We start from the raw sequence: 45,051 nt of genomic DNA on the forward strand, positions 1-45,051 counted from the left end.
GCAGATACGCCTATAATTTTTGAAAATTCATGTATAGAATAATATTTACTCAAAGTATCAACTCCTTTCAATAATATCCCACTCTAATATCTTATAAAACTCAACATATACTTATATGATTTTATAATTTATATTTAACTGTTAATTCCATCCCATATTTCTTAGCTACTCCAGAGCGTGTCTGAAAAAGGCTTTCTGCAAGATGTGCGTCACAATTTGTGGGAGATTTTGTTCGAATAAGGGCGTCATAGCGGACTACGACAACCGAATTCGGACAAAATATACCACAAAATGGGGCGTGCATCTTGTGAGAATGATTTTTCAAACACGTTCTAATACCTGTTCTTAATTTTACAGCATCATCGTCCGGAGAACAAGCTTATTCCATATTATTTATTTTTTCAATTTCTCTTTTTTTCGTTTCGTCATCAACCCTCCGATCCTTCCGGTCTCTTTTGCAGACAGACTTTTCCATCCATCACTCAATACTCTGTCCAGCAGTCCCATTTCCTCTGCAATTTCATACTTCATTCTGACCTCCGGCAATAATTCTCCATCAAGATAAGCTTTTATTTCCTTCTCTTTATCCAAAACAGCCCACACTCCTTTTCTTTGGAGTATGGGCTGTTTTCTTAATTTTTATACTGTATTTCATTCAAACGGATATTCGCAATCCGCTTCGCTGCCTGCCTGATTCGGTTAAACTTCTGTCTATTGCAGATTGGATTCTGTTATCTTTTGGGAATAATAATTGCCGCAATGATATATGCCCAGATTCCCGCACCGCCAAAGCAGGTAAGGATCACCCATGCCAGACGCACCAACGTAGGGTCAATATCAAAATATTCTGCGATTCCTCCACATACACCGCAAAGCATACTGTTTTCTGATGATTTGTATAAACGTTTGTCACCCATGTCCATTTCCTCCTTAAATCCAGATTAGTCGAGCAGATAAAATCATCCGCTTCGCTACTTACTCTACACCGAATAACTTCCTGATTCGGTTAAATACCACTTTTATTTCTGCACGTCAGAGTACATGCTCTTCAGGATATCTGCAAATCTCTGTGCTCTTTCCCGGAGAAATCTACTGATATATTTCCCATACCGCACTCCAGATCCAGTTTCCTGTCTGCACCTTTATTGGAAATGGTTTTCTCCCGTCCAAGTCCACTGTAGGAATCAGAACCTACATCCAGATTTCCCACTCCACATTCCAGATCATAATTATAATCCTCCTGCATACCGGTCAGTGTCAGATCCAGTTCACCCAGACCACATTCTCCATCTGTCTTCCTGGCGCTCAGATCTGCAAATGTCATACTTCCGGTTCCGATTTCCAGATCTGCCTCCCTTGCAGTCACCGGATTCTTACTTTCAAATTCCCCGGCTCCCATCTCCACACTCAGCTTCTCTGTCTCAACATCTCTGTTCAGATAAACAGTACCTGCACCCATCTCAATCTCCAGCTCCTGAAGCTTAACATCTTCCGGATAGGAGATACACACCTTTCTGTTTTTAGACAGTTTTTTCGTGCTTCTGACCTTAAGAGTATCCGAACTCTCCTTCACTGTCACATTCTTCCCACTGTCATCATAAACTCTGACACAGAAACTGTCGCCCTCTTCCAGAATCAGCTCATCGTACTTCAGCTCTATATCCAGCTTTGTGGGCTGATACTTCAACTGATATACAGTGCCATCTTCCTCATTCTCATCAACAGCGCGGGCATAATCCTCACTGTCGTCACAGTCGTCGCTGTCGTCATAATCATCGCTGTCATCATAATCATAATCGTCATAATCATCATCGTCATCATAATCATCGCTGTCATCATAATCATAATCCCCATCTGCCACCAGAAGCACCCTTTTCAGACTTTTCACCCCTGTCAGTTCCGACATACTGGCTCCCATAACACCACCGGCAGCTGTCAGCCCGATTCCCACAGCACCAAAAATCCCCGCTGCGATCAACATTCCTTTTGTAAACTTCTTCATTTAACCTCCTCCTTTCTCTTTCTGTAAAGCACCCTGTTAAAAAAGTCAGTAATCTTCCGAAACCATTTCGGCACAATGCGTACTGCAATGCTGATCAGTCCTAATATCATAAGGATTGCCAGAGCAATCATCAGACATCCAATTCCTATGGTCATGATCCCGGTTCCGGTCATTACAGCCAAAAGCCCTGCTCCAGCCACAACAGCTGCAATTCCGCCAACCAGTAAAGCCATAGCACCTATGCCCAATCCAACGATCAGCCAGAACGGAAGCAGTAAGATTCCAACTGCAAATGTCAGAATCCCACCAACAGCCCCCTTAACAAAAGGAGAAATAAAAACCAGCAGGATCACCGCAAGGATCAGCACCGCCTGATTCCCCTTTCTGAAAAAACGCTTCCCTGTTCCCGACTCTTCTTCATATCTCTCAGGCATCTGGCCTCTCTCTTTAGTCCGGGCATCCTCATAGCCATGCTCCGTATATTCTCCATACTCATAGCCTCCTGCCGAACCTTTCAGATCCGCCTTGATGATCGCTGCAACCTTCTCTGGACTTCCAAGTTCCCTGAGCACCGAAGCTTCATTCTCAGCTCCTGCATCATCGAAATAACTATTATAAAAATCAAGGGCATCCTGCCTCTCTGTCTCGGAAATATCAGCAAGCAGCTTCTCCAGCTCCTGCATAAACTGCGCCCTGTCCATCATCCTATTCCTCCCTCAAACATCCCGCTTATCTTGGATGCATAAATTTTCCATTCAGCTTTATAAAACTCCAGCTGCGCAGCACCTCTGTCCGTCAGCTTATAATAACGCCGGTTACGTCCTGCATACGCCATATCGTAAACCTCCAGACAATCATCCTTCTGCAGCCTCCTGAGCACCGGATACAAAGTAGACTCCGAAACATCCAGAACTCCACGCACATCCTGCGTGATCTTATACCCGTAAGTCCCTTCCTTCTCCTTAGAAACAACCGCCAGAACAACCGCATCCAGAAGCGCAGCACCCGTATTAAAAACCATATGCTCACTCCCTTGTTTCAATTATGCCCTGCATAAATATCATTATCTCTGCAATCCTGCCGGAGGCTATATACTATACAGAACATTAATATTGTTTTGTTAACGATATTATATGATGTATAATATCATTTTGTCAATACTATTTAGCAAAAATCATTTATACTTTATAATCATATTGATACCTTTACTGAAAATACCTCCTTAACGTCTTCCGGTTCACTATAGCGATCCTCATAAATAATGCATTTAAAAGCATTGCTATATATCAATTTCTTATTTCATAAATTACTGCAAACAATCCAGTCCATCATAGCGTGAAGTCCTGCTGAACTGTCTTGATTGCATTATTTTATGGCATTGCTATAGTATTTCATAAACTTAATATTCCATAAACCTCACGTTATACTACAGTTATTTTCAGTAAACAGCGCAGGAAAATATATCTGTCTGAGTGCATTTGCAGGCATCTTAGATCTTCTTAGCCGGTAGAAATCTGCGTTATGGAGAAAAATCGCAACCTGTCTGAGCGAAGCCTGCAGCGGAGCGAGTTTTGCATTTTTCTCCATGCTTTTAGCAGATTTTTACCGACTTAGAAGATCTTAGATGCCGAAACCGCACTCAGACAGATATATTTTCCTGCGCGTCCCCCCACCAACCCAAAACTACAGCAAAGGAAACCAACCCATTATGAACGAAAATACAACACCCCTCCACCCCGCATTCCTCACCCGAATGGAGAAAATGCTCGGCAACGAATACCCCTCCTTCCTCTCCAGCTTCAATGCCCCCCGAACCTACGGCCTGCGCATAAACACCTCCAAGATCACCTGCGAAGACTTCGAAAACCTGTCTCCATTTCCAACCCGTCAGATCCCATGGATCAAAAACGGCTACTTCTACGATGAAGACATTCGTCCTTCCAGATGCCCATACTACCAGGCCGGCCTCTACTACCTTCAGGAACCCAGCGCCATGACCCCCGCCTCCCGCATCCCCATCGAGCCGGGTGACAGAGTCCTGGACCTCTGCGCAGCCCCGGGCGGCAAGGCAACTGCAGCAGGCGCAGCACTTCAGGGACAGGGACTTCTGGTAGCAAATGATATCAGCACTTCCCGCGCCAGAGCCCTCCTTCGCAACCTGGAACTCTTCGGCATCCCAAATGTCTTCGTAGCAAACGAAACACCTGCAAAGTTAACCAAAGCATTCCCCGAATTCTTCGACAAGATCATCCTGGATGCTCCATGCTCCGGAGAAGGAATGTTCCGTAAGGAAGAAGCACTTGCCAAAGACTGGACTCCCGAAAAATCCATGGAGCTTTCCGAAATCCAGAAAGAGCTTATCCTCCAGGCAGCCGATATGCTCCGTCCCGGCGGACTGATGCTTTACTCTACCTGCACATTCGCGCCTGCAGAAGACGAACAAACTGTTTCCCATCTTCTGGAAAACCGTCCTGACATGGAACTGGCAGAAATGGAAGATTATGAAGGCTTCTCCCATGGAGTTCCTGAATGGGGAAACGGAAATCCTGAGCTTATCAAATGCATCCGGATTTTTCCACACAAAATGAATGGAGAGGGACACTTCCTTGCGCTCTTCCGTAAAAAAGGACAGGCCATCAAGGAAAGCTCCCGTCCTCACACAAAACCGGACAAAAACGCATTTCCACTGATTGAGGAATTTCTGAACGAAATCGGTCTGAAAACCCTCTGCGGCCAGCCATTTGACTGGGAACGTGTGGAAATCCGCGGTGATAAAGCCTACTATCTTCCCCCGGTTGCCCACAACTTCCGCGGCATCACCTTCTTAAGAAACGGTCTCTATCTCGGTGACCTGAAGAAAAACCGCTTCGAGCCGTCTCAGCCACTTGCACTGGCGATCCGCAAAAATGAAGCAGAAGCAGTCATCTCTCTCTCCGCTTCTGACGAAAGGATCACCAGATATTTAAAGGGCGAAACCTTAAATATCGAACCCGAAGAAGCAGCTCACAAAAAAGGCTGGCATCTCCTCTGTGCAGATGGATATCCCATTGGCTTCGGTAAACTGGTCAACCAGATCCTGAAAAACAAATATCCGGCAGGGTGGCGCGTATAACACGCGCTTATCCCTGCCGGATATTTGAATTCACAATAATAATATTTATTCCGCTTACAGCAATATCTCTTTCTGCAATGTAAACGAATAAATGATCTTTTCCTTCACTCTTTTCCCTGTCATCCGCTCCAATGCCCGGGCATAATCCTCAAGCTGCACATGATACAGATCGATCAGCTTCTGTTCCTGTCCTCTCTTCACTCTATCCGTTTTATAGTCCACAAGAACAATCTCTTCCTCTTCCATAAAATAGGCATCGATAATTCCCTGCACCAGCACTGTTTCGTTCTTCCAACCATCATCGAGCATAGAAGCACTTCTCTGGATCACAAAAGGCTGTTCTCTGTAAAGATGTTTTTTCATGGCAGCCTTCTTCATTCTCTGCCCCAGTCCGGACTCCACAAACCTCCTGATATCCCGGATCCGGATACATTCCGCTTCCTGCTCTGTCATTTTCTGGCTCTCCAGAAGTCTCTTTAACTGAGCCCGAAGCTGTTCCTCTGTATCTGCTTCTGCATAATCCAGACATTCCATTACTCTGTGGTAAGCAGTACCTCTGGCAGCCCCCTTATACTCTTCCTGCTTCTCTGCCATAAATGTGGGAACCGGCGCTTCCTGTTCTTCCTCCTGCTCTTCGGCAGACACACTGATATTCTCTTCCAGTTCACTTTCATCATGCCAGCTTCTCTTTTTCAGATCCGAAACACTGACTTTAACCGGAATATCTTCCAGATATTTATACGGATATACAAAGGAAAATCTCTTCTCTATCTCTTCCTTCACAGCCTCATCATACACTTTATTTTCATCCCAGTTCTTCAGATATTCCTCCTGCATCTGGTTTCCTGCCTGGATGAGAACTGCTTTTTCTGTCATCTGACGGACAGTGATCTTTTTTATCACAAACTCAGAGATATCATCGTAAATCCCCGGCTGTTTCTTCATGAGGATTCCATATTCCCACAGAAGTTCACTCATGGCCCGATGCCGCACCAGTGCAGGCAGTACAAAAGCCCAGTAATTCTTTGCTTTCATTCTGGTTCCCAGTGGGAGCAGTTCTTCTTCCTCATCCAGAAAACGCGACAGCGACAGCATCTGCTTTTCCAGCTTTCCGACTGTTCCTGTAAGGATCAGTTTCTCTTTTGCTCTTGTCATGGCAACATAAAGTACCCTCAATTCCTCTCCCAGACTCTCCTTCAGAAGCTGTCTTCTGATCACCTGCTTATTCAGCGAAGATGCGATCACCCGTTTCTCCGGTATGATAGCATCAGCCCCTATTCCCAGTCCCGGATGAAGCAAAAGACCTGCATTCATATCCTGAAAATTAAACTGTTTTCCCATACCGGCCACAAATACTACCGGAAATTCAAGTCCCTTACTCTTGTGGATCGTCATGATCTCCACTGCGGTATTGCCCGCTCCTGTCAGATTGACTTCTCCATAGTCCACCTGATATGCCTGTAGCTGTTCGATATAACGAACAAAGTTAAACAGCCCCCTGTAGCTTGTCTTCTCATAGTCCATAGCTTTCTCCACAAGCATGGTAAGATTTGCAAAACGCTGCTCCCCTCCCGGAAGTGCCCTTGCATAATCTCCATACCCGGTTTCTTTCAGCACATAAAGGATCAATTCGTGGACCGGCGTATATGCAGCCATATTTCTTACCTTTTCCAGGAGACTCAGAAATCCTTTTAATTTAATATTCAGAGAGTTCTTTTCATCTGTTCGCAGATTACTGTTTAACAATTCAGATTTCAGCTTATCCGGATCCAGTTCTTTTTCGGGGATTTCATTTTCTCCTGCATATGCCGAAACACTCTCATAGAGCAGACCATCAGGATACTGTATTCTAAGCTCTGCCAGTTCCTGTGAAGTGCATCCGACGATCGGTGAACGAAGCACTCCCATAAGCGGAATATCCTGCAGCGGATTGTCACACACCTTCAGATAATTCAATACAGTCACAATCTCGGTTGCAGAGAAATATCCGGTTCTTGATGTACAATATACGGGAATCCCCTGAGATGCCAGCACTTCCCTGAATGTTTCTGCCCATCCATAGGCAGTGCGCAGCAGGATTACAATATCCCCGTATTCCACAGACCGGTATTCCTTCTTCTCTTTATCTACGATCTGTTCTTTTCCCACAATTTCTTTAATTCTCTGTGCAATGGCCAGCGCCTCCAGTTCCTGCCCGGTCTGATTTTCCATTTCCCTGCGGTTTCCCGATGCACCTGCGTCTTCATAGTCCTGTACATCAGACAGTTCTTCTCCGTCTCTCTCGACCAGAAGAACCTCTGTCTTTACAAATTCCTCTGACTCTCCTTCCGGAAAAGAAGCTCCGGGATAAAGGGCTGCATCTTTGTCATAGGTAATCCCTCCCAGGTCTTCCCCCATGATCTGTCGGAAAATAAAGTTTACACTCTCCAGAACCTGTTCCCTGCTCCGGAAATTTTTGTGCAGGTCAATTCTCTGCTCCTGTGCTTCTTCTGTGGAATAACTTTTATATTTTTCCATGAAAAGCTCCGGCCTTGCCAGACGGAAACGATAGATACTCTGCTTTACATCTCCTACCATGAAGATATTTTTTTTCTGGTTGATCCACCCGGATACTGCTGTTGTCAGAAGTTCCTGCACTAAGTTACTGTCCTGATATTCATCCACCAGGACTTCATCATACTTTGCGGAGAGCTCTCTCGCAGCCTGAGACATATGGATTTCTTCCCCTTCTTTCGTCATCAGTATCTGCAGGGCATAATGTTCCATATCCGTAAAATCCAGAATATTCTTTTCTCTCTTCGCCTCTCCGAACTGTTTTTTAAATCGTGCCGTCAACTCAACTAACATCTCTATTGGGCCTCTGATATATCTGATCACTTCCAGAAGTTCTTTCTCTGCACTCTGGAAATATCGCTGCCCCAGTTCCTTCAGAATCCCCTTTTCCTCATCCCGAAGATCTTTCACTCTCTGCTTCTTCTGTTCATCTACATCCGCAGCCTTCTTTGTGCTCAGCCGGGCAAATGAGGGTTTCATAAGTATTTCTGCAGTTCCATTATAATCTCTTTTCTCTGCCAGCTCCTGCAGACTTCTTATAAGAAGCAGATCACTGCTCAGTGCCTCATCATACAGATACGGACCATCCGGCTCTGAGCAGATTCTTCGAGCCTCCTGCACCAGAAGCTTCGCTTCCTGCAGTTCATCCTTCACTGCATCCCAGAGCATCCTCATCCACTCAGTCTCTCTTAACTCTTCCAGGGAATCAATCCTGTAATCATCCATACACCCGGACAGCCATTCCTGCGGAAAAGGATTGCTCATAGCCATTTCATATAATTTCTGTATCAGGTTTCCCAGATTTTCATCTGACTTTCCTGTTGCAAAGCATTCCACGAATTTCTGAAACTTTTCATCTTTTTTGGCATAATATTCTTCAAGCAGTGCTTTCACAACATCTCCTCGCAGAAGCTTCAGTTCCCCCTCATCTGCCGTCCGATATCCCGGATCCAGTCCGATCAGATGAAAGTAATTCCGGATAATATAGGCACAGAAACCATCAATAGTTGTAATCTGTGCAGTATGAAGCAGAGTTGTCTGTCTCTGCAGATGCTCATTATCGGGATCCTCACAGAGTGCTTTTTCAATAGCTGCCGAGATCCTCTCTTTCATTTCACCTGCTGCAGCTCTTGTAAATGTCATGATCAGCAGTCTATCAATATCCACAGGGTGTTCTTTATCTGTTATCTTACTCAGGATACGTTCTACCAGTACTGCCGTTTTTCCGGACCCGGCTGCCGCACTGACCAGAATATTTCTGTCCCGCAGCCGTATAACCTCCTGCTGCTCCTTTGTCCACTGTACGCCCATCTTATTCTGCCTCCCTGTCAAATGCTTTCCATAATTCCTCATCAGAGAAGTTTTTCAGTCTGCGGAATTCATATCCTGACAGCCTGCGGTCAAATCCGCATACCGTCATATACGGACAATAAGTACACGCATTCTTTTTTCCGAGCTCATAGGGAGAAACCTCTGCATCTCCCTCCAGAATAGAACTTCTTATCTTCTCAATCTTCGTCCTTACATACCGTCCAAGCACTGCGAACTGTGTTCTGTCTGCCACAGAAGAATTTTTGCGAAAGCTTCCGTCCTTATTAAATGCGACAGGAATGGAGCCAAGACTGCTGTCCATCCTGTACACAAGCTCCGGATCTGCCTGAACCAGCCCATTCATCTTCAGTTCTTTCATAAGACCTGCACTGACTGCTTCCACATCCGCATCTATCTTCTCCTGGATCATAGGATCCTTGATATTGTAATAGAAAACTCCCGCAGGAATAATCTCCTTATCCGGATATTTCTTCTGCTCTACACGCAGAGCACCATCCAGATAGATCATCAGCTGTAACTGCAGGCCATGATACAGATAAACCAGGTCAAAGGATGTATTTCCGGTTTTATAATCAATCACCTTCACATACACCTTATTCTGATCTTCCATAATATCTACTCTGTCAATCCGTCCTCCCCCGAAGGTTACCTCAAAGCCTTCCGGCTGAAATTCTCCCTGTTCCAACTGTTTCTGAAGTGCCCATACCGTCCTTCTGAGGATTCTCCTTGTTCTCTCGATCATATATTCATTTCTGGCACTGCTTTTGAGCACCGTGTTTCCATAATCTGCCACAATATTATCCAGACACCGGTCCGCAATCTCATTCCGTTCCTGTTCTGTCAGCTCTGTCCATTTCATGCCTCTTTTTCGCACTTCTTCTGCAAAGCTTTCCAGTGCTTCATGCATAACATTTCCCATATCCATAGGTTTAAACTCATATTCCACACGCTCGGTCAGCTTCATTCCATACTGAAGGAAATGTGCAAATGCACAGGCTGCAAAACGTTCCAGTCTGGTAGCACTGTAAGGTGAAACCTCTCCGTATAATGCCTTCGCCACACTCTGGCTGATAATGTCCTCTGGTTTTCCGGCAAAAGCCGACTGTACCAGCTTCTGTACTCTGCTTCTGTATTCCGTATTCCGCAGATACCAGCTATAAAGCTCTCCAAACATTGCATCCGTCTCATCTGCCTGCTCCAGAATATCCTCATGTTCTTTCTCTGTCTCCTGTACCAACTTCTCCAGAAACAGATCAATCCCAGCTTCCGGATTTTCCGGATAACAATAATTGTTTATAGAATTTTTATGGGGTCTGACCCCGGCTCCACCCTCAATTTCCAGCTTCGGATACAGACTGCGTATACTCCCGATCAGATATGCCGGACTTATGCCTTCTCCTTTTGCATTGGTATCACTATAGGAGAGGATCAGCTTTTCTCCCGGTTTCGTCATATTCAGATACAGATAAAACCTCTGCATATTCATCAGTTCTTTAGGCCCCGGTGCCAGTTCCACTCCCTGCTCCTGGAAGAAATCCCTGTCAAGCTCTGATAAGATTCCGCCTGTCTGTGTGCTCTTTGGGATATTTCCCTCATTCACGCCAACAAAGAACAACGCCTTAATCTCCTTTAAGCGGGATCGTTCCATATCACCCACCATTACCTGATCTATGCTCGGCGGAATCAGCGCTACTTTTGCCTGAGAAAGTCCTGATTCCAGAAGCTGTCGGAACTCCTGTCTGTTTACCGTTTCTTCGCCAAGAATCTCAACCATCTTATCCAGCAGGTCCATCACAATTCCATAAATCTGGTTATATTCTTTTTCCATTGCTTTATCGCCTGACTCTTTAAACTTTCGCTCCTGTCGTTTCAGTTTCTGCCAGACATTGCTTTTTTGGATAAACTCACAGAGAATCCGGCAGTACTCTTCCACTGTCTTCTTCCCGGAACCAAATCCCTGTGCAAGTTCCCTTACTTCTTCCGCAAAGATTTCTCTGATCTCATTCAGTTCCTGTATCTTCTCCGCTTCCATTCCTCTGTATACACGAACCCATTTTTCAGACCATTTCTTATATCCCCGGATTCCCAGCGCCAGCACGTAATTCTCCAGCTTATCAGCCTGTTCTCTGGTAACTTCTGACATCCCGCATCTGAGATAACGGAAAACACTCTCATAAGGAAATCCCTGTACCGCCATCTCCATGGCAGCGCGCAGATACTCCACAAAAGGATTCATCATTACCGAGTGCTTCTCGTCAATAAAATATGGAATATCTGCCTCCTCAAATACCTGTGCTGCAAGTCTTGCATATTCTTCCAGATTTCCTGTGATCACTGCAATCTCACCATAGCGGTATCCGCAGGTACGCACAAGTTCTGACATCCTTCTGGCAGCCTCCCGCATTTCTTCCAGGGGGGATGGCACAGTAAATATTTTTATCTCCTGCTGTTCTTCGGCATACACGCCCTTTCTGTAGCGGAAGATATTTTTCTCCAGAAACTGTAAGGCAGGTGCCTGTGCAAACCGGGACTGTCCGGATGGTTTCAGATACACCGGATCCTCCAGATCTCTGGTCAGCCCTGCAAGTGTCCGTATCATCTGCTTGCTCATAAAGAAAAGCTGATAAGGTTTTCCCGGAGAAAAAGCATCCTCCCGTTCGTCCATAGTCACAGTAACACTTATGCGGTCAGCAATGACCAGAAGTTCCCTGAGCACATTGACCTGAATTGGCGTGAATCCGGTAAATCCATCAAAGAGAAATTCCGCTCCCTTAAGTTTCTCGGAAAAAGGAAGCTGTTTAAGCAGGACATCCATCACCTCTTCCCCTGTCATATAATACCCCTTCAGGAATTCCCTGAATGACTGATAAAGGATTCCCACATCCTTAAGCTTCATTTCAAGTAATGGCTGATCTTTGGCCTTCTCTTTCATTTCTGCCAGATTCTCTTCTCTGATATCATACTGCATAAATTCTGAAACCAGAGACTTCACCTCATCCAGATATCCCGGCTTATTCATCTGACTTCCCAGATAGGCAAGTTCCTTTCTGTGCTGCTGCACCATTTTCTGCAGCACCATGCTTTTTCCCGTATCTTCCAGAACCTTTCTGTTATCTCCGCCGGTTTCTTCAAATACACGGTACGCAAGACGTTCAAAGCTCAGGATGTCAATATTCAGGATTCCTTTTCCCGGATGCATTTCCACCAGCGTCTTCTGTGTCTGCATGGTAAACTGCTCCGGAACAATAATATAGTAATTTCTCTCCGGATGTTCCATGGACTCCCGGATTACTCTCTCATATGCAAAATAAGACTTTCCGGCACCGGAACTGCCGATAATAAACTGTAATGACATTCTTCTCTCCTTACTGTCGGTTACTCACATTCGTTGTTTCAGTATATCATAATTTAAGCACTTCTGTAATAGAATATACAAAACCATCCAGGAGGCGTGTACCATGAGTGCAAAAACAAAAATCATAGTCCTACATATGAAGGAAGTTATATACACCGGCATCTTTCTCCTTCTTGCTGTCATCCTGGCTATTGTACTTTTTTTCATGTTTGGACCCGGTCAGAAAAAAAGTGCCTCAGCCGATGCCAAAAGCCTGTACAAACCGGGAATTTATACTTCCTCCATCGACCTGAATGAAAACACCTTTGACCTGGAAGTAACCGTTGACTCTGACAGGGTAACTTCCATCCGTCTGGTAAATTTAAGCGAAAGCACCGCAGCCATGTTTCCTCTCATGGAACCGGCTCTGGAATCACTGGCCAGCCAGATCTATACCTCCCAGTCGCTGGAAAATATCCAATATTCCGAAGATCAGAAATATACCTCCATGATTCTTTTGAATGCAATTGAAACAGCACTGAAAAAAGCGGAGAACAACTGATCGTTCTCCGCTTCGCCATGCAAAATCACGCGGATAAAATCATCCACTCCGCTATGCGATTCTAAATATCCATATTTTCAAGCTGCTCCAACCATACTCCTGCACTTGCATCACTTGGCATTCTCAGATCACCTCTCGGTGAAACCGCAACGCTTCCCACCTTCGGGCCATCCGGAAGGCAGGAACGTTTAAACTGCTGTGCAAAAAATCTCCAATAGAAGGTTTTCAGCCATTTGAAGATTGTCTCCTTATCATACATTCCTTCAAAAGTCTCACATGCCAGCCTGTAAATTTTCTCCGGTTCAAATCCTGCACGAAGCATATAGTACAGATAGAAATCGTGAAGTTCATAAGGTCCCACCAGATCTTCTGTCTTCTGTGCGATCTTGCCATCCTTAGGCGGCAGAAGCTCCGGACTTACCGGTGTATCCAGAATATCAAGAAGAACCTCTGTCAGCTTCTCATCTTTGCAGGTATCCGCATAATAACGTACAAGATGACGCACCAGAGTTTTCGGCACTGAAGCATTCACGCCGTACATGGACATATGGTCACCATTGTAGGTTGCCCATCCCAGAGCCAGCTCAGACAGATCTCCTGTTCCCACCAGAATCGAGCCATCCTGATTTGCACTGTCCATCAGGATCTGCGTTCTCTCTCTTGCCTGGCTGTTCTCATAAGTCACATCATGCACAGACGGATCATGAGCAATATCCCGGAAATGTACATTTACTGCTTCTTTGATATTGATCTCACTTAAAGCCGCACCCAGACACTGACTTAATTTGCAGGCATTCTGATAAGTTCTGTCTGTGGTTCCAAAGCATGGCATGGTAATACAGTGGATATCCTTTCTGTCCGCACCGGAAAGGTCAAAGGCTCTTGCGATCACAAGCAGTGCCAGTGTGGAATCCAGACCTCCGGAAAGTCCCACTGTTGCCTTATGGCAATGGATATGATCCATACGTTTCTTAAGTCCCATTGCCTGGATATTCAGGATTTCATCACAACGCATATCCCTTTCTTCTTTTCGTGAAGGTACAAAAGGATACTGCGAATATTTTCTGGTCAGTTTTGTCTCTTCCACATTCAGATGGAAGCACACTTTAATATGATCACTGTCGTCAGCCGGCTGATAAGTAGTCAGTCTTCTTCTCTCATCGTTCAGCCTCTGCACATCAATCTCACTGCATACAATACCATTGTGGAAACGTTTTCCTTCCGCAAGGATCACTCCATTCTCTGCGATCATATTCTGACCGCCAAAGACCAGATCCTGTGTAGACTCACCTTCTCCTGCATTTGCATATACATATCCGCACACCAGACGTGCAGACTGTCCGGAAACAAGATTTCTGCGGTAGCTGTCCTTTCCGACCATCTCATTGCTGGCTGACAGATTCACGATCAGATTCGCTCCTGCCTGTGCATGGAGAACGCTTGGCGGCAGTGTCACCCATAAATCCTCACAGATCTCTGCTGCTGCCACAAGCTCCGGCTCCTCCTCACAGATAAAAAGAATATCTGTTCCGAAAGGAACTCTCTTTCCCTCAATATCCACATATTCCAGACAGCCAAGACCTGATGCAAAATGGCGCTGCTCATAAAATTCTCCATAGTTTGGAAGATAAGTTTTCGGAACCAGCCCAATGATCTCGCCTCTGTTTAAAACTGCTGCCACATTATATAATTTTCCATGATTTCTGAAAGGCACACCTACAAAAACAAGGGCATCCACATCAGCAGTTTCCTTTGTGATCTTCAGCAAAGTTTCCCAGGCGCTGTCGAGAAGACGTCTCTGCAGGAAAAGATCCTGACAGGTATAGCCTGTGATACAAAGCTCCGGAAAAGTCATAACCTTCACATGTTCTTTCTCCATCTCATGGATCAGTCTGATAATCTCATTTCCATTGGCATTGCAGTCTGCAACTGTGATATAAGGTGTTGCGGCTGCTGTTTTGATATAACCGTTTTTCATTTTCTACCTCTTCTTCCCTGTGCTCCGGCAGATCTATCTGTCAGTACATTGGCGTCTCTTATTTACATTTACGCAGGATTTCTTTCAGTTCTTCCACTGTAAATTCATAATTCTTATTACAGAAATGGCAGTTCATCTCAATGGACTTACCTTCCTGGATCATTTCATTGAGTTCTTTTCTTCCGATGCTGATCAGGGCTTTCTCCACTCTTTCTCTGCTGCAGTTACAGTAAAATTCCGTAGGAACTTTCTCATTGATCTCCATGTCAAAGCCCTCCAGGACTTTCTCAAGCAGACTCTCAGGAGTATGCCCCTCTTCCAGAAGATTTGTGACAGATGTGATTTTCTGCACATTTTCCTCAAGCTTCGCAATTGTACTCTCTTCCGCAAACGGCATCAGCTGCACGATAAATCCGCCAGCCTGACGTACTGTATTGTCTTTATTCATAAGAACTCCAAGACCAACTGCTGACGGTACCTGTTCACTTGTAGCAAAATAATAGGTAAGATCTTCTGCGATCTCGCTGGTCTGAAGCGCAACCTGTCCAACATAAGGCTCTTTCAGTCCCATATCCTTAATCACGTTCATAAATCCTACACCGACAGCACCTGCAACATCCAGTTTTCCCTTGCTGTTCGCCGGGATACATACATCAGGATTTCCCACATATCCCTTTACACGACCTTTGGAATCTGCAGTCACAGTAATTCCTTCCAGAGGACCTCCTGCCTTAATCTGAAGTGTAAGGATATCCTTATCCCCCTTCATCATGGTACCCATCATGGCACCTGCTGTAAGAAGACGTCCCAGTGCTGCTGTGGCTACCGGGCTTGTATTGTGATCCTGTCTCGCTGTTTCTACTGTTTCTGTAGTAACTGCCGCAAATGCCCGAATCTGATCATTCGCTGCAATTGCTCTGATAATATAATCGTTCATTCGTTTATTACTCCTGTTATTTCTTTCATATTATTTTCATTTTGTCCATGGCTTAACATCAAATCAATAGCAATCCCCGTAAACAATGCATTAATTAAGAGGCCTGCTATAATCGCATCAATCCGCGCGATGTGTCTCAGGTTTCTCCGGAATCCTTCCATGATATCCGTTCTGTGCACTTTTTCCATGCTCTCTTGCAACAAAAGTCAGACGTTCACAGTTCTCATCACCCGGATTATGAGTATATGCATCACAGACTGCCACCAGTTCCATTCCTGCTTTCACAATCATAGCCTTGATTGCTTCTATGGAATATGCTTTCTGTACATGTTCCTCCTCACACTTCTCATACAATCCGTCTTCTCTCGGAAGAAAAAGTGCCAGTTCATATACATTCAGGGCATTTTCCCTGTCATAACTGTTCTCCCAGATAAAACTTCCGTCCTCTCTATCCTCAGCAATAGTCGTATCACCGATCACATCCCGGTATTTATGGATCGTATTCATATCAAAAATGAACAGTCCGCCCGGATCCAGATAATTATTTACCAGTGCAAAAAGATACTCCAGATCTTCCTCGTCCGTCAGATAATTCATACTGTCACAGACACTGATCACCGCACGAACCGTACCATATAACTCAAAATCCTGCATATCCTGCAAAAGATACAGAATATCATGACCGGATTCCGCCCGCTTCTCCATAGCCTCTGCAAGCATCTCCTCAGAATTATCGATACCGATCATATCATATCCGGCATCTGCAAGCATCTCTGTCACAGTACCTGTTCCACATCCCAACTCCAGAACCAGACCATCCCTGATCCCGTCCTGAGCCAGTGTTTCTATAATATAGTCTGCCCATTCACGATAGTTTACATTATCCATGAAAACATCATAAACACCGGCAAATCTTCCATATGATTCCATTCATCAGCCCTCATTATCTACCTGTTTTACTGTTCACAGCAACACATATTTTCTCTGCTATTCTACCACAATATCCATTCTTATGTAAATAACAGGTTGTTCTCTGTCAGCGCAAAAAAGGACGACTGTTTTTACAGCAGCCGTCCTTTTCAACTTTTCTGTTACTGATTCTTAGGCATATAGCGGACATACGCCGGTTCTCCATGATAGTAATAGTCAACGCCGTTCTCATCATAAACGTCCTCACCATTAGCAAAATCATAGGTATTTCCGTCATCATCACACCATGTACCGTCACCGTTCGGATAAATTACAAGCGGATATCCGTCGGAGTTTCTGTAAATAGTTCTTGTCTGATCTGTATCATAGTCCGGATCATCTGTTCCTACAGGTGTTCCGTCTGCATAATATCCATTGGAAGAACCATCGTCATAATCATAAGATCCGTCACTGCTGCCATCAGAAGTATAGTCTGATGAACTGTAATCTGATGAACCGCCCGATGAAGTATCACTGTAAGAACCGTCTGTGCCTGCTGAAGAACTTCCATCTGATGAACTGCCGGATGCTGTTCCGTCTGTACCTGCAGCCGCTGTTCCTGTAGTTCCTGAAGTGCCGTCTGCAGTTGTACCTGCTGTAGTTCCTGAAGTTTTTCCTGTTGCTGCTGCTTTCAGTACAGAATCACCGGAAATAGTGAATGAATCAACAGAAGTCTTGATTCCCGCCAGTGCTTTCTCATCTTTTACAGAACCTGCAACACTGTAAAATTCTGTTGTATTATCTGTGAAATATTTATTTACAACATATTTATAGTCACTCTTATCAGTGAGGTAATGAACTGTATAGCTGTAAACATTTACACCGCTGACTTCCTCTGATTTATAATCCTGGATCTCAAAATCTGTACCTTCTACAAGATTATCTGCCTTTACAAGTGCAGAGGCTGTATCCTGTGAGCTTGGAATGATCGCCACAGACATATCCTCCTCACCAGAACCATGCAGGATCAGGAGTTTGCCCTGTTTCGGTGACTCGAAGCTTAACATATCGTCAGAATCTGATTTATTCGCCCATGTCGCATCCGGAAGTTTAATGGATACTGCTTTATTCTTAGATGTATAGGTAGTATTCTGGGCATTGGCCGGCGCAGGGGTAGGAGTTGCTTTCGCTGCTTTGGTTGGCTCCGGTGTAGGAGTTACCTGTACCACACTTGAATCCTCGTCACTGCCGCCTCCAAAGTTACATGCAGTCATGGAAACAGATAATACAGCTGTTAAGGCCAATAACATTAGTACTCTTTTATTTTTCATAATATCCTCCTTAGAATAGATATATAGTCTTCAGGTAATATTTGATATCAGGTCAGGAGAGGAAACCTCTCTCTGATATTATTATAACTGTTCCGTACTTTATAAAATATGATGTCAGGGTCAAAAGATATTTTGCCCCTAACATTATATATTTTACAATTTCATTACATAGATGTCAATGTCGATTTCTCAGCCTTCTGCGATTTGCATAGTCTGTCATAACTCCATTTTTCTGCTTCATCATACCATTTATCTTTTTTTCTCTGTAACTGAGAGATTACTTGTTACTGTTCACACACCACTATCCCGAGACATACGATTACTTTTTTATTTTTCCACTTCATACATATGCAGTTCATGAAGGGCTCTTGTTGCAGCGATATATCTCGCCTGACGCACAAGCGGGCTCTGATCTTTCTGCGGAAATACTGCAAATACCTGATCAAATTCCAGACCTTTTGCCAGATAGAATGTCGTAACTGTAAGACCTTTCTTAAAGCTTGTGCTGTTTCTGTCCAGATAAGACAGACGTTCTTTTATATCAAATCCTTTTTCTCCCAGAATTTCCTTCAGAAGAAGCCACATATGTTCTGCTTCTTTCTCTGTACGCAGGACAACCGCTGCTGTTTCATATTCTTCTTCGCCGAGTTTCAGAGTTTCTGCAATCTCTTCCGCAGCATGGCTCATATTTGCAAATATTTTCTCCTCCACCGGAGCACCATGACGTTCAAAGAGTTCCATATCTTCAATACCCGCAAGCTGATTTGCATAAGACGCAATCTCTATGGTGTTACGGTAACTCTTATTCATAATGATCTTGTGGATATCCCTCCCGAAAATCTTCGGCAGAAATTTCAGCACATCCTGCTGTTTATCATCCATAGTCTGTGCCCGGTCACCCAGGATCGTCATTCTGCAGGAGAAAATCCTCTGCAGAATTTCATACTGAAGCCTTGAGTAATCCTGCATCTCATCTACCACCAGATGCTTGATATTGCTTCTTCCCTGCTGGCTCTGCAAACGATATTTCAGGTAAAGAACAGGATAAACATCCTCATATTTCAGCTTCCTTTTCTCATAAGAAACACGCGGAAGTCCTTTGTATCCATTTTCTTTCAGGAACTGACTGTAGATCACATAAAGATCTCCGGTCACATACAGCTTCATGAATTTCTCACGGATCAGGTCTTTCTCATCATCTGCCAGATCACGATCCCGCAGAGTTTCCACCTCGTCAATGAAATAATCTGCAACTGCATCCATCCTTGAGAGCAGTGGAAAATCCTGGAATTTGAAATAAAACAATTCAATAATCTCTGATTCTTTCTTTACAAATCCCTTATATTCCACATCTTTAAAATTCATCAGCCGGTCTTCCAGTTCCACCAGATAACGTTCCATAAGATTTATAAATTCCATGGACTGCTTTTCCTCTGCCAAAGAAGCTTTCTGCGGAAAACGGATTCTGCGTTCAATTTCATCATAGCGGTCTTCACAGTCAGAAACTGTATCCCTAAGCTGCTTATAGGCAAAAAGATCAAAGCTCATTTCCTTAATATTCTCTTCTCCCAGTTCAGGAAGGATATGGGAAATATAATCGGAAAACACTCCATTTGGTGACAGGATCAGAATATTGGAAGACTTCAGATTCTGTCTGTCATGGTAGAGAAGATAGGCGATCCTGTGAAGCGCCACGGAAGTTTTCCCGCTTCCTGCTGCACCCTGGATCACCATAATCCTGTCTTTGGTATTTCGGATAATGGCATTCTGCTCCTTTTGAATGGTACGGATAATGTTCTTAAGCTGCACCTCACCGTTACTTCCCAGCTCTGCTTTCAGAATCTCATCATCGATCTTCACATCACTCTCAAATTCGTAGATCATTTTTCCGTTGCGGATCTTATACTGCCATTTCGAAGCAACCTCGCCATGAATCTCGCCCATGGGAGCCTCATAAGAAGCCGGTCCTTTGTCATAGTCATAAAACAGACCGCTTACCGGAGCACGCCAGTCGTATACTAATGGAATATGCCCTGCTTTCTCTGCAAAATTTCCAATTCCAATATAAAAGATCTCCGGTTCGTCCTCTCCTTCGTAAATGAAATCCACTCTTCCGAAGAATGGAGAATCTGCCATTCTGCGAAATCTCTGTTTCAGGATCAGCTGCTCTTCATTTGCGGAAATCTGGCGGAACAATGCCTGCTGATTATCATAATTCTCATAACCATACTGGTCCATCTCTGTATAATTTTCCCAGTAATACTCATGCATTCCCTCAATCTCTTTCTGGCCTTCCACCAGAGAAAGGCTGATTTCTGTGATACGTTCTTTTAATTTTTCCAGCACATAGCCCAGATATTCTCTGCCGTTTTTCTTATCTGTCATATTGTTGATATCCTCTGATATTTGCAACTGTTCAGTAACTTCACAGCTACAATACTCCTTATTATTGTTATCATTTTCTCTTATTATTATGATGATAAAATATAGTTACTGTTCACTCCGTTCCCAGCAACACGCTTCGCGATGCAGGAAATATGAACCTCCTCGTGCAATGCCCAAGGAGTATCGTTTGCTTCGCAAACTTAATTTATGCTAATCGCATAAATTCGCGCGGTATGTCTCGGGTTTTCTGTGACCTTCGCTCACAAAAAACACCTCGCGGGATATTACCAGTGAACAGTAACAAAATATATCAATTTTCGTAGATTGGTTTTTAATTATAACATATTACCCTCTTACAGAAAAGACGTAAATCCGGCAAAAATCCCTCAGCCGGTATCTGTATGATTCTATATCTTCCTGGCGAAGGAAATATCTGCATTAGCCTGAAACCAGATATATTCTCTTTCACAAATACCCCTGAGGGATTGTAACTTTATATTTTAAGCAGTTGCCTTATTCTCAAACTGGCTGTTATACAGATCAGCATAGAAACCTTTCTTAGCAAGGAGTTCTTTATGATTTCCCTGCTCGATAATATCGCCGTCTTTCATAACCAATATCAGATCTGCATCCTTGATGGTAGAAAGTCTGTGTGCAATAACAAAGCTTGTTCTTCCTTTCATCAGGTTATCCATAGCCTTCTGGATACGCACTTCGGTTCTGGTATCTACAGAGGAGGTTGCCTCATCCAGGATCAGGATCTTATTATTGGCAAGAATTGCCCTGGCAATAGTGAGAAGCTGTTTCTGTCCCTGGGAAATATTACTGGTTTCTTCATCCAGAACCATGTCATAGCCGCCCGGCTGCTGCATGATAAAGTTGTGCACATGGGCTGCCTTTGCTGCTGCGATCACCTCTTCATCTGTAGCATCCAGACGTCCGTAACGGATATTTTCCATAATGGTTCCTGAGAACAGCCAGGTATCCTGAAGCACCATACCAAACATCTCTCTCAGACTACTTCTGTTAAAGTCTTTGATGTCATAACCGTCTACCTTAATACTTCCGCCATTGAGATCATAGAATCTCATAAGCAGTTTCACCATAGTTGTCTTTCCTGCACCTGTGGGACCTACAATGGCAATCTTCTGGCCATCCTTCACATCTGCAGAGAAATCATTGATAATGATCTTATCCGGATTGTAACCGAATTTTACATGTTCAAACTGTACATCTCCTGTAAGTGTATTAACATCTACAGGGTTCTTCTCATTCTGACTCTCTTCCGGCTCCTCCAGGAATTCAAATACTCGTTCGGAAGCTGCTGCTGAGGACTGTAACAGGTTTGTAACCTGTGCGATCTGCTGAATTGGCTGTGTAAAGTTACGGATGTACTGGAAGAAGGACTGGATATCACCGACTTCAATACTTTTTTTGATTACAAACACGCCGCCTAAGAGAGCTACCATTACATATCCAAGGTTACCTACAAACTGCATGATCGGCATCATCATTCCTGAGAAGAACTGAGATTTCCATGCAGATTCATAAAGCTTCTGATTATCTTTCTCAAATTCTTCTACTACATCATTCTCTTTGTTGAAAACCCGGACCACATTATGACCACCGAAGTTTTCTTCGATCTGACCGTTTACTTTACCCAGATAGCTCTGCTGATCCTGGAAGTATTTCTGGGAATGCTTCATGACAGTCTGGATGATGAACATGGAAACCGGCAGGATCAGAAGTGCTGCCAGAGTCATCCACACATTGATGGAAAGCATCATAATAAATACACCGATCAGGGTTGTCACTGATGTGATCAGCTGTGTCAGACTCTGGTTCAGACTCATCTGCAGAGTATCCACATCATTGGTGATACGGGAGAGGATCTCACCGTTTGTTCTGCTCTCATAATAGTTCAGAGGCAGTCTGTTGATTTTCTTTGAAATATCTTTTCTCAGATTATAGGTAACATCATTTGAGATCCCTGACATTACGAATCCCTGTACAAAGGAAAAGCATGCACTTAACACATACAATCCAAGTGTCCATAACAGGATCATCCCGATCTTTCCGAAGTCAATTTCACCGGTTCCGTTTACCTTGGCAACCAGGCCGTTAAACAGCTCTGTGGTCGCCTTACCTAAAATCTTAGGCCCTACAATACTAAACACAGTTCCCGCTACTGCAAAGATAAACATCAGTATAAAGCGGAATTTATATCGTCCCATATAACGGAAAAGCTTAGCCATGGAGCCCTTGAAGTCTTTCGCCTTTTCGCCGGACATCATACGTCCATGTCCTCCCATAGGACCTCTTCTTCTCTGTTCGCTCATGCCAGTTCCTCCTCTGATAACTGAGATCTTGCAATCTGCTGATATACCTCACAATTTGCCATCAGTTCCTTATGAGTTCCAATACCTGCCATATGTCCGTCGTCCAGTACAATGATCTGGTCTGCACCAAGGATAGTACTGATTCTCTGGGCAACGATCACAGTAGTTGCATCCTTGGTGTACTCCTTCAATGCCTTTCTTAACTGACTGTCAGTCTTAAAGTCAAGAGCAGAGAAGCTGTCATCAAAGATAAATATCTCCGGATCCTTTGCAATGGCTCTGGCAATGGACAGACGCTGTTTCTGTCCGCCCGAAACATTGGTGCCTCCCTGTGATACAGGAGATTCATATTTCTCCGGTTTGGTATCAATAAATTCTGTAGCCTGTGCAACCTCTGCTGCTTCCTTTACCTGTGCATCAGTAATCTCCGGCTTACCATAGCGGATATTGGAATCAATAGTACCTGAGAAAAGTACACCCTTCTGCGGCACATATCCCAGCTTATCACGAAGCTCTTTCTGAGTCATGTCACGGACATCCACACCATCCACTTTAACAGAACCCTTTGTCACATCATAGTATCTTGGGATCAGATTGATCAGGGTACTCTTACCGCTTCCAGTACTTCCGATCACTGCAATCGTCTGACCTTTCTTTGCTTTAAAGGAAATGTCTGTCAGTACATTCTCACCTGCTTCCGGGTAAGCAAAGGATACATGGTCAAATTCAATCTCACCTTTCACATTTTCTGACGGATGTACCGGAGTTTCTGGATCCTGAATAGAAACCTCTGTTTTCAGAACCTCATCAATACGAAGCGCTGCAACATTTGCTCTCGGGAGCATAATAGACATTGCAGTGATCATCAGGAAGGACATAATGATCTGCATTGCATACTGGATAAATGCCATAACATTACCAACCTGCATGGTTCCGTTGTCTACTGCATGGGCACCACTGTAAATAATAAGTACAGATACACCATTCATGATCAACATCATAATGGGCATCATAAAAGTCATACATCTGTTGACAAACAGGTTTGTTTTTGTCAGATCCAGGTTTGCTTTCTCAAAACGATCTTCCTCATGCTTCTCACGGCTGAATGCACGGATAACAGGAATACCTGTCAGAATCTCACGGGATACCAGATTCAGTCTGTCGATCAGAGTCTGTAAGATAGTGAATTTTGGCATTGCCACCTGGAACAGCACAAAGATCACAATCAGGATCAGGCCAACTGCCACACCAAGGATCCATGTCATAGAAGAATCTGTATTCAATACCTTGATCACACCACCAATACCAAGGATCGGCGCGTACAGAACAATACGGAACATCATTGCCATAACCTGCTGTACCTGCTGCACATCATTGGTGCTTCGTGTGATCAGGGATGCTGTGGAGAATTTGTGATATTCTCTGCTGGAGAAGCTCATAACCTTGCGGTAAATGCTGTTTCTCAGGTCATGACCAAGTCTGCCTGCCACTCTGGCCGAAATAAATGTGACGCTGATTGCTGCCAGCATGATCACCAGAGCCATGGCAAGCATTCTGATACCTGACATCAGGATGTAATGCATCTGAATGGCATCCACATCTTTCCCCAGTGCTTCATATTCTGAAGCAACAAAGGAAACACAAGCCTGTGTCACAATAGACTCCGGCATATCTTTCAGCTTCTCATCCACCTGACTCATAATCTGCTGTACTGCTTCTTCCGGCATCTGCGCCAGCGCTGTCAGTGGGTCTGTTCCCTCCGGAAGGCCCATCTGTGCAACCATTGCCTGCCCCTGTTCACTGTCTTCGGAAAAGGCAGATACCATCATCATTGCCTTTGAGAAATCCTCATTTAAATTCTCTCTGGTTTCTTTGGAAATATCATCTTTTAATACCCAGGTATCATCTTCCTGTGTATAATTCTGTGAAACTTCCTTTTTCTGATCCTCATCCATAAAAATCTGAAGATTCTGCAAGGTTGAATCCCGAAGCTTATCCGGCACACTGTCTTCAATACCTTTCTGCTGGATACCTACATTAATGATCTTGGAGGTATAATCCGGCAGGGAAAGATCACAGTACGCCTGCAGAAACAGAAGTGCTATGATCAGGACAATGTATCCCGCTGATTTCTTCAGATATTTCATCAGTTTAATCATTGCTTGATTCCCTCTTTTCCTATTTTTAATATGTATGTCTGTTTAAACTCACGTGTCAGTTCTTTTACAGACAATATTATTTTTATCTGAACATGCTGATACAGTTTTCTCAATCTGCTCCACCATGTATTTTTCAGTTTCTACCTGTTGACAGGTATCTCCGAAATATTATCCAGAATCTGCCCAAAAAACCTTCGTAAAAGACATAGCTCTGCTTCGCTGAAATTGCTGAACATCACTTTCTCCACAGCTTTGCTTTCCTGCTGGAGCTCCTCCACGATTTTTCTTCCGTTTTCTGTCAGATATACACGCATGATGCGTTGGTCTTTATCATCACGTTTCCTGCAGACAATGTCGGCTTTCTCCAGACGCTGGATACTTACATTAACAGTGGGCGGTGTTACACACATCCACTCTGCAATCTCCTTCTGGCTACAGCCGTTATGTCTGTATACGATCATAATGATCGGCATCTGTCCCTGCTGGATACCGATTTCCCGTATACGCTGCATACATCTCATACCATATTGGCGGTTGATTTCCATAAAGAGAGCAGGCATGCTTTTCTCTTCTCGTTTCTCTTTCTTCTCCTCTTCCGGGCACCACATAACTTCACTCCTTTCCGGCCTCTGTCCTCTTTCAGGTCTGATATTATTTTTAATTAGCCTGACTAATCATATATAATATACTTTTAGACAAAAAATGCAAGTGTTTTTTGTGCAGTTTATAATTATTTTAGATTTAGCTTTGATATTTCCAATTTGTAAATATTCAATTTTATTTTGCCCGGCTAATATTTTTCATCTCAGGTCGAATAAAATTTCCAATATTCTTCAAGCTCTATCTCTGCATAACTTCTTTATAAAATTCTATAAACGCATTAATTGCCGGAGACCGCCATTTATTTTTGTGGAGCAGCAACTGTGTCCATACAGTTACCGGGCAGCCGGCAACATCCAGTCTTTTAATCTGTCCGTCTTTCACATATTTCTCCGAAATAAAATCCGGAAGAAAGGAAAGCAGGCTGCTGTTTTTTACCAGTTCACATATCTGAATCGGATTTCCGATTTCAAGAACCGGACGGATTTCCAGTGATTGGGACGCAAGGGTTTCATTCAGTATTTTTCTGTAGCTCATGGCTTGTTCTGTTAACACAAACTCATTCTGAGAAATTTCACTTAATTTCCATGAACAGCCTGCAACAGGATTATCAGCCGCTGCAATAAAATGAACCTGTTCTTCCTGTTCCGCACAAATAATAAAATCCGAATCATAAATATGCCTGTCCAGAGTAAAAACCAGATCTGTTTCGTTCTTCCGCAATTTATCAAACATCTGCTCTGTACCGTTTTCTGTTATCTCCACTTTTATTTCCGGATACTGATGATGAAAACGCAGAAAATCATTTTTAAAATATCTGCTGCAGACAGAACTGGACATAGACAACCGGATCTCGCCTTCAATGCTTTCAGCCGAATTCAGCGAATCAAGCATTTTCGCCTGTGCCTTCAGAATGTTTCGAGCCTGCTGCAAAACTAAAACTCCCTTTTCCGTAAGATTGATTTTATGATAATAACGGTCAAACAGCCTGACATCAAGTTCCTTTTCCAGTTGTTTAATCTGTGAAGAAACTGTAGACTGCGTATATCCCAGTTCCTTTGCAGCAGCCGAAAATCCTGAATATTCACATACTGCAATAAAAGTTTTTAACACATTTGTATCCATTTCTCGTTCCTTTCCCATATTTTTTTCAATATTTTCCCATCAAAACGCAGAAGAGTTATTTTTCTTATACAAACGATATTTTCAATAATATACAACAAAACAATCAATTTTACAAATATTGTTTTTTATCTTATAATATCCTTTATATGAACTTCTGAAGGGAGCGTTATCTTATGAAACGTGAACAGCTTGGAAGCCGGCTTGGCTTCATTATGCTTTCCGCCGGCTGCGCCATTGGCTGCGGAAATGTGTGGAAATTCCCGTGGATGTGCGGGCAAAATGGCGGCGGCAGCTTTATGCTGATCTATCTTCTGTGTCTGGTCATCCTGGGAATCCCGGCTCTTGTGTTGGAATTTTCCATCGGAAGAGCGGCTCAGACAAGTCCCCTTTTCATGTACCGTAAGCTGGAAAAGCCAGGACAGAAATGGGGGATTTTCGGTTGGTTCTGTCTGCTTGGCAACATTGCCCTGATGGCATTTTACACTGTTGTCTGCGGCTGGATCATTTATTATTTTGTACAATTTCTCAGAGGTAAAAATGGTTCACTGGGATTTTCAGCCATGATCTCCTCTCCCTCTGTGAATGTATTCTTCTTACTGGTCACTGTAGTCATTGCATTTTTCATCCTTTCCTTCAATCTTCAGGGAGGACTGGAGCGTGTGACAAAATATATGATGTCTGCACTGCTGGTACTGATGCTTGCTCTCGCTGTACACAGTCTTTTTCTGAAAGGCTCTGGTGAGGGAATGACCTTTTATCTGAAACCGGATTTCTCAAAGATTGATGGTTCGGTGATCGTAGGGGCAATGAACCAGGCATTCTTTACTTTATCTACAGGTATGGGTGGCATGGCTATCTTTGGCAGCTATATTGGCAAAGAGCATTCTCTAATGGGGGAAGCTATCCATGTGATCACACTGGACACACTGGTTGCTTTTCTGGCAGGAGTTATTATTTTCCCTGCATGCTTTACCTTTAATCTGGAAGTAAATGCAGGTCCGAGCCTTCTGTTTGATACAATGGCAGCAGTTTTTAACAACATGTCCGGAGGTCGCATCTGGGGTTCCTTATTCTTCCTGTTCATGGTATTTGCAGCTATGTCAACAGTTCTGGGAGTGTGCGAAAACATCCTGGCAATGATACGTGAGCTCACCGGCTGGTCTCGTCCAAAAGGTAGCGTGGTCTGCGGCACAGGTGTCTTTCTTCTGGCACTTACCACAGCCCTTGGTTTCAGCGTTTTCCACTTCCAGCCATTTGCCGAAGGAACTACCTGGCTTGATTTCTGGGATTTTATTGTTTCCAACAATATTTTACCCCTTGGCTCTCTCATCCTTGCACTCTTCTGCTGTAATAAGTTCGGCTGGGGATGGGATAACTTTATCAAAGAGAGCAATACCGGTAAGGGCTTAAAGGTACAGAGCTGGATGAAACCGCTCTTCCGATTTGTACTTCCGATTATAATTGCCTTTATCTATATTTATGGAATGTTCACATTCAACTGGAAATAAAAAAGAAAAATAAGCTCCGTGGATCAAAACTTCTATCCACAGAGCTTATTTTTTATCCAACCATCATTTTTAATTTTAGTGAACCTTCTGATCCAGCATTCTCCGGATCAGCTCAATTGTATCCTTCAGTCCATAGTTGGCACTGTTGATGCACAAATCATAATTCTCCGGTTTTCCCCATTTCTCACCGGTATAAAATTCATAATATTTCTTATGCTGCTTATCCATCTGCTTCAGAAAACGTACTGCCTGTTTCAGATTCATATTACGGATATCCATAACGTGCTGCACACGAACCTGGAACGGAGCACTGATAAACAGACTGATATGAGGAATATGATTATTCTTAAGAATCGCATCTGCGCAACGTCCCATGATCACGCAGTCTTCACTCTTTGCCAGTTCACAGATCAGATCACTCATATTGAAAAATACTGCGTCCTGCTTCGGAAGTCCATGATAACGATTGAATTCCCTGAACCAGGTTTTCAGATCTGTGTGTTTTTTCTTTCTGTATTTATCAAACCCTTCAAAATTACCAGTATCACTGACTGCATTTTTGTCTGCCTGCAGACGCTTCATAACCTGATCAAAAATTTCTGCATCATAATAGTTGATCTGAAGCTGATCCGCCAGTTCAAATCCGATATCATTACCGCCACTTCCCTGTGTACGGCTGATACAGATGATCAGATGATCATTTTCGGAAATCTCATTCTGGCGTCTTGCGATCAGATTATTCAGACTGATACGTTCTTTATCTACAATATCTGTCTGTCCAAATGTATCCGGAAGACTTTCAATCTCTTTCAGAATACTGTCATACTCTATCATAAGACGTCTTCTCTCGCTCTTATCCCTGATGGTACGGGCCATGTTACTGATCAGCGCCAGTTCACTTCTGAGCAGATGTCCGTCCGGCTTGGTATACATCAGTGCTGCCAGATGACGGAGAGTTGTTTCTTTTTGTCCTGTAAATGTACGTCCCAGAGAGGAACCCACACATTTATAAACTTCTTCGTCCAGGTTATAAATGCGTATTGCAAGTTCTTTACATTTTTCCTGATTATCCTGCATAATGATCCTCCCTCTTTATAAAAAGAATACAAACATATCAATAACAAACACCGGAATCAGAAATGCCACAGACCAGAGCATATATCCGAAGAATGACGGCATCTTCACACCGTTCTCATCAGAGATTGCCTTTACCATAAAGTTCGGGGCATTTCCGATATAAGTGTTGGCACCCATGAATACCGCACCACAGGAAATGGCAGACAGAATCTTGGTAGGTACTGTTCCCAGTGTGGTTGTGATTCCATTTGTAAATGCCAGCGTTCCGGCTGTTGTAAGGAATACCAGATAAGTAGGTGTGTTATCCAGGAAACTGGAAAGTGCACCTGTTGCCCAGAACATCTCTGCCGGTTCAGTAACTCCCAGATTCGGTCCTACAGCTTTCAGAAGCATCAATGCAGGCTGCATGGTGATAAAAATACCGATGAATAAAACCGCAACCTCTTGGATCGCACCCCAGGTAAAATGGTTCCTGATACGGATCTGCTTATCTGTTGTCTTAAAGGAAAGAAAAGCAGCAAGCAGAATGATCACGATTTCGATCAGAGCCGGGAATGTCAGGGTTACTTCTCCAAAGAGATGAATGCCTCTTACATTGCCTGCAGCATCCTGGAATGCGGACATTCCCGGAAGTACACCGCTTAAAATTACCGCGCCAACGATCATCACAAGGAAAATGATATTGTGCAGTCCATCCAGACGAAACTGAGTACCCGGTTTACGGATATCCGGTTTACGGCCATTTGCAATATCTTTTCTGTAGGAACGTTTATCAATCTGATAAAATACAAACAGCAGAATGACCATATTAAAGATCAGTACAGGGAACAGATGCAGGCTCCAGAAGAATGGAACACCTCGCATAAATCCCATTAACAGCGGCGGATCTCCAATCGGGGTAAGACATCCACCCATATTGGAAATCATGAAGATAAAGAAGATCATAATATGTCCTTTTCTCTTTCTCCATGAATTCATTTTAATTACCGGACGTACCATCAGCATACTGGCACCGGTGGTACCGATACAGCTTGCCAGAAGAGTTCCCAGTGCAAGCAGACCTACATTAACACGGGGGGAACCTGCGAAATCACCCTCCATGGTAATATTACCTGATACGCAGAACAGACCGAATAACAGAATGATAAATGTAAGATAATCATTCACAATACAGTCCAGAACTGTCTCTGCAGTCTTTCCGGCTCCATAAACGAAAGCAAATGGAACCACCATCAGAATGATCCATAAGGCAACAACCAGTGGCTGATGAGACTCCCACCACTCCGCTTTTACCAGAGGCATCACTGCAATACATAACAAAAGCCCTGCAAAGGGAATGCAAAGCCATACAGGTACTGTAGATGGTGCTTTACTGCCTTCTGCCGCAAATACACTCAACGGACAAGCCAGAAGAACTGCAAAAAAAGCACCCAGTACGGTCACCAACTTTTTCAAAACTGCCACCTCCATATTGTATTTTCGTACAGCGCGATTATCATTCAGGAGATTTTTTTCATATACGTGTTTCTTCCTATTTAATATGCGCTTGTTTTTTACAGATGCAATTATATCATACAGCATACAAAAATCAATTGTGTGGATAGTGAATATTTATACTTTATTTCCTGTTTTTTTATACATTTTTTACATATTCCCTGATTATTTTCGTTTATATTTTAACGATTTAATCTTTATTACTGACATTTTTTTGTGCTGCCTTATCTATTTTTTAAAATTGTACTGATTTTGAAACACATGACCCAATAACTGCTCCGCAGTTTATCACTTTTGGGCAATTAAAGCAGGGAGCTTTCTTATATGCAATACGAAAAATGCTCCCCAACAGCAATTCCCGCTGTCAGAGAGCATTTCGCATATTTCTTATATGAACTGATTGGTTACCTCATCATACTCATAATCGATGGAATGCATCTTCGCCACCAGTTCGTCTTTCTTCAATCCTCTGCATGTGCAGAGTGCTTCCAGGGAATCATAGTAATCCCTGAGCTGAGTATTCACATAACTCAGCAGAATCATTGGATCTTTGGGTATCATTTAGTTTCCGTCCTTTACCGTAACAATGAATTCCCCATTCTGAACATCCAGCACCAGAGTATCACCTGCATGAACATCTCCGGACAAAATCTTTCTCGCCGCAAGAGTCTCTACATATTTCTGCAGATAACGTTTCAGCGGACGTGCACCATATACCGGATCATAGCCATTCTCGATAACCTGATTCTTGGCTGCATCTGTCAGTTCCAGGGAAAGCTCCTGGTCTGCAAGACGTTTGTCAAGCTCGCCGACCATCAAGTCTACTATCTTACCAATATTGGATTTTGTCAAGGGCTTGAACATAATTATTTCATCCAGACGGTTCAGGAATTCCGGACGGAAATGACCTCTCAGGTCATCCATAACCTGGCTCTGAGCCTCAGGTTTGATTTCACCATTCTCATCAATACCATCCAGCAGATACGGAGAACCGATGTTGGAAGTCATGATAAGAATTGTATTCTTAAAGTCAACTGTACGTCCCTGAGAATCTGTGATACGGCCATCATCCAGTACCTGTAACAGTACGTTAAACACATCCGGATGTGCTTTCTCAATCTCATCGAAAAGTACAACACTGTATGGTTTACGGCGGACTGCCTCAGTAAGCTGGCCACCCTCCTCATATCCTACATATCCCGGAGGCGCTCCGATCAGTCTGGATACAGAATACTTCTCCATGTACTCACTCATATCAATTCTGACCATATTCTGTTCATCATCAAACAGATTCTCCGCCAGAGTTTTGGCAAGCTCTGTCTTACCTACACCTGTAGGACCAAGGAACAGGAAGGAACCGATAGGCTTGGTCGGATCCTTGATACCGGCTTTGGAACGAAGGATTGCATCTGTAACCCTCTTCACACCTTCATCCTGGCCTACAACTCTCTTGTGAAGCTGATCTTCCAGAGTGAGGAGTTTGGCTCTCTCGCCTTCTGTCAGTCTTGTTACAGGAATACCGGTCCATCTGGAAATGATCCTTGCGATCTCATCATCAGTAACTGCCTCATGAACCAGACTTCTGTCACTTTCTTTGACACTCTTTTCTTCGATTTCCAGCTGCTGCTGTAATTTCGGAAGTTCGCCGTACTGTAACTGTGCGGCCTTCTCCAGATCATAGTTCTGTTTTGCTTTCTGGATCTGCTTATTCACATCCTCAATCTGCTCACGAAGCTTCTGTAATTTCTCTACAGAATGCTTCTCATTATCCCACTGTGCTTTCTGTGTATTAAAGGTATCACGAAGCTCTGCCAGCTCCTTCTGAAGTGCTTCCAGACGTTCCTTACTCAGGTTATCTGTCTCTTTCTTCAGTGCAGATTCCTCAATCTCCAGCTGCATGATCTTACGGCGCTGTTCATCCAGCTCTGAAGGCATGGAGTCCAGCTCTGTCTTGATCAGGGCACAGGCCTCATCCACCAGGTCAATGGCCTTATCAGGAAGAAAACGGTCTGTGATATATCTATGTGAAAGTGTAGCTGCTGCAACCAGTGCACTGTCTGTAATCTTAACACCATGGAAGACCTCATATCTCTCCTTCAGACCACGAAGGATGGAAATGGTATCCTCCACTGTAGGTTCATCTACCATAACAGGCTGGAAACGACGTTCCAGAGCTGCATCTTTCTCAATATACTGACGGTACTCATCCAGAGTTGTGGCACCGATACAGTGAAGCTCACCTCTTGCAAGCATAGGCTTCAGCATATTGCTTGCATCCATGGCTCCGTCAGTCTTACCTGCACCAACGATCAGATGTAACTCATCAATGAAAAGAATGATGTTTCCTTCACTCTTCTTTACTTCTTCAAGGACTGCTTTCAGACGTTCCTCAAACTCACCTCTGTATTTGGCACCTGCTACCAGAGCACCCATGTCCAGGGCAAAAATCTTCTTATCCTTCAGACCTTCCGGCACATCCTCTGCCACGATTCGTTGTGCAAGACCCTCGATTGCTGCTGTTTTACCTACACCAGGCTCACCGATAAGCACAGGATTGTTCTTGGTCTTACGGGAAAGGATTCTGATAATATTACGGATTTCTTCATCACGTCCGATCACAGGATCCAGCTTCTGGTTACGTGCCTTTTCAACTAAATCCTCACCATATTTGTTCAAAGTATCATAAGTAGCTTCCGGATTGTCACTGACTACACGCTGATTGCCTCGTACTGTAGAAAGTGCCTGCAGGAAACGCTCCTTAGTAATGCCAAATTCCTGAAACAGTTTCTTCATGCTTGGACTTGGATATCTCAACAAAGCAAGGAATAAATGCTCTACAGAGACATATTCATCACCCATTGCCTTGGCTTCATCCTCTGCACTGACCAGAGCCTTGTTCAAATACTGTCCGAAACGAAGCTCACCGCCAGATACCTTAACCTTAGCATCCAGTGCCTGATTCAGAGAATTTCTGAAATAATCTTTATCTATCTCCATCTTCTCGATCAGTTTAAGGATCAGGCTGTCTTCCTGTTCCAGCAGAGCATATAAAAGATGCTCCTCTTCAATTTCCTGGTTGCCAAACTGATAAGCAACCTTCTCCAGATCCTGGACAGCCTGTACGGATTTCTGTGTAAATTTACTGATATTCATAGGCTAACCCTCCTCTTATATGAGAAATATCTCTCCCACAGGAGAAATATGTTGTTTTCTTTGTTCTGCATGTAATATAACACATGTTGTTAGCACTGTCAATAGGTGAGTGCTAATATTTTGTAAAGAATTTGTGACCCTCGGAAATTTCTGAATGATTTTCTGAAAGAATGGGTAGTTCGGATGGATGAACTGAAATCCGATGAGATTACCAAAGATAAATATTTTGAATGGAAAATCACCCAGCCACAGACCTGTGACGGATGCGAGAAATATGAACCAAGAAAAAATGGCGCTCTGTAAAAACAGAACTGAGTGAAACTTAACGAAACTTAAATTATGCCCAATATGGAATATACTTTTTATATCTTGGTGCAGTATCCGGATTCATTTCTGATTATATTTCGCTCCACATACCCGTAGTGTTCTAGAGCGTGTCTGAAAAATCATTTCCGCAATCTGCACGCCCCACTTCCTTTCCAGACAGAAAAAGACGCAAGCCACCTTTCTATGACTCACGCCTTTCTCTGCATAACTTATTTTTCTATTCTTCTGTTTCCAATTCCAATCTCTGTAAAATATCTCTTACAATACCTGCATCTTCAATCAGATTAATTCCAAAACATTTTTTACCTGCATCCTTCAAAGACGCACCCACATGATATGCTTTCATTTTATCAAGAATTAAAAAACGATCATGAAATACTTTTGTGTACTTCACATCCAGTTTAGGATACTGTGCATTAAAGTTATCTACATCTGTTTGAGATAATTTTGTCCGTTGCAGTGTATAAACTGTCACCGCCGCATTTTCTTTCTTTTTGGACAAAATATTTAACCTAGATTATTCACGGCACAGTCGTGAAAGTGGCTGAAAACCACATAGTTTCTATATTTTAACTGAATATTGCTTTTCACCTATCAGATGAATGAAAAAAGAGCATCCATTTGTGGTAAAATTAAGGTGTCGAATCTTAAAAAATAACCCAAAGGAGCCCTTTAGGAGTATTGTAAACACCTTAGCCTTAGAAGATTGGTGTTATCAGCAAATATGCGAAAACAACGCATTGATACCGTCCGCTTAAAACTGCTGAAGATTGCTGCAAAAGTAGTTCATTCAGCAAGATATATCACATTCAAGCTGTGTAGCAGCTGCCCTTATAAGAATGAATTCTATGAGACATTTTCAAATATCGGTAAGCTGAATATACAGTTGGAATAGCAACTATTAACGAACCTTGACAGCCTAATAACTGCTTAGAACTTTGCCAGAGGGATTTAATTCTGCTCCACTGGAAAATCCTTCCCTCGCCTTCCTCTGTCAGAGATTCTGTCATATCCCTTTTCATATACTTTCCACAACAAATACAGAAAACAGGAACCCCCTCCTGCACAAACCGTTTTCCCGCCAAGAATCATACCTTCCGTCTGGGATACCGTCTTCGGAAGCATCAGATACAGCTTAAATTCTGCCACAGCCTGATCCACCTTTTCTTTCCAGAACCCAAAGTCAGACCACCTTGACGGAATCCATCCCTCCGGCCAGGTCAGATGTGTAAAAAGAAGCCAGACCACCGTCCCTGCCATTACACTGTACAGCAGGTTGCAGAACCAGTACTCTGCATCTTTCACTGTATAGTTCTTTTTTTCTCTGCTTATTTCCGTCCACAGACTGCCAGAAAGAACCGCCGGAAGCAGCAGTAATGCCGCCAGTCCTGCATTTTTCGGTAAAGTCGAGGATACCACAGTTCCCTGAAGTCCGTATTTCATCAGAAATCCGTTCACTGTACTTTCTTCGGTTTCTCCATTTCTCCTTCTGATAAACAAACGATTATAAAAAAGTTCCGTCTCGGTATCATCCGCAGAAGCCGCCCCGAAAACCAGAATTTTCTGCCCCCAGTCCGCAACTTTCCTGACAGTATAAGTACGTCCCTGAAACAGAATCTGACCACCCGGAACCTTATTGCCAAAGAGCTCCCAGGCAGTTGTACCATCAATCACGCAACCATCCGGATCACCTTCTGTCAGAGCTGCTGCCTGCCAGTCATACCCTGCGGGATTTCCCTTAAGATACACAGTCATCGCCTGTGCCTGCCGGTTTCCTTCTTTCGCAGAAATCTCCCTCAACCCTGCATCTGCATAAAAACATACATCATAAGGCTTCTCACTTTTTCTTTCCTGCTTCAGGATATTTTCTGCTCCTTTCCTGTCAGGATAAGCTGCGGACAGAAACACTGATACTGCTGTATCATTTCTGATCTGCACATAATTATAGACTCCCAGAAAATAAATACAGAAAATAATCAGCCACACAGTCAGAGTACCGGCTTTCCTTAAAAAGGCACTCTGACTTCTGACACTCATTCCTCCAGCAGCCTGATCCGGCTGCCGCTGCTGATCTCTCTGTCACTGGAAGTCACGATTTTCTGGTCACTTGATAAATCCCCGTTCTCCAGCGCAGCAGTGGAAGAATTTTTATCTTTCACATTCACATACGTTTTTCGCGCTACCAGTACCTCACCCAGGACGGTGTTCTGTGTATCTGTCACATAAACATAGTATCTGCCATTTTCCTCATACAATGCGCTCAGCGGAACACAGGCATTAAAAGGACCTGCATCCTGAGAGATTGTAAATTCCGCAGTATCACCTATGGAAAGAGTTCCCTCCGGTACCTGTACAGAAAGAATGTACTGATTTTCATTACTGCTGTCCTCTTTCACAGACTCCACTTTCGCTCCTGTAATCTCTTTTTCATCCGCACCTTTTAAAATTACCTCTCCGCCACTCTTTATGTATTTCAGATCATCTTTGCTGACCTCTGCCTGAAACCGAAAGGTTCCTTTGGATTCATAAAGGACAACCGCAGCTTCCGCTCCTGTCTGGCTTCCTGTCACTGCACTCAGACTCTTTATCACACCATCACAGGGTGCTTTCACTTTTCCCTTTCGTGCCAGCACTTTCTGCAACGTTTCCAGATCTTTCTGCGCAGTCTCAAGTTCCGCCTGCGTATTCTCCAGCGTGGAATCCGAAGCATCACCGATCTGCGTATCCCGGATTGCCTGCTCTGCTGACTGAAGTTCTCTTCTGCGGCTGAGCATGGCTTCATTCACCGCCTCCTCTTTCGCCCGGATATCATCAATCAAAACCTGCTCCTGAGAATTGTCCTGCGCATTCGAATTGTCGCCGTTTCCTGATGTATTTTTATTCCCTTCGCCATCTGTGCGATCCATATTTCCGGAATCATCGGAGTTCTCCGGATCATCTGTATTCCCGAAATCGTCTGTATTTCCCGGATCATCAAACTCGCTGGAATCACTGAACTTCTCCTCATCCGGTATCTTATCCTGTACGTCATTCTGCGCCGCATCCCGCTGTGCGTAATAATCCTGAAGCTTCTGTCTGGCTATGGCTGCCTCATTCTGTGCCGCCTGCACACTGTAATTTCCGCTGGAAACCGCACTGTTATAATTTTCCTGTGCATCTGAAAACTCATTATTTCTCTTCTGCTGATTCACAGACTCTGCACTGATCAGATCATTGATCTTCCCCTGCAGAACATCTATGGCATCCTGTTTTTCCTTTATGGTTTTTTTTAGATATTTTACAGAAAACTTCAGCAGCGCATCCCCTTTTTTCACATTCTGTCCTTCCTGCACATAAACCTGCTCCACCTTCTGTCCCTCCTGGGTAAAAACTGCCCGTTCTCTGGTTCCCATCACTTTACCTGTGCCGGTCACCTCATGCGTGATCACCTGATTCTGAGCTGTTTTTGTCTCTACCTGTGCTACATTCACCGAATCTGCCGCCCTGGACAGAAAAGTAAACAAAAGCATCAGGGCAAAAAATCCTGCCAGAATTTTTATCAGTTTTATTTTCTTCATAGATAAATCCTCTCGTTTCTGTCGCTCTATTCCTTGATTGCCGTGGATATGATCCCTTGTTCCAGATAATCCTGCCCTGCCAGAAAAACGATCACTGCCGGGATCAGAACCAGAACAGATACCGCAAATGCCTTTCCTGTCTGGGAGATATCGATCTGTGGAAGGTACAGAGACAGCGGCCACAGACTTTTGGTCTTCAGAAATGCCATTGGCTGTTCGATCAGATTCCAGTATTCCAGAAATCCCAGAACCAGTGCCGAAATGATACCCGCAGAACCCAGAGGGATTCCGATTCTGATAAAAATAAGCAGCTCACCCGCCCCGTCCAGCCGCGCAGATTCCATCAGTGCCTCCGGAATACTCTCAAAGAAACGATACATGATAAAAACCGGAAACGTGGAAAAGGCCGCCGGAAGAATAATCCCCCACAGATGATCCAGAAGTTTCATCTGATCCAGAACCAAATAATTACTGAGCATCATTACCTGAAAGGGCATCATCATCAATGCCACATAGATCATAAACAGCAGATTTTTTCCCGGAAAACGATATCTGGCAAATCCCCACGCTGCCGGTACTCCCACCAGGATCTGCCCTGCCAGAACTCCGACAGTAATCTTTACGGAATTCCAGAACATCCCAAAAAACTCCGGAGAATCCAGCAGGACTTTCACATAGGATCTCAGCGTCGGATAAAGCGGAAGTACTCTCCAGAATACATAACTGACTGCCTGACCGGAAGCAGATCCACTGTCTGCTGTCAGTACCGCCCCCAGAAGATCATTTAATTCCTTCTGCCCCATCAGTGATCCTGTAACTGAAAAAAATACCGGAAATATTGCCACCAGTGCAAGGAGTACAAGGAGCAGTCTTCCTATCTTCCTGATACGGAATATCTGCATAACTTTTCTCATTCTGCCCCGCCTTTCCCCCAGGCTTTCCACAATCCCAGGATCAGCAGAAAAATCACCAGTCCGGTCACCACTGCCGCAGCCGACATCTTATCCAGCGACAGGTCCCTATACCAGTTGTTAAACAGATGCTGAAGCAGATACATTTTTTCCTGCGGATAATCACCGGCCACCAGATATGCCTCACGGAAAACCTTAAATGCATTGAGTACAGAAAGTACCACGATCGTAAAAAGGGACGGGAGCAGATTCGGGAGTGTGATCTTCGTAAAACATTTCCACTCCCCTGCCCCGTCCACTTTTGCTGCCTCGTAAAGTGCCGCCGGAATGGCAGACAATCCTGCCATCCAGAGCACTACATCATATCCAAGATTTCTCCATATATAACTGATCACCAGTACATAAAAGGAAGCACCTGTATTCATCCAGTCAGTCGTCTGAACAGATAACATATGAAGCAGGTGATTCAATAAGCCCTGATCGTCAAAAAGCAGTCTCCACAGAAGTACCACTGATGCTACAGGGATTGCCATTGGCAGAAGAAAGAAACTTTTCAGAATCTGCGTAAATCTTTTTTGCCCTGCAAGCAGGACTGCTATGATCAGAGACAATACCACCAGCAGCGGCACACACACTCCGAAGAACCGAAGTGTGTTGCCTGCTGCCAGACGAAACGCTTTGTTTGCAAATATCGTCCTGTAGTTCTCTATCCCCACAAATTCTCCATTCACTGCCCCGCAAAAAGATCTGCGGATCACATCCACATACGGGATCAGCCAGAAAATGCAGACACCTGCAAAACTCGGAAGAATAAAAGCCAGACCTTTTTGTGTATTTCTGAAAGCTGCACATCTTCTGCGATTTCGTTTCCGACTAAACAGCAAATCTGATTTTGCGTTCCGTTTCTCTGTTAAAGATAAGTGTTCTTTTAAATTAATCTTCATTCTCTTAAACTCCCTTACCTTGCAGTATTGGGTAATCAGCAGCAGACAGCCGCTTATTCAGATAAATACAGATTTACTTCCTGCATGATCTCTTTCACAGCATCATCCAGCCCCGTTTCTCCATTGAGGTATTTCTCACCGGATTCCGTTACTGCACTTCGGATGATCTGATTACTCTTTGCAGGTACAGTAAGTGTTTTTCCCAGATCCATGATGTTCTGTATTGCTTCATCTTCCGGAATGATCTCGTCCATCACAAACTGTTTGATATTACCATCTCCCGTATCATAAGAGGTTCCGATCGAGCCAATGGTATCTCCGCTGGATTTTCCCATTTTCCAGTAAGCCATATCCTCATAAACTTTACTATTTACAGCTAACCCTTCCGTATTACTTGCTCTCTGGGATTCCTCTTCAAACAGAAACTTGACAAACTTCTCTGCCGCTTCTTTTTCGGATGCCTTTGCACTGACCCCGACAGCACTCCTTGGATAGAAACAGTTCTCGCTTTGTCCGTTCAGAAGTTTATAATCCAGATCCGGATCTACTTTTCTTGCAGAATCTAAAGATACCAGACCTTCCGGTGAGAGCAGGCCTCCTGCTGCTACTGTATCAACTTTTGCAAGCAGACTGGTTACGGATCCTGAAATGTCCATATATCCTGAATGATCTGAATCTGCCCAGTCATCCCCCATCTGATAAGCTTTCTTTGTTTCTTCTATCGCATTTTTCTGAGTCTGCCAGATCCTGTTTACCTGTTCCAGATATTCTTTCACAGCATTTTCATTCAGAGTTCCGTCTTCGTTCATCCATGCAGGTATACTATTATCTATGGTTCCCTGTATCAGATAGGATGGTGCTATAGAAAAATCGCTGAAGAATTGTAATTTTCCATAGCTATCTTTCTGCGACTCCGCTGCATCAGCTTCTGTTGTCAGATCCGTAATTCCGGCTATGATATCCTTATTTCCCTCTATCATCGGAATGCCGAACTTGACAGGCATGGTATAAATGCTTCCGTCCTCTTTTGTATATGCGTCCTTGATATTGGACAGGATATCTGTATCTTTTAATACCCCGCTTAAATCCTCCAACATTCCTTTTTCTATATAAGTATCCTCTGAAATACCATCCAGAAGCAGGACATCCGGCCCTGTTCCTGCCATGATCTCTGTATTGAGAACTTTCAGCGCATCTGTATCTGTAACAGAATCATCTCCCGACATTCCCGTCTCAATATTTACATAAACATCCGGATATTTCTTCTGGAAAAGCACTGCTGCCTGTTTTATGAAATCATTATCTTTCAGGGAATAAACAGTCAGCTCTGTATCCGGCGTCGTTGGGGTATCTTTAGAATATACATAAGAATAAATTTTTATATCTTCTCCTGCATTGCAGCCCACATAGAAGTTTCCATCGCTGTCCTGCCCCCATGCTACAGTTCCTGTATCCGGTGAACTGAGCGAATTCAAGGAACCATCGATTATCTGTTCCACTGTGCTGCCTCCCAGAACATATCTGTAAACACCGGTATGATCAATATAAAAAAGGCTGTTATCCTCATCTCCCTTTAAGAACATAAGCGGAAAACTGCTGGTTGTTGTCCAGTTGACATCCTGCTCATCAGACTGGATCTGCTCTGTAAGCGCGCTGATATTGTCCAGTGGTTTTCCAGTATCCAGATCATATCCGTGAAGAGTCTGATCCTGAATGGTAAACAACATTTTTCCTGCTGTTCCGATAAAATCAACACGGATTCCTTCCTCATATCTTCTCACCAGACTTCCATCTGAAGGATTGATCTCTGCTACGCCATTGCCTGGATCTACGATAAGAACTGTCCCATTCTCTGTGAAACATGCCTGAAATGTATAGGAAGACTGAATCGTATCTCCGGTATCAACTTTCTGTACATTTCCATCAGGGGAAAGATAGAAAAATTCCATTTTCAGGTTGTCATACGCAGAATCCTCTTCCCCACTGTCGGCTGTTGTCTGTGCATTTTCATTGTCCCTGTCAGGAGACAGATCTGCCCCGACAAATATACTTCCATCCGCTGCTGCAGAAACAACGCTGATATATTCTCCCAGATTCTCCTTAAGCCCCAACAGTTCTTCCAGACTTTTTCCATTCGTCCAGGTTTCTCCATTATCTGCAGAATCTGCTGCATAATAACAGTTATCTGCTGTACTGTAATAAACCATGCGCAATGCACCTGAGTCGAGTACTTTGACATCTCTCAGAAACTGGCTGTTTTCAGGTACTGTAAGATCATTTTCCAGAAAACGTCCCATTGCTTTTGCGCTCTCATCTTTTGTTTTTTTACCATCTGAATTGTCGGTATTTACATTCACAAGATCTGCTGTATCTGCATTCCCTGCCTGATTGATGCTTCCTGTTTCTCCTTTGCTTCCGGAATTTTTTCCATCTGCACCGCCACATCCGGCAAGCAGGCTGCCAGTAAGTGCGATCACTCCGGCAACGGCGATTCCCTGTTTCCACCTTTTTATTTTTCTCATATCAGGATATACCTCCATGTTTTTATTTTCTTTCTGTCCCTCTCAGGATAAATGGATTGTAACAGGCAAATCTCTAAACTTTCTCTAATTTTCCAGCCGATATCCAATTCCCCGGACGGTTTTCAGGTTCAGTGTACTTCTGACACTTTTTAATCTTCGCCTCAGAAAATGAATATAATTATCCAGATTTCCATCCTCCACCTCACTGTCTGCTCCCCAGACACGGTTGAGGATCACCTCTCTCGGAAGTGTCTGACCGGCGTTTCGAAGCATCAGCTCCAGAAGTGCTCCTTCCCGTTTGGAAAGGGTACATTCCTTTCCGTTTCCTTCCAGTCTGCCGCTTTCGGGATCAAAAATAAGATCTCCGAGCGATAATACTGCCGTGTCCTCCCATCTTCCGGGTCTTCGAACCATACACTGTATTCTTGCCAGAAGTTCTTCGAAGGCAAACGGCTTCACCATATAGTCATCTGCGCCGCCTTTCAGTCCGGTCAGTTTATCCTGTAATTCTCCCAGTGCAGTCAGCATGATCACCGGTGTGGAAACATGATTCTTTCTGGCTTCCTGCAAAACAGTGATACCATCCATGGACGGGAGCATCCGGTCCAGGATCACCAGATCATGGCTTCGTTCTTTCATATAATAAAGCCCTTCTTCTCCGTCATCGCAGATATCTGTCTCATAGCCTTCTTTTTCGAGCTGAAATCTCATGCTATCTGCCAGTTCCCTGTCATCCTCTATCAGTAAAATTTTCATCTGTTTTCATCCTCCTGATTTTTCATTATACATGAGTTTTCTCTAAATTGTCTCTATACTCGGTTACAGGAATTTTTTTAGAGATTATTTACAGGTTTTCATGATACAATTACCATACAATCTCATAAAGGAGTAAATATTTCATGTTTCGCAGACTTCATATTCAAATGACTTTTTTCTCTGCTCTGATCATCGGCATCGTCATTTTTATTATGACAACTGCCTGTAATTTCATCGCAGAAAACAGCACAGGCCAGAATGCGTGGAATACCTTTCAGAACAACGCCATCTCCTGTATCTCTCATCTGGAAACGCAGAGTATCATCAGCAGTGACTGGATTTTGCAGGCAGAAAAAAATTATGATATTTCCATGGATATCAGAGACAACGGAAATTCTCTTTATCTGAAAAAACTACAGACGGATTCTCTGGATGAAACGATTTTCCGGAAGGCAGAAGAAATCTCTGCTGCTTCCTATGCACTTGATCTTTCCAATCCCGGTGCGGTCAGTAAACTGACAAAACGGATCTTTTTTCAGATGAAAGATTTCTATGTTTCCACTGCTCTGATCCCCAAGAGCCACGGAACCGTCAGTATGATCATCCTGTATTCCCTGGATTCTGTAAAACACAGGATTCTGTTACAGAGACTTGCATTCTCCGGCGCAGCTTTTCTGGCAATTCTGGCTCTGAGTATCTGTTCCTGGTTCTTTACCGGAAGAATGATCACTCCCCTGGAAAAAAGCAGGCAGGAACAGACCGAATTTATCGCTGCTGCCTCCCATGAGCTTCGCTCCCCTCTGGCAGTAATCCTGTCCGGAATCTCTGCCATGAAAAAGGCAGATCCGAAAGAACAGGAACATTTTCTTTCAGTCATAGAAAAAGAAGGGACGCGAATGTCGCTCCTGATAAATGATATGCTCTCTCTGTCAAATGCAGATAACCATTCCTGGAAAATGCATCCGGTTTTCTGTGAACTGGATACTTTACTTCTGGATACCTACGAAAAGTATGAACCCCTGATGCAGGACCACCATATGAAATTTTTCATTGAACTTCCGGAAAAGGAAATCCCTTCCTGTCCCTGTGACCCGGAAAGGATCAGTCAGGTGCTTGGAATCCTTCTTGACAATGCCATCAGTTATGTCCCCGCAAACGGGAAAATTGTTCTTTCCCTTTCACAGACCGAAACGCACTTTCTTATCCGCGTCAAAGACAACGGACCCGGTATTCCGGATTCTGCCAAGACTTCTGTTTTCCGGCGTTTTTACCGGGCAGATTCTGCCAGAAATAACAGGCAGCATTTTGGTCTGGGACTGTGTATTGCGTATGAGATCATTTCACTTCATAAAGGAACAATCTCTGTACTGGATACCCCGGGCGGTGGTTCTACTTTTCAGATTTCTCTGCCGTTGGCATAACACAGTAATTTTCTGTAACATAAAAATTTATAAATAAACCTATATTATTCACGGCTATGCCGTGAATAATATAGGTTTATTTGTTACTTCCTCGAAATAGAAGTTTTTTATCACCATATTGTCGTATAAATTTAAACTCACATCCCATATCAGGATTTCTTTAATTCTTCCATATACAGTTCAGCTATATATGCCGGGCCAGTGCACCACAACTTTGTCTTCTCATCATACAGTGCTTTTCCTGTCTTTGAACATAGAAAATCTGTCAATATCTCTTTTCTGTCCTTGCCCGTTTCTTCTGCAATCTCATCTGTCACCATAGTGATAAGAAGATCTATTGTATAATTCATTTTTTCTTTTGGAATTGTTACCTCAGCCATATCTTCTCACCTTTCACAAATTTCAGACACCTAATAGCGGCTTCTGTTTTGAAGCAATATTGATCTTTTAGTTTATTGGGCAGCAACTGTCTGATACAGAAATCGTCTGCTTCCTTATCGCCTGCTGTCCCGAAAACCCCGGCAAGGTAAGCAGTAAGGGTAGCGTTTGTTGCATCATCCGCAATCTTTCCTGCAATGATATCATACCTTGCCATTTCACGTTCAACTTCGATGAACATTTTTTTCTTTCGATGAGCGGCAATGCAATGTAACCAGTCTACATCTGCATTGTGAATTAAAAACTTTATCCTCACACGACTGAAGTCGCGTGCTTCCAGACGCT

The 45,051-nt window shown here is 43.6% G+C and carries 35 protein-coding genes and 2 pseudogenes; 6 read left to right on the forward strand and 31 right to left on the reverse strand.

Features of this window, described 5'->3' with window-relative positions; all coding sequences use genetic code 11:
• Positions 1-121: 121 nt before the first annotated feature.
• Positions 122-265, reverse strand: a pseudogene (locus tag LI074_RS17915) (DUF6783 domain-containing protein); the annotation flags it as partial.
• On the opposite strand from LI074_RS17915, the gene LI074_RS17920 reads away from it, so the two are divergent.
• Positions 203-349 (forward strand): DUF6783 domain-containing protein, encoded by a 147-nt coding sequence (locus LI074_RS17920; RefSeq protein ID WP_306441521.1) that lies wholly within the window; start codon positions 203-205, stop codon positions 347-349. The pseudogene LI074_RS17915 and the gene LI074_RS17920 overlap by 63 nt on opposite strands.
• A gap of 44 nt (positions 350-393) precedes the next feature.
• On the opposite strand, the gene LI074_RS11800 is transcribed toward LI074_RS17920, so the two are convergent.
• The 5 genes from LI074_RS11800 to LI074_RS11820 form a co-directional block, all read right to left on the reverse strand.
• Complete coding sequence (locus LI074_RS11800) at positions 394-591, reverse strand: small, acid-soluble spore protein, alpha/beta type (RefSeq protein WP_022380942.1); 198 nt, start codon at positions 589-591, stop codon at positions 394-396.
• Between the two features lie 140 nt (positions 592-731).
• A complete protein-coding gene (locus tag LI074_RS11805; protein WP_008706626.1) occupies positions 732-917 on the reverse strand; it encodes a PspC domain-containing protein in 186 nt (61 codons plus the stop codon).
• Positions 918-1,048: 131 nt separating this feature from the next.
• On the reverse strand, positions 1,049-2,002 hold the full coding sequence (locus LI074_RS11810) for a DUF4097 family beta strand repeat-containing protein (protein ID WP_055057275.1): 954 nt from the start codon (positions 2,000-2,002) through the stop codon (positions 1,049-1,051).
• Complete coding sequence (locus tag LI074_RS11815; protein ID WP_055057274.1) at positions 1,999-2,706, reverse strand: DUF1700 domain-containing protein; 708 nt, start codon at positions 2,704-2,706, stop codon at positions 1,999-2,001. The genes LI074_RS11810 and LI074_RS11815 overlap by 4 nt, the downstream gene beginning before the upstream one ends.
• Positions 2,703-3,023: a PadR family transcriptional regulator gene (locus LI074_RS11820; RefSeq protein ID WP_020993548.1), complete on the reverse strand. Its 321-nt coding sequence runs from the start codon at positions 3,021-3,023 to the stop codon at positions 2,703-2,705. Before LI074_RS11820 ends, LI074_RS11815 begins: the two co-directional genes overlap by 4 nt.
• A 687-nt stretch (positions 3,024-3,710) precedes the next feature.
• On the opposite strand from LI074_RS11820, the gene LI074_RS11825 reads away from it, so the two are divergent.
• On the forward strand, positions 3,711-5,114 hold the full coding sequence (locus LI074_RS11825; protein ID WP_173698225.1) for an RsmF rRNA methyltransferase first C-terminal domain-containing protein: 1,404 nt from the start codon (positions 3,711-3,713) through the stop codon (positions 5,112-5,114).
• Between the two features lie 54 nt (positions 5,115-5,168).
• Here the strand turns inward: LI074_RS11825 and addA are convergent, their stop codons facing one another.
• Together addA and addB are read right to left on the reverse strand one after the other, a co-directional pair.
• Positions 5,169-8,978, reverse strand: a complete 3,810-nt coding sequence (gene addA, locus LI074_RS11830) for a helicase-exonuclease AddAB subunit AddA (RefSeq protein ID WP_173698224.1) — start codon at positions 8,976-8,978, stop codon at positions 5,169-5,171.
• Position 8,979: 1 nt separating this feature from the next.
• Positions 8,980-12,354: a helicase-exonuclease AddAB subunit AddB gene (gene addB, locus LI074_RS11835; RefSeq protein WP_173698223.1), complete on the reverse strand. Its 3,375-nt coding sequence runs from the start codon at positions 12,352-12,354 to the stop codon at positions 8,980-8,982.
• 103 nt (positions 12,355-12,457) lie between these two features.
• Between addB and LI074_RS11840 the strand changes: the two genes are divergently transcribed.
• On the forward strand, positions 12,458-12,895 hold the full coding sequence (locus tag LI074_RS11840; protein WP_008706640.1) for an FMN-binding protein: 438 nt from the start codon (positions 12,458-12,460) through the stop codon (positions 12,893-12,895).
• A 61-nt stretch (positions 12,896-12,956) separates the two neighbouring features.
• On the opposite strand, the gene LI074_RS11845 is transcribed toward LI074_RS11840, so the two are convergent.
• The 9 genes from LI074_RS11845 to LI074_RS11885 form a co-directional block, all read right to left on the reverse strand.
• Complete coding sequence (locus tag LI074_RS11845; protein ID WP_173698222.1) at positions 12,957-14,873, reverse strand: NAD(+) synthase; 1,917 nt, start codon at positions 14,871-14,873, stop codon at positions 12,957-12,959.
• A gap of 58 nt (positions 14,874-14,931) precedes the next feature.
• A complete protein-coding gene (hslO, locus tag LI074_RS11850) occupies positions 14,932-15,810 on the reverse strand; it encodes an Hsp33 family molecular chaperone HslO (RefSeq protein WP_008706643.1) in 879 nt (292 codons plus the stop codon).
• 117 nt (positions 15,811-15,927) lie between these two features.
• A complete protein-coding gene (locus LI074_RS11855) occupies positions 15,928-16,740 on the reverse strand; it encodes a class I SAM-dependent DNA methyltransferase (RefSeq protein ID WP_055052582.1) in 813 nt (270 codons plus the stop codon).
• 161 nt (positions 16,741-16,901) lie between these two features.
• On the reverse strand, positions 16,902-18,050 hold the full coding sequence (locus LI074_RS11860; RefSeq protein WP_118338620.1) for a hypothetical protein: 1,149 nt from the start codon (positions 18,048-18,050) through the stop codon (positions 16,902-16,904).
• A gap of 327 nt (positions 18,051-18,377) precedes the next feature.
• Positions 18,378-20,435 (reverse strand): HelD family protein, encoded by a 2,058-nt coding sequence (locus LI074_RS11865; protein WP_173698221.1) that lies wholly within the window; start codon positions 20,433-20,435, stop codon positions 18,378-18,380.
• A gap of 500 nt (positions 20,436-20,935) precedes the next feature.
• Complete coding sequence (locus LI074_RS11870) at positions 20,936-22,774, reverse strand: ABC transporter ATP-binding protein (RefSeq protein WP_173698220.1); 1,839 nt, start codon at positions 22,772-22,774, stop codon at positions 20,936-20,938.
• Entirely contained in the window at positions 22,771-24,933 is a 2,163-nt protein-coding gene (locus LI074_RS11875; RefSeq protein WP_173698219.1) for an ABC transporter ATP-binding protein, read from the reverse strand. The genes LI074_RS11870 and LI074_RS11875 overlap by 4 nt, the downstream gene beginning before the upstream one ends.
• Before the next feature lie 140 nt (positions 24,934-25,073).
• Positions 25,074-25,541, reverse strand: coding sequence for a MarR family winged helix-turn-helix transcriptional regulator (locus tag LI074_RS11880; RefSeq protein ID WP_008706650.1), 468 nt, complete (start codon positions 25,539-25,541; stop codon positions 25,074-25,076).
• 232 nt (positions 25,542-25,773) lie between these two features.
• The gene (locus LI074_RS11885) at positions 25,774-26,658 is read right to left on the reverse strand and encodes a LysR family transcriptional regulator (RefSeq protein WP_173698218.1); all 885 of its coding nucleotides are present in this window, start codon (positions 26,656-26,658) and stop codon (positions 25,774-25,776) included.
• Positions 26,659-26,831: 173 nt separating this feature from the next.
• On the opposite strand from LI074_RS11885, the gene LI074_RS11890 reads away from it, so the two are divergent.
• Positions 26,832-28,166, forward strand: coding sequence for a sodium-dependent transporter (locus LI074_RS11890; RefSeq protein ID WP_118509247.1), 1,335 nt, complete (start codon positions 26,832-26,834; stop codon positions 28,164-28,166).
• Between the two features lie 75 nt (positions 28,167-28,241).
• On the opposite strand, the gene LI074_RS11895 is transcribed toward LI074_RS11890, so the two are convergent.
• From LI074_RS11895 to LI074_RS11915, 6 genes are all read right to left on the reverse strand, one after another.
• Positions 28,242-29,243, reverse strand: coding sequence for a cytidylate kinase-like family protein (locus LI074_RS11895; RefSeq protein WP_055052587.1), 1,002 nt, complete (start codon positions 29,241-29,243; stop codon positions 28,242-28,244).
• A 15-nt stretch (positions 29,244-29,258) separates the two neighbouring features.
• Complete coding sequence (locus tag LI074_RS11900) at positions 29,259-30,698, reverse strand: sodium:proton antiporter (RefSeq protein WP_055052588.1); 1,440 nt, start codon at positions 30,696-30,698, stop codon at positions 29,259-29,261.
• A 426-nt stretch (positions 30,699-31,124) separates the two neighbouring features.
• Complete coding sequence (locus tag LI074_RS11905) at positions 31,125-31,298, reverse strand: DUF4250 domain-containing protein (protein WP_173697406.1); 174 nt, start codon at positions 31,296-31,298, stop codon at positions 31,125-31,127.
• The gene (clpB, locus tag LI074_RS11910; protein WP_120062526.1) at positions 31,299-33,890 is read right to left on the reverse strand and encodes an ATP-dependent chaperone ClpB; all 2,592 of its coding nucleotides are present in this window, start codon (positions 33,888-33,890) and stop codon (positions 31,299-31,301) included.
• Positions 33,891-34,277: 387 nt separating this feature from the next.
• Complete coding sequence (locus LI074_RS18190) at positions 34,278-34,409, reverse strand: DUF6783 domain-containing protein (protein ID WP_416386353.1); 132 nt, start codon at positions 34,407-34,409, stop codon at positions 34,278-34,280.
• A 25-nt stretch (positions 34,410-34,434) separates the two neighbouring features.
• A complete protein-coding gene (locus LI074_RS11915; protein WP_227219448.1) occupies positions 34,435-34,719 on the reverse strand; it encodes a hypothetical protein in 285 nt (94 codons plus the stop codon).
• A 198-nt stretch (positions 34,720-34,917) separates the two neighbouring features.
• On the opposite strand from LI074_RS11915, the pseudogene LI074_RS11920 reads away from it, so the two are divergent.
• Positions 34,918-35,112, forward strand: a pseudogene (locus LI074_RS11920) (transposase); the annotation flags it as partial.
• Positions 35,113-35,168: 56 nt separating this feature from the next.
• On the opposite strand, the gene LI074_RS11925 reads toward LI074_RS11920, so the two are convergent.
• From LI074_RS11925 to LI074_RS11950, 6 genes are all read right to left on the reverse strand, one after another.
• Positions 35,169-36,254: a hypothetical protein gene (locus LI074_RS11925; protein ID WP_025579166.1), complete on the reverse strand. Its 1,086-nt coding sequence runs from the start codon at positions 36,252-36,254 to the stop codon at positions 35,169-35,171.
• On the reverse strand, positions 36,251-37,774 hold the full coding sequence (locus LI074_RS11930) for an HlyD family efflux transporter periplasmic adaptor subunit (protein ID WP_173698217.1): 1,524 nt from the start codon (positions 37,772-37,774) through the stop codon (positions 36,251-36,253). The genes LI074_RS11925 and LI074_RS11930 overlap by 4 nt, the downstream gene beginning before the upstream one ends.
• Positions 37,775-37,800: 26 nt before the next feature.
• The gene (locus LI074_RS11935; RefSeq protein ID WP_243868823.1) at positions 37,801-38,688 is read right to left on the reverse strand and encodes a carbohydrate ABC transporter permease; all 888 of its coding nucleotides are present in this window, start codon (positions 38,686-38,688) and stop codon (positions 37,801-37,803) included.
• The gene (locus LI074_RS11940) at positions 38,685-39,629 is read right to left on the reverse strand and encodes a carbohydrate ABC transporter permease (protein ID WP_082433129.1); all 945 of its coding nucleotides are present in this window, start codon (positions 39,627-39,629) and stop codon (positions 38,685-38,687) included. Before LI074_RS11940 ends, LI074_RS11935 begins: the two co-directional genes overlap by 4 nt.
• A 53-nt stretch (positions 39,630-39,682) precedes the next feature.
• Positions 39,683-42,151, reverse strand: a complete 2,469-nt coding sequence (locus LI074_RS11945) for an ABC transporter substrate-binding protein (RefSeq protein ID WP_173698216.1) — start codon at positions 42,149-42,151, stop codon at positions 39,683-39,685.
• Between the two features lie 84 nt (positions 42,152-42,235).
• Positions 42,236-42,907, reverse strand: coding sequence for a response regulator transcription factor (locus tag LI074_RS11950; RefSeq protein WP_118341571.1), 672 nt, complete (start codon positions 42,905-42,907; stop codon positions 42,236-42,238).
• Positions 42,908-43,050: 143 nt separating this feature from the next.
• On the opposite strand from LI074_RS11950, the gene LI074_RS11955 reads away from it, so the two are divergent.
• Positions 43,051-44,328, forward strand: a complete 1,278-nt coding sequence (locus tag LI074_RS11955; RefSeq protein ID WP_173698215.1) for a sensor histidine kinase — start codon at positions 43,051-43,053, stop codon at positions 44,326-44,328.
• 149 nt (positions 44,329-44,477) lie between these two features.
• Here the strand turns inward: LI074_RS11955 and LI074_RS11960 are convergent, their stop codons facing one another.
• Positions 44,478-44,708, reverse strand: coding sequence for a hypothetical protein (locus LI074_RS11960; protein ID WP_025579156.1), 231 nt, complete (start codon positions 44,706-44,708; stop codon positions 44,478-44,480).
• The coding region (locus LI074_RS11965) for a DUF3990 domain-containing protein (RefSeq protein WP_265107673.1) at positions 44,696-45,051 on the reverse strand (356 nt) is incomplete at its 5' end. The genes LI074_RS11965 and LI074_RS11960, both read right to left, overlap by 13 nt.

It is taken from the genome of Blautia sp. MSK18_10, assembly GCF_020553185.1.
Lineage (GTDB): Bacteria > Bacillota > Clostridia > Lachnospirales > Lachnospiraceae > Blautia_A > Blautia_A wexlerae.

What these genes read in the sequence shown, in the direction of transcription:
- LI074_RS11865 (WP_173698221.1), bottom strand. Translation starts at nt 20,435, where the DNA reads ATGACAGATAAGAAAAACGGCAGAGAATATCTGGGCTATGTGCTGGAA.
- LI074_RS11935 (WP_243868823.1), bottom strand. Translation starts at nt 38,688, where the DNA reads ATGAGAAAAGTTATGCAGATATTCCGTATCAGGAAGATAGGAAGACTG.
- LI074_RS11940 (WP_082433129.1), bottom strand. Translation starts at nt 39,629, where the DNA reads ATGAAGATTAATTTAAAAGAACACTTATCTTTAACAGAGAAACGGAAC.
- LI074_RS11925 (WP_025579166.1), bottom strand. Translation starts at nt 36,254, where the DNA reads ATGAGTGTCAGAAGTCAGAGTGCCTTTTTAAGGAAAGCCGGTACTCTG.
- LI074_RS11810 (WP_055057275.1), bottom strand. Translation starts at nt 2,002, where the DNA reads ATGAAGAAGTTTACAAAAGGAATGTTGATCGCAGCGGGGATTTTTGGT.
- LI074_RS11945 (WP_173698216.1), bottom strand. Translation starts at nt 42,151, where the DNA reads ATGAGAAAAATAAAAAGGTGGAAACAGGGAATCGCCGTTGCCGGAGTG.
- LI074_RS11840 (WP_008706640.1), top strand. Translation starts at nt 12,458, where the DNA reads ATGAGTGCAAAAACAAAAATCATAGTCCTACATATGAAGGAAGTTATA.
- addB (WP_173698223.1), bottom strand. Translation starts at nt 12,354, where the DNA reads ATGTCATTACAGTTTATTATCGGCAGTTCCGGTGCCGGAAAGTCTTAT.
- LI074_RS11860 (WP_118338620.1), bottom strand. Translation starts at nt 18,050, where the DNA reads ATGAAAAATAAAAGAGTACTAATGTTATTGGCCTTAACAGCTGTATTA.
- hslO (WP_008706643.1), bottom strand. Translation starts at nt 15,810, where the DNA reads ATGAACGATTATATTATCAGAGCAATTGCAGCGAATGATCAGATTCGG.
- LI074_RS11905 (WP_173697406.1), bottom strand. Translation starts at nt 31,298, where the DNA reads ATGATACCCAAAGATCCAATGATTCTGCTGAGTTATGTGAATACTCAG.
- clpB (WP_120062526.1), bottom strand. Translation starts at nt 33,890, where the DNA reads ATGAATATCAGTAAATTTACACAGAAATCCGTACAGGCTGTCCAGGAT.
- LI074_RS11870 (WP_173698220.1), bottom strand. Translation starts at nt 22,774, where the DNA reads ATGAGCGAACAGAGAAGAAGAGGTCCTATGGGAGGACATGGACGTATG.
- LI074_RS11820 (WP_020993548.1), bottom strand. Translation starts at nt 3,023, where the DNA reads ATGGTTTTTAATACGGGTGCTGCGCTTCTGGATGCGGTTGTTCTGGCG.
- LI074_RS11955 (WP_173698215.1), top strand. Translation starts at nt 43,051, where the DNA reads ATGTTTCGCAGACTTCATATTCAAATGACTTTTTTCTCTGCTCTGATC.
- LI074_RS11885 (WP_173698218.1), bottom strand. Translation starts at nt 26,658, where the DNA reads ATGGATACAAATGTGTTAAAAACTTTTATTGCAGTATGTGAATATTCA.
- LI074_RS11950 (WP_118341571.1), bottom strand. Translation starts at nt 42,907, where the DNA reads ATGAAAATTTTACTGATAGAGGATGACAGGGAACTGGCAGATAGCATG.
- LI074_RS11815 (WP_055057274.1), bottom strand. Translation starts at nt 2,706, where the DNA reads ATGATGGACAGGGCGCAGTTTATGCAGGAGCTGGAGAAGCTGCTTGCT.
- addA (WP_173698224.1), bottom strand. Translation starts at nt 8,978, where the DNA reads ATGGGCGTACAGTGGACAAAGGAGCAGCAGGAGGTTATACGGCTGCGG.
- LI074_RS11875 (WP_173698219.1), bottom strand. Translation starts at nt 24,933, where the DNA reads ATGATTAAACTGATGAAATATCTGAAGAAATCAGCGGGATACATTGTC.
- LI074_RS11845 (WP_173698222.1), bottom strand. Translation starts at nt 14,873, where the DNA reads ATGAAAAACGGTTATATCAAAACAGCAGCCGCAACACCTTATATCACA.
- LI074_RS11895 (WP_055052587.1), bottom strand. Translation starts at nt 29,243, where the DNA reads ATGCAGGATAATCAGGAAAAATGTAAAGAACTTGCAATACGCATTTAT.
- LI074_RS11880 (WP_008706650.1), bottom strand. Translation starts at nt 25,541, where the DNA reads ATGTGGTGCCCGGAAGAGGAGAAGAAAGAGAAACGAGAAGAGAAAAGC.
- LI074_RS11890 (WP_118509247.1), top strand. Translation starts at nt 26,832, where the DNA reads ATGAAACGTGAACAGCTTGGAAGCCGGCTTGGCTTCATTATGCTTTCC.
- LI074_RS11855 (WP_055052582.1), bottom strand. Translation starts at nt 16,740, where the DNA reads ATGGAATCATATGGAAGATTTGCCGGTGTTTATGATGTTTTCATGGAT.
- LI074_RS11960 (WP_025579156.1), bottom strand. Translation starts at nt 44,708, where the DNA reads ATGGCTGAGGTAACAATTCCAAAAGAAAAAATGAATTATACAATAGAT.
- LI074_RS17920 (WP_306441521.1), top strand. Translation starts at nt 203, where the DNA reads ATGTGCGTCACAATTTGTGGGAGATTTTGTTCGAATAAGGGCGTCATA.
- LI074_RS11825 (WP_173698225.1), top strand. Translation starts at nt 3,711, where the DNA reads ATGAACGAAAATACAACACCCCTCCACCCCGCATTCCTCACCCGAATG.
- LI074_RS11805 (WP_008706626.1), bottom strand. Translation starts at nt 917, where the DNA reads ATGGGTGACAAACGTTTATACAAATCATCAGAAAACAGTATGCTTTGC.
- LI074_RS11930 (WP_173698217.1), bottom strand. Translation starts at nt 37,774, where the DNA reads ATGAAGAAAATAAAACTGATAAAAATTCTGGCAGGATTTTTTGCCCTG.